Origin of the sequence: Dyella psychrodurans (genome assembly GCF_003363265.1) — a bacterium.
Classification (GTDB): domain Bacteria; phylum Pseudomonadota; class Gammaproteobacteria; order Xanthomonadales; family Rhodanobacteraceae; genus Dyella_B; species Dyella_B psychrodurans.
This window is the reverse complement of record NZ_QRBF01000002.1, coordinates 478,698-535,489: the sequence shown is the minus strand read 5'-3', so window position 1 is coordinate 535,489 and position 56,792 is coordinate 478,698. Positions and strand designations below refer to the sequence as shown.

The 56,792-nt window shown below is 62.2% G+C and carries 56 protein-coding genes (2 of these 56 cut by a window edge); 25 read left to right on the top strand and 31 right to left on the bottom strand.

Annotated elements, in window-relative coordinates; genetic code table 11:
* Window positions 1–720, bottom strand: partial view of an NAD(P)/FAD-dependent oxidoreductase gene (locus DWU99_RS08600; RefSeq protein ID WP_115477590.1) — the 5' portion only. The gene continues 540 nt to the left of window position 1, outside the view; 720 of the gene's 1,260 nt are visible here — the first part of the coding sequence; the start codon lies at window positions 718–720; its stop codon lies beyond the left edge, outside the window.
* 93 nt (window positions 721–813) lie between these two features.
* Between DWU99_RS08600 and DWU99_RS08595 the strand changes: the two genes are divergently transcribed.
* From DWU99_RS08595 to DWU99_RS08570, 6 genes are all read left to right on the top strand, one after another.
* On the top strand, window positions 814–2,178 hold the full coding sequence (locus DWU99_RS08595; RefSeq protein ID WP_115477589.1) for a hypothetical protein: 1,365 nt from the start codon (window positions 814–816) through the stop codon (window positions 2,176–2,178).
* 108 nt (window positions 2,179–2,286) lie between these two features.
* On the top strand, window positions 2,287–2,673 hold the full coding sequence (locus tag DWU99_RS08590) for a BlaI/MecI/CopY family transcriptional regulator (protein ID WP_115477588.1): 387 nt from the start codon (window positions 2,287–2,289) through the stop codon (window positions 2,671–2,673).
* A gap of 2 nt (window positions 2,674–2,675) precedes the next feature.
* Window positions 2,676–3,992 (top strand): TonB family protein, encoded by a 1,317-nt coding sequence (locus DWU99_RS08585; RefSeq protein WP_115477587.1) that lies wholly within the window; start codon window positions 2,676–2,678, stop codon window positions 3,990–3,992.
* A 61-nt stretch (window positions 3,993–4,053) separates the two neighbouring features.
* Window positions 4,054–4,623, top strand: coding sequence for a C40 family peptidase (locus DWU99_RS08580; RefSeq protein WP_115477586.1), 570 nt, complete (start codon window positions 4,054–4,056; stop codon window positions 4,621–4,623).
* Window positions 4,624–4,707: 84 nt separating this feature from the next.
* The gene (locus DWU99_RS08575; protein WP_115477585.1) at window positions 4,708–5,166 is read left to right on the top strand and encodes a MarR family winged helix-turn-helix transcriptional regulator; all 459 of its coding nucleotides are present in this window, start codon (window positions 4,708–4,710) and stop codon (window positions 5,164–5,166) included.
* A gap of 4 nt (window positions 5,167–5,170) precedes the next feature.
* Complete coding sequence (locus tag DWU99_RS08570; RefSeq protein ID WP_115477584.1) at window positions 5,171–5,602, top strand: organic hydroperoxide resistance protein; 432 nt, start codon at window positions 5,171–5,173, stop codon at window positions 5,600–5,602.
* Window positions 5,603–5,699: 97 nt separating this feature from the next.
* Here DWU99_RS08570 and DWU99_RS08565 read toward each other — a convergent pair whose 3' ends face one another.
* Both DWU99_RS08565 and DWU99_RS08560 read right to left on the bottom strand, forming a co-directional pair.
* Complete coding sequence (locus DWU99_RS08565) at window positions 5,700–6,185, bottom strand: FKBP-type peptidyl-prolyl cis-trans isomerase (protein WP_115477583.1); 486 nt, start codon at window positions 6,183–6,185, stop codon at window positions 5,700–5,702.
* Window positions 6,186–6,222: 37 nt separating this feature from the next.
* Window positions 6,223–7,455 carry an MFS transporter gene (locus DWU99_RS08560; RefSeq protein ID WP_115477582.1) on the bottom strand — a complete coding sequence of 411 codons (1,233 nt, stop codon included), beginning with the start codon at window positions 7,453–7,455 and terminating at the stop codon, window positions 6,223–6,225.
* 190 nt (window positions 7,456–7,645) lie between these two features.
* On the opposite strand from DWU99_RS08560, the gene DWU99_RS08555 reads away from it, so the two are divergent.
* On the top strand, window positions 7,646–8,962 hold the full coding sequence (locus DWU99_RS08555) for a DEAD/DEAH box helicase (protein WP_115477581.1): 1,317 nt from the start codon (window positions 7,646–7,648) through the stop codon (window positions 8,960–8,962).
* An 87-nt stretch (window positions 8,963–9,049) separates the two neighbouring features.
* Here DWU99_RS08555 and DWU99_RS08550 read toward each other — a convergent pair whose 3' ends face one another.
* Complete coding sequence (locus DWU99_RS08550; RefSeq protein ID WP_115477580.1) at window positions 9,050–9,604, bottom strand: GNAT family N-acetyltransferase; 555 nt, start codon at window positions 9,602–9,604, stop codon at window positions 9,050–9,052.
* A gap of 63 nt (window positions 9,605–9,667) precedes the next feature.
* A complete protein-coding gene (locus tag DWU99_RS08545; protein ID WP_115477579.1) occupies window positions 9,668–10,417 on the bottom strand; it encodes an SDR family NAD(P)-dependent oxidoreductase in 750 nt (249 codons plus the stop codon).
* Between the two features lie 120 nt (window positions 10,418–10,537).
* Between DWU99_RS08545 and DWU99_RS08540 the strand changes: the two genes are divergently transcribed.
* A complete protein-coding gene (locus DWU99_RS08540) occupies window positions 10,538–12,412 on the top strand; it encodes a DEAD/DEAH box helicase (RefSeq protein WP_115477578.1) in 1,875 nt (624 codons plus the stop codon).
* A 104-nt stretch (window positions 12,413–12,516) separates the two neighbouring features.
* Complete coding sequence (locus DWU99_RS08535; protein ID WP_115477577.1) at window positions 12,517–13,326, top strand: DODA-type extradiol aromatic ring-opening family dioxygenase; 810 nt, start codon at window positions 12,517–12,519, stop codon at window positions 13,324–13,326.
* On the opposite strand, the gene DWU99_RS08530 is transcribed toward DWU99_RS08535, so the two are convergent.
* Window positions 13,313–13,675 (bottom strand): cupredoxin domain-containing protein, encoded by a 363-nt coding sequence (locus tag DWU99_RS08530; RefSeq protein WP_115477576.1) that lies wholly within the window; start codon window positions 13,673–13,675, stop codon window positions 13,313–13,315. The two genes, DWU99_RS08535 and DWU99_RS08530, sit on opposite strands and share 14 nt — an antisense overlap.
* Window positions 13,672–14,604 (bottom strand): metallophosphoesterase family protein, encoded by a 933-nt coding sequence (locus DWU99_RS08525; protein WP_199535738.1) that lies wholly within the window; start codon window positions 14,602–14,604, stop codon window positions 13,672–13,674. Before DWU99_RS08525 ends, DWU99_RS08530 begins: the two co-directional genes overlap by 4 nt.
* A 125-nt stretch (window positions 14,605–14,729) precedes the next feature.
* Between DWU99_RS08525 and DWU99_RS08520 the strand changes: the two genes are divergently transcribed.
* Together DWU99_RS08520 and DWU99_RS08515 are read left to right on the top strand one after the other, a co-directional pair.
* On the top strand, window positions 14,730–15,302 hold the full coding sequence (locus DWU99_RS08520) for a sigma-70 family RNA polymerase sigma factor (protein ID WP_115477574.1): 573 nt from the start codon (window positions 14,730–14,732) through the stop codon (window positions 15,300–15,302).
* The gene (locus DWU99_RS08515) at window positions 15,289–16,062 is read left to right on the top strand and encodes an anti-sigma factor family protein (RefSeq protein ID WP_115477573.1); all 774 of its coding nucleotides are present in this window, start codon (window positions 15,289–15,291) and stop codon (window positions 16,060–16,062) included. Before DWU99_RS08520 ends, DWU99_RS08515 begins: the two co-directional genes overlap by 14 nt.
* Window positions 16,063–16,077: 15 nt before the next feature.
* On the opposite strand, the gene DWU99_RS08510 is transcribed toward DWU99_RS08515, so the two are convergent.
* Window positions 16,078–16,446 carry a YkgJ family cysteine cluster protein gene (locus DWU99_RS08510; RefSeq protein ID WP_115477572.1) on the bottom strand — a complete coding sequence of 123 codons (369 nt, stop codon included), beginning with the start codon at window positions 16,444–16,446 and terminating at the stop codon, window positions 16,078–16,080.
* Between the two features lie 10 nt (window positions 16,447–16,456).
* Entirely contained in the window at window positions 16,457–17,314 is an 858-nt protein-coding gene (gene ypfJ, locus DWU99_RS08505; protein ID WP_115477571.1) for a KPN_02809 family neutral zinc metallopeptidase, read from the bottom strand.
* Window positions 17,315–17,425: 111 nt separating this feature from the next.
* Between ypfJ and DWU99_RS08500 the strand changes: the two genes are divergently transcribed.
* Window positions 17,426–17,818, top strand: a complete 393-nt coding sequence (locus DWU99_RS08500) for an MAPEG family protein (RefSeq protein WP_115477730.1) — start codon at window positions 17,426–17,428, stop codon at window positions 17,816–17,818.
* Window positions 17,819–17,835: 17 nt separating this feature from the next.
* Entirely contained in the window at window positions 17,836–18,654 is an 819-nt protein-coding gene (locus DWU99_RS08495; protein WP_115477570.1) for a CPBP family intramembrane glutamic endopeptidase, read from the top strand.
* Here DWU99_RS08495 and DWU99_RS08490 read toward each other — a convergent pair.
* The 7 genes from DWU99_RS08490 to DWU99_RS21325 form a co-directional block, all read right to left on the bottom strand.
* Window positions 18,651–19,238: a Maf family protein gene (locus DWU99_RS08490; protein ID WP_115477729.1), complete on the bottom strand. Its 588-nt coding sequence runs from the start codon at window positions 19,236–19,238 to the stop codon at window positions 18,651–18,653. The genes DWU99_RS08495 and DWU99_RS08490 overlap by 4 nt on opposite strands.
* Window positions 19,239–19,375: 137 nt before the next feature.
* Window positions 19,376–19,825 carry a GNAT family N-acetyltransferase gene (locus tag DWU99_RS08485; protein WP_115477569.1) on the bottom strand — a complete coding sequence of 150 codons (450 nt, stop codon included), beginning with the start codon at window positions 19,823–19,825 and terminating at the stop codon, window positions 19,376–19,378.
* Between the two features lie 60 nt (window positions 19,826–19,885).
* On the bottom strand, window positions 19,886–20,356 hold the full coding sequence (gene rlmH, locus DWU99_RS08480) for a 23S rRNA (pseudouridine(1915)-N(3))-methyltransferase RlmH (RefSeq protein ID WP_115477568.1): 471 nt from the start codon (window positions 20,354–20,356) through the stop codon (window positions 19,886–19,888).
* A gap of 11 nt (window positions 20,357–20,367) precedes the next feature.
* Entirely contained in the window at window positions 20,368–20,754 is a 387-nt protein-coding gene (rsfS, locus tag DWU99_RS08475) for a ribosome silencing factor (RefSeq protein ID WP_115477567.1), read from the bottom strand.
* A 163-nt stretch (window positions 20,755–20,917) separates the two neighbouring features.
* On the bottom strand, window positions 20,918–21,568 hold the full coding sequence (locus DWU99_RS08470) for an NrsF family protein (RefSeq protein ID WP_115477566.1): 651 nt from the start codon (window positions 21,566–21,568) through the stop codon (window positions 20,918–20,920).
* A 5-nt stretch (window positions 21,569–21,573) separates the two neighbouring features.
* Window positions 21,574–22,098, bottom strand: coding sequence for an RNA polymerase sigma factor (locus tag DWU99_RS08465; RefSeq protein ID WP_115477728.1), 525 nt, complete (start codon window positions 22,096–22,098; stop codon window positions 21,574–21,576).
* A gap of 171 nt (window positions 22,099–22,269) precedes the next feature.
* Window positions 22,270–22,395: a hypothetical protein gene (locus tag DWU99_RS21325; protein ID WP_267897512.1), complete on the bottom strand. Its 126-nt coding sequence runs from the start codon at window positions 22,393–22,395 to the stop codon at window positions 22,270–22,272.
* Here DWU99_RS21325 and DWU99_RS08460 point away from each other — a divergent pair.
* Entirely contained in the window at window positions 22,394–24,118 is a 1,725-nt protein-coding gene (locus tag DWU99_RS08460) for a cytochrome c biogenesis protein DipZ (RefSeq protein WP_115477565.1), read from the top strand. The genes DWU99_RS21325 and DWU99_RS08460 overlap by 2 nt on opposite strands.
* A gap of 34 nt (window positions 24,119–24,152) precedes the next feature.
* Window positions 24,153–24,776 (top strand): peptide-methionine (R)-S-oxide reductase MsrB, encoded by a 624-nt coding sequence (msrB, locus tag DWU99_RS08455; protein WP_115477564.1) that lies wholly within the window; start codon window positions 24,153–24,155, stop codon window positions 24,774–24,776.
* An 8-nt stretch (window positions 24,777–24,784) separates the two neighbouring features.
* Here the strand turns inward: msrB and nadD are convergent, their stop codons facing one another.
* From nadD to DWU99_RS08415, 8 genes are all read right to left on the bottom strand, one after another.
* Window positions 24,785–25,429: a nicotinate-nucleotide adenylyltransferase gene (nadD, locus tag DWU99_RS08450; protein WP_115477563.1), complete on the bottom strand. Its 645-nt coding sequence runs from the start codon at window positions 25,427–25,429 to the stop codon at window positions 24,785–24,787.
* Window positions 25,430–25,639: 210 nt separating this feature from the next.
* Window positions 25,640–26,650: a DNA polymerase III subunit delta gene (gene holA / locus DWU99_RS08445; RefSeq protein ID WP_115477562.1), complete on the bottom strand. Its 1,011-nt coding sequence runs from the start codon at window positions 26,648–26,650 to the stop codon at window positions 25,640–25,642.
* Window positions 26,651–26,656: 6 nt separating this feature from the next.
* Window positions 26,657–27,241: an LPS-assembly lipoprotein LptE gene (locus DWU99_RS08440; protein ID WP_115477561.1), complete on the bottom strand. Its 585-nt coding sequence runs from the start codon at window positions 27,239–27,241 to the stop codon at window positions 26,657–26,659.
* 4 nt (window positions 27,242–27,245) lie between these two features.
* Complete coding sequence (gene leuS, locus DWU99_RS08435; protein WP_115477560.1) at window positions 27,246–29,879, bottom strand: leucine--tRNA ligase; 2,634 nt, start codon at window positions 29,877–29,879, stop codon at window positions 27,246–27,248.
* A 133-nt stretch (window positions 29,880–30,012) separates the two neighbouring features.
* Complete coding sequence (locus DWU99_RS08430; protein ID WP_115477559.1) at window positions 30,013–30,624, bottom strand: PqiC family protein; 612 nt, start codon at window positions 30,622–30,624, stop codon at window positions 30,013–30,015.
* Window positions 30,621–32,315, bottom strand: a complete 1,695-nt coding sequence (locus DWU99_RS08425) for a PqiB family protein (RefSeq protein ID WP_115477558.1) — start codon at window positions 32,313–32,315, stop codon at window positions 30,621–30,623. The genes DWU99_RS08430 and DWU99_RS08425 overlap by 4 nt, the downstream gene beginning before the upstream one ends.
* A complete protein-coding gene (locus tag DWU99_RS08420) occupies window positions 32,308–32,931 on the bottom strand; it encodes a paraquat-inducible protein A (RefSeq protein ID WP_115477557.1) in 624 nt (207 codons plus the stop codon). The genes DWU99_RS08425 and DWU99_RS08420 overlap by 8 nt, the downstream gene beginning before the upstream one ends.
* Window positions 32,928–33,575: a paraquat-inducible protein A gene (locus tag DWU99_RS08415; RefSeq protein WP_115477556.1), complete on the bottom strand. Its 648-nt coding sequence runs from the start codon at window positions 33,573–33,575 to the stop codon at window positions 32,928–32,930. The genes DWU99_RS08420 and DWU99_RS08415 overlap by 4 nt, the downstream gene beginning before the upstream one ends.
* A 428-nt stretch (window positions 33,576–34,003) precedes the next feature.
* On the opposite strand from DWU99_RS08415, the gene trxA reads away from it, so the two are divergent.
* Window positions 34,004–34,867 carry a thioredoxin gene (gene trxA / locus DWU99_RS08410; RefSeq protein ID WP_233510984.1) on the top strand — a complete coding sequence of 288 codons (864 nt, stop codon included), beginning with the start codon at window positions 34,004–34,006 and terminating at the stop codon, window positions 34,865–34,867.
* Between the two features lie 87 nt (window positions 34,868–34,954).
* Window positions 34,955–35,407, top strand: coding sequence for a DUF4442 domain-containing protein (locus DWU99_RS08405; protein WP_115477554.1), 453 nt, complete (start codon window positions 34,955–34,957; stop codon window positions 35,405–35,407).
* Here the strand turns inward: DWU99_RS08405 and DWU99_RS08400 are convergent.
* Window positions 35,404–36,210 (bottom strand): glucose 1-dehydrogenase, encoded by an 807-nt coding sequence (locus DWU99_RS08400; RefSeq protein ID WP_115477553.1) that lies wholly within the window; start codon window positions 36,208–36,210, stop codon window positions 35,404–35,406. The two genes, DWU99_RS08405 and DWU99_RS08400, sit on opposite strands and share 4 nt — an antisense overlap.
* Before the next feature lie 157 nt (window positions 36,211–36,367).
* On the opposite strand from DWU99_RS08400, the gene DWU99_RS08395 reads away from it, so the two are divergent.
* From DWU99_RS08395 to DWU99_RS08365, 7 genes are all read left to right on the top strand, one after another.
* Window positions 36,368–37,045 (top strand): DUF502 domain-containing protein, encoded by a 678-nt coding sequence (locus DWU99_RS08395; RefSeq protein ID WP_115477552.1) that lies wholly within the window; start codon window positions 36,368–36,370, stop codon window positions 37,043–37,045.
* Between the two features lie 44 nt (window positions 37,046–37,089).
* Entirely contained in the window at window positions 37,090–38,850 is a 1,761-nt protein-coding gene (locus DWU99_RS08390) for a M14 family metallopeptidase (protein ID WP_233510983.1), read from the top strand.
* A 358-nt stretch (window positions 38,851–39,208) separates the two neighbouring features.
* Window positions 39,209–40,951 carry a phospholipase C gene (locus tag DWU99_RS08385; RefSeq protein ID WP_115477550.1) on the top strand — a complete coding sequence of 581 codons (1,743 nt, stop codon included), beginning with the start codon at window positions 39,209–39,211 and terminating at the stop codon, window positions 40,949–40,951.
* Window positions 40,952–41,097: 146 nt separating this feature from the next.
* The gene (locus DWU99_RS08380; protein WP_233510980.1) at window positions 41,098–42,612 is read left to right on the top strand and encodes a cytochrome-c peroxidase; all 1,515 of its coding nucleotides are present in this window, start codon (window positions 41,098–41,100) and stop codon (window positions 42,610–42,612) included.
* 136 nt (window positions 42,613–42,748) lie between these two features.
* The gene (locus DWU99_RS08375) at window positions 42,749–44,881 is read left to right on the top strand and encodes a M13 family metallopeptidase (RefSeq protein WP_115477548.1); all 2,133 of its coding nucleotides are present in this window, start codon (window positions 42,749–42,751) and stop codon (window positions 44,879–44,881) included.
* Between the two features lie 280 nt (window positions 44,882–45,161).
* On the top strand, window positions 45,162–47,345 hold the full coding sequence (locus DWU99_RS08370) for a TonB-dependent receptor (protein ID WP_115477547.1): 2,184 nt from the start codon (window positions 45,162–45,164) through the stop codon (window positions 47,343–47,345).
* A gap of 14 nt (window positions 47,346–47,359) precedes the next feature.
* Window positions 47,360–48,046 (top strand): Fe2+-dependent dioxygenase, encoded by a 687-nt coding sequence (locus tag DWU99_RS08365; protein ID WP_115477546.1) that lies wholly within the window; start codon window positions 47,360–47,362, stop codon window positions 48,044–48,046.
* Between the two features lie 18 nt (window positions 48,047–48,064).
* Here DWU99_RS08365 and DWU99_RS08360 read toward each other — a convergent pair whose 3' ends face one another.
* The 6 genes from DWU99_RS08360 to DWU99_RS08335 form a co-directional block, all read right to left on the bottom strand.
* Entirely contained in the window at window positions 48,065–48,583 is a 519-nt protein-coding gene (locus DWU99_RS08360) for a type IV pilin protein (protein ID WP_325048466.1), read from the bottom strand.
* An 11-nt stretch (window positions 48,584–48,594) separates the two neighbouring features.
* The gene (locus tag DWU99_RS08355; RefSeq protein WP_115477544.1) at window positions 48,595–52,638 is read right to left on the bottom strand and encodes a pilus assembly protein; all 4,044 of its coding nucleotides are present in this window, start codon (window positions 52,636–52,638) and stop codon (window positions 48,595–48,597) included.
* 67 nt (window positions 52,639–52,705) lie between these two features.
* On the bottom strand, window positions 52,706–53,290 hold the full coding sequence (locus DWU99_RS08350; RefSeq protein ID WP_233510978.1) for a pilus assembly PilX family protein: 585 nt from the start codon (window positions 53,288–53,290) through the stop codon (window positions 52,706–52,708).
* A gap of 13 nt (window positions 53,291–53,303) precedes the next feature.
* Window positions 53,304–54,338, bottom strand: a complete 1,035-nt coding sequence (locus DWU99_RS08345) for a prepilin-type N-terminal cleavage/methylation domain-containing protein (RefSeq protein WP_233510976.1) — start codon at window positions 54,336–54,338, stop codon at window positions 53,304–53,306.
* Window positions 54,339–54,349: 11 nt separating this feature from the next.
* Window positions 54,350–54,847 (bottom strand): type IV pilus modification protein PilV, encoded by a 498-nt coding sequence (gene pilV, locus DWU99_RS08340; protein ID WP_233510974.1) that lies wholly within the window; start codon window positions 54,845–54,847, stop codon window positions 54,350–54,352.
* Window positions 54,844–55,431 (bottom strand): GspH/FimT family pseudopilin, encoded by a 588-nt coding sequence (locus DWU99_RS08335; protein ID WP_267897511.1) that lies wholly within the window; start codon window positions 55,429–55,431, stop codon window positions 54,844–54,846. Before DWU99_RS08335 ends, pilV begins: the two co-directional genes overlap by 4 nt.
* Before the next feature lie 343 nt (window positions 55,432–55,774).
* On the opposite strand from DWU99_RS08335, the gene rapA reads away from it, so the two are divergent.
* A protein-coding gene (gene rapA, locus DWU99_RS08330; protein ID WP_115477541.1) for an RNA polymerase-associated protein RapA crosses the window boundary here: on the top strand, window positions 55,775–56,792 show its beginning. The gene runs 1,823 nt beyond the window's last position; 1,018 of the gene's 2,841 nt are visible here — the first part of the coding sequence; it begins with the start codon at window positions 55,775–55,777; its stop codon lies off the right edge, out of view.

Sequence of the window (56,792 nt, the reverse complement as noted above, 5' to 3'; positions counted from 1 at the left end):
ACCGACACGCGTGATGCGTTGTCCATCCGTTTCGAAGCGGTCGATCCTGGCGCCCGTTTCGATCACGCCACCGCGTTCGCGCACCAGCCGCGCAAGCTCGGCCACGTAACGATCGGGGCGCAAACGCGCATCTTCCGGATGGAACAGGCCGCCCCGAACGCCCGGCTTGAGCACCGGTTCCATCGCCTCGACGTCTTCTCCGCGCAAACGCTGCACGGGAATACCCAGGCGATCGAGAAGGCTGGCGTGATGACGCTCGTCCGCCGCCAGCTTGGCTGCGCTGCGGTACACGTAGAGCCCACCCGATTCGACGAATTCGCAGTCCAGCTTTTCCTCGCGTACCAGCTCGTCGAGCAGGCGACGGGAGCGCTGCAGAATGGCCGACCGCGCCTGTGCGGCATGCTGAAAATCACGCCAGTTGCAGTGCCGGGCAAAGCCCAGCAGCCAGCGCAGGCGGGGACCATCAAGCCGGGGGTTGAGGTAAAGCGGAGCGTCGGACCGAAGCATCGAACGCAAAGCCACGCCCAGCATGCCCGGCATCGCCAACGGCGCCGCATGGCTCGGGGTGATCGTGCCGCAGTTGCCGTGCGAGCTGCCACACCCGGGCGTACCCTGCTCCAGCACACGCACGCTGGCGCCGCCTTTGAGCAGATAAAGCGCGCAGGAAAGCCCAATTACACCGCCACCAAGTATCAATACATCGCTGCGGGAAGCATCCATCGGCCCATTGTAGCGGTCGGGGATGTTCAAATTGGTACTTGCGCCCGAGCAAACAACGTTGCAGGCTGGTGTCGCGCAACCACGACATACCCCATGCCGATGCGTATACCGATTGTGATGTGCCTGTTTTGCACGACCGTGCTGCTGGCATCCACCAGTCTGCGCGCACAAACGTCTGCGCCTTCCACTCGCCAATTGCTGACTCACTTCGGCACCGCACCCAACGGCCTGGCGCGCTATGACTACCTCACCTCGGTCATGCCGTTGTTCGACAAGGACAAAGACAAGGACAACAAGATGCTCGCGCAACAGCTCCTCGCTACTGTGGATAGCGAGCTTGGGCTGTACAACGAAGCGATGATGGCCTTCCCGTTCGACAATCGGGTGGCATTGCCCAAGTCGACGCTACTGCCTCGCGCGGAGAATTGGCATAGCGTCGATGCCGCCGATGCCGTTGTCGAACTTGCCTCGCAACATCGCATCGTGATGATCAACGAATCCCATCACGATGCGCACACGCGCGAGCTGACATTGGCCTTGCTGCCGCGCCTGCGTGCGCTGGGTTTTCGGTATTTTGCCGCCGAGGCGCTGGGCGATAAGGACGCCGATCTGATGCGCCGTGGCTACGTGATCGACACATCAGGCAGCGAATACCTGCTCGAACCGTTGTATGGCGAAATCATTCGCCAGGCCATCAAGCTCGGCTACATCATCGTGCCATACGACTCCGATGCAAGCCCCGAAGAGGATCGCGACACGGTTCAGGCCCATACGCTTTACGAAAAGGTTTTCGCCAAGGACCCGCAAGCCAAGCTCTTCGTACACGCGGGCTACTCGCATATCGACAAAGCTGCCGGCAATCTCGGCGACAACATCCAGCCGATGGCCAAGCAGCTGAAGCAACTGACCGGCGAGGACCCGCTGTGCGTGGATCAGGTGCAATTTCGCGACGTAGCCGTCGGCGGGATCGACTTTGGCTATTACGCCGCGGTCGCTTTGCGCTTTCCGTCGGATGTACCTATCGCCTTGCGGGATCGTGGCAGCCCTGCCTATTGGAGTTCCGATCCGCGGATGCATGACATCACCGTCATTCTTCCGCCCGCCTCGCCACAAGATCTGGATGTCACTGGCTCGATGACCTCCGACCAACTGCGCCGCATCATCATATTGCCCCGCCCCCCCTTCAACCTTGACGTGCGGCCTTACTGGCTGTCGCTCAGTGGCAGGCGTATCACGTACAAGATCGATACCGACCTTTGCACCGGGCAGGTTCCCTGCGTGGTAGACGCGTATTACCCCGACGAACCGGACAACGCGGTCCCGGCCGATCGCTATACCTTCGTCAAAGCCCATGCACACAACGTGCTGTACCTCTACCCGGGGCACTACCGTCTTCGCGCATGGAATGCCGAAGGCAAAACACTGTCCCAGCTGCAGATTGACGTTCCGACGCACTGATCGCGCCGAAGGAATCATCAACTAGCGCACGCCCAAGGCTTGCAGCTCAAGGATTACGCGTGTAATCTCGATTCGAGACTACACATGTAATCCAAAAGGAGCCGACCGATGCCGCAGGCCTCCACGCCCATCAGCGACGCCGAAAGTCGCGTCATGGAAACGCTTTGGCAGGAAGCGCCGCTTTCGTCCGAGCAAATCGTCGCCGCCGTGCAGGCAAACAGCGACTGGCACGAGAAAACCGTTCGCACCCTGCTCAATCGCCTGCTGGGGAAAGGTGCCGTGCAGGTCACGCGCGATGGCCGTCGCTACCTCTACTCGCCCGTGCTCAGTCGCGCGCAATGGCAATCGCAGGAAAGTCACAGCCTGCTCGATCGTGTCTTCGGCGGACGTGTCGCGCCGCTGCTCGCGCATTTCAGCCAGCACGAAAAGTTGTCCCCAAATGACATCGCCGAATTGCGCAAGCTGATCGATGCTATCGAGCGCAAGGAACGTTGATCATGAATGCGATGCTTTTACGGATGCTGCTCACCACCACGGCAGGCCTGGCGACGGTGCTGATGCTGCGCAAGCCTGTACGCCACTTGTTCGGCGCGGGACCCGCGTTCACGCTGTGGGCATCGCCGTGGGTGATGGCGGTGACGCCGTGGTTGCCGGCTCCGGTCAAAACGTGGTCGCTGCAGCCGGTCATTTCGACACTCTCGATGCAAGCACTGCCTGCTACCTATGCAGCGGCAGCGGACACCTATTCCTGGCTCGTTGCAGTGTGGTTGCTCGGCATCGCATACGGCACGATGCATTTGAGCTTTCGTTACATACGCTTGGTACGCGGCTGCCGTGCGATGCCGCAAGCCATGCAACAGCGATTGCTTGCCGAGCATCCCGACCTGACCAGGCGGCGCCTGCGATTGCACGCAGCAGGCCCGGCCGTGATGTGGGCACCACGGGCCCGTGTTCTGTTGCCCAAGGATTTTCTGGAACGCTACGACGCCGATGCACGCGCGATGGTGCTGCTCCATGAATGCGCCCATCTGCGCCGCGGCGATGCGTGGTGGAGTCTGCTGAGCGAATGCGCACTCGTGCTGCTGTGGTTTCACCCGATCGCGTGGCTTGCACTGCCACGTTTCCAACTGGACCTGGAACTCGCTTGCGACGAAAGCGTGCTTCGCGCCTCGCCGCAGCACGAACTCTGCTACGCACAAACCCTCATGCGCAGCACCGGCGTGGATGCCCAGCCGGCCATGATCCCCTGGCTCGCCGAGCCACAATTGAAGGAGCGCCTGACCATGATTAGCCGTCCATCCCGTAGTGTCTGGCGTCGTCGATTCGGCTATGTCGCATGGGTCGCGTTGCTCATCAGCAGTGCCGCCCTTGCGCAGTCCGCATCTGCGCCGCCCGCCGATGCCCCGCCCAAGTTGGATTGGCACGACAACGGCCCCATGCCGCCGTACCCGCCCGGCCCCGCCAAGAATCGCGAGCAAGGCATGGTGATGCTGAAAGTACTCGTGGAGGCCGACGGCACGGCGCGCAAGGTGGACGTCGACAGCGATAGCACAAAGGCATCCCCCGAGCTGGCGAAGGCCGCCAGCGACGCCGCCATGAAGTGGCGCTACAACCCGAAAGTCGAAAACGGCAAGGCCGTGGAAGGATGGGTGAAGGTCCCTGTGCTTTTCAGCCTGTCTCCGTTGCCGCCAAGGCCACCGGGCGCTCCCTTCGGCCCGGGTCCGCTTCCGCCGCCTCCCCCGCCCGGCGGCATGCTGCCCCCGCCACCTCCGCCACCGGCTCCGATGACGGCTCCCACCTCGTCCAGCTCCTGAGAACTTCCATCCAAACTATTGATTTGATATAACCTCGGCGCAGACAACGCCGAGGTTTTTTATGGCCCTGGCTGATACAGGGGATTCGAAAAGGCACCGATCGACCGGCCATGCGCTGCGCCTGGCTGCGCTCGCCGGCCTGCTTGTGCTGCTCGCCGCCTGTGCCAGCAGCCCCCGGCACGAGGCCACCTATAAGCCGTCGCAGTCCGGACTCGCCGACGAACCCGCCCGCGCGCCGGAAAATTCCGTAGGCACCGCCAACGACGTGCTGTTCCGCGCCATGGCCCTGGTCGGCACGCCTTACCACTACGGCGGCAACACGCCCGCAGGCGGCTTCGATTGCAGCGGGCTGGTCGATTACATCTACCGCAACGCCGCCAATATCCTGCTGCCGCACAGCTCCCGCGACATGGCCTCGGTCAACGGGGTGAAGGTTCGCAGCATGGACGACCTGGTCAGCGGCGACCTGGTCTTCTTCAGCATCGGCGGCGGCATCAGCCATGTAGGCGTCTACGTGGGTAAAGGCCGATTCGTGCACGCCCCGAACAGCGGCGGCACCGTCCGCCTGGACGATATCGACGGCCCGTATTGGCGCGATCACTTCGCCTACGGCAAGCGCCTCCTCGACTGACTCCCCCTGCTTGTTATGTCGTGATGCGCCTTCTTCACGAAAATTATATTGTGCACAATTAAATTTGATGCTATCGTTCTTTCCATGACATCCAGCCTTAAGCCAACCCTGCTTCTCGACGAACAGCTTTGCTTCGCGCTGTACGCCGCCTCGCGCCGCATGACGGCGACCTATCGGCCGTTACTCGATGCGCTCGGCCTGACCTACCCGCAATACCTGGTCATGCTGGTGCTGTGGGAGCGCGACGGCCTCACCGTGCGTGAACTCGGCGAACGACTGCAGCTGGATTCGGGCACCCTGACGCCCCTGCTCAAGCGCCTGGAGCAGGCCGACCTGGTCGGTCGGCGTCGCCGCAAGAGCGACGAGCGCGAGGTGGAAATCACTTTGACCCAGGCCGGCCGTAACTTGCATGAGCGCGCCCTCGACGTGCCGCGCTGCCTGGCCAACCGTCTTTGCATGTCCGCTGACGAATTCATGCGTCTGCGCGACGAACTTAAATCCCTGGCGGCTCAACTGGCCGCCCCCACCGACGAGCGAGACTGAAACCATGAGCAACCCTGTGAAGATTCTCTACACCGCAACCGCCACCGCCAAAGGTGGTCGTGAAGGCCATATCCACAGCAGCGACGGCGTGCTGGATTTCGATCTCAAAGTGCCGAAGGAACTCGGCGGCCCGGGTGGGCACGGCAGCAATCCGGAGCAGTTGTTCGCTGCCGGCTACGCCGCATGCTTCGAAGGCGCCATCCGCTTTGTGGCAAGCCAGAAGAAAATCGCGCTGAAGGAAGCCTCGGTGACCGGACACGTCGGCATCGGCCCGCGCGAACCGACCGGTTTCGGCATCGCCGTGAAGCTTGAAGTGAGCCTGCCGGGCCTGGACCGCGCTGTCGCGCAGGAACTGGTCGATACCGCCCACCGCGACATCTGCCCGTACTCGCATGCCACGCGCGGCAATGTGGATGTGCAGATCGCGCTGGTCTGATTTCTACGCGATCCGAAAAACGACAACGGCGCCCGAGGGCGCCGTTGTTTTTGCTTTTGCTCTCCCCGCAAAACAACGGTGAGAGAAAGGTCCTCGCTCAGTGCGCTTCGGCACCCGGCGGGTGCGCATGGCCGTGCTGGATTTCTTCCTCGGTGGCATCGCGCACTTCCTGCACCGCCACGTCGAAGTTCAGCGTCTTGCCAGCCATGGGGTGATTCAGGTCGACATCGACCGTGCTCATGCCCACCTTCTGCACCGTCACGGCGCGCTGTCCGCCCTGCTTGAGCGAAAGCACGGTCACCATGCCGGGCTTGAGGCGATTGGCCTGCTGGAAATACTTCTTCGGCACGCGCTGGATCTGGCCTTCCTGGCGCTCGCCGTAACCTTCGGCCGGCGGAATCTCCACCTGCAGCGTATCGCCGGCACCGTGATCTTCCAGCGCCTTTTCCAGACCGGGAATCAGCTGGCCATGGCCTAGCAGAATCCACAACGGCTGACCGCCCTCCTGCGAGCTCTCAACCTTCTCGCCGTCCACGGTAAGCGTGTAGTGGAACGCGATGACCTTGTCCTTCCCAGCCTTCATTGCCTATCTCTCGGTAGAAACGAAAACGGCGATTCTATCAGCTGCGGGCCTTGCCGAAGCCCACGCCGCGCGCTTCCGGCCCCAGCCAGACCAGCAGCGCCAGCAGCAGCGCCACGGCCGCGATCCACAGCGACATCACCCAAGGCAGCCCCAGGCCGTGCTGGCTGGCAAGCCATGACTGTGCCGTCGCGGTGCCGGCGGCAAGCAGGTTGCCCATCTGGTAGGCAAAACCCGGCAGCGTGCCGCGCACGGCATCCGGCGACAGTTCGTTCAGGTGCGTTGGCACCACGCCCCAGGCGCCCTGCACCATCACCTGGATCAGGAACGCGCCAATACCCAGCGCCCACAGCGAACCGCCAAAGGTCCACAGCGGTATCACCGGAATGGCGAGCAATGCCGCGATGATCATGGCGCGGCGGCGACCGATCTTCTCCGACCACGCTCCAAAGTAAATGCCACCCACCAGGGCACCGAGATTGAGCAGCGCCACCAGCACGAAAGCCGCGCTCGAACCGGTCGGCAGATGCAGATTCACTTCCTCGAAGGTGTGATACATGTCCTGCGAGCCGTGGCTGAACATGTTGAACGCCGCCATCAGGCACATGAGGTAGATCGCCAGCTTCCAGTGGCCGCGCATCGCTTCGCCGAGGCTGCGCTTGCCGTGCTCGGCCTGGTTGGCCTGCCACGCCGGCGACTCGGGCACCTTGCTGCGGATATAGAGCACCAGCAGCGCGGGCAGCGCGCCGACGATAAACAGGCCACGCCAGCCGATGTGATCGACCAGCAGCCAATTCACCAGCGCCCCGAGGAAGAAACCGCAGGGATAACCGCTTTGCAGCAGTCCCGACACCAGCCCGCGCGACTTCGGCGGGATCGACTCCATCACCAGCGACGCGCCGATACCCCATTCGCCGCCCATCGCCACGCCGAACAGGAAACGCAGCACCAGCAACACGGTGATCGATGGCGAAAAGGCGGTCGCCAGTTCGAACAGCGAAAACAGAATCACGTCGATCATCAGTACCGGCCGACGCCCGTAGCGATCGGCGAGCCGGCCGAACAGGAACGCACCTACGGGGCGCGCGGCCAGGGTGAGGAAGATGCCCAGCGTCACCTTGGTTCTGTCGACGCCGAATTCGTTGGCAATGCTGACGACCACGAAGGTGTACATGAAATAATCGAACGCATCGAGCGTCCAACCCAGGAAACTCGCCAGCACGGTATGCCGTTGCTCGTGATTCAACTCGCGCAGGGCGGACAGGACGGACATGCAAAACTCCTGGTTCGTGACCGCAGGAGGCTATCACGCTCCTCATGCCGATCGGCGGCGAAGTCACCGTTCGTGTATACTCGGGAACTGGACCACGCCCGTTCGGGCAAAATTCCTCGGTCCCAATCGGTAAATCTCAACTTAGCGACGCGGTTCTGCATGAAGGCTCCGGGTTGCACTGGAGCTTCTAATGTCATTCGAATCGCTGGGCCTTGTCCCCGCGTTGCTGCGCGCGCTTGCCGAACAAGGCTACGCCGAACCCACTCCCATCCAGGCCGGCGCCATTCCGGTGGTACTGGAAGGCCATGACCTGCTTGCTGCCGCACAAACCGGCACGGGCAAGACCGCCGCCTTCGCGCTGCCGCTGCTGCAGCGCATGTCCGCCGCCGCGGCAACCGGCGCCCGTCGTCCGCGCGCATTGATCCTGACGCCGACGCGCGAGCTCGCTGCGCAGATCAACGACAACATGCGCGATTACGGCAAGCATCTGCGCGTAAGCACGGCCGTGATCTTCGGCGGCGTGAGCATGGGCCCGCAGGTGAACGCGCTGCGTCGCGGCGTCGATGTCGTCATCGCGACGCCGGGCCGCCTGGTCGACCATATGCAACAGCGCACGATCGACCTGCGCGGCATCGACGTGCTGGTGCTGGACGAAGCCGACCGCATGCTGGACATGGGCTTCCTGCCTTCGCTCAAGCGCATCATCGGCGCATTGCCGACCGAGCGTCAGACGCTGTTGTTCTCGGCAACGTTTGCGCCGGAGATCAAATCGCTGGCGATGCAATTCATGCGGTCGCCGCGCGAAGTGTCCGTCACGCCGGCCAACAGTGTCGCCACAACGGTAAGCCATCATGTGCATCCGGTCGACGCCGCACGCAAGCGCGATCTGCTGCTTCACGTGCTGAGCCAGGACAGCCGCCGGCAGACGCTGGTGTTCAGTCGTACGAAACACGGTGCCGACAAGCTGGTGCGTTACCTGGAGCAATCCGGTCTGCGTGCCGCGGCGATTCACGGCAACAAGAGCCAGAATGCACGCACACGCGCACTCGCCGACTTCAAGAGCGGTCGCGTCACGGTGCTGGTGGCGACCGATATCGCGGCGCGAGGCATCGACATCGATCAGTTGCCGATCGTGATCAACTACGACCTGCCGATGGTGGCGGAAGACTACGTGCACCGCATCGGCCGCACGGGTCGTGCCGGTGCCGACGGTATGGCGCTGTCGCTGGTGTCGCACGACGAATCCGGCTTGCTGCGCGACATCCGCAAGTTGCTGGCGCAGGACATCGCGATCAACGAAGTGGCCGGCTTTGAGCCTTCCGCACCGCTGCGACTGGACGCCCATGCACCGCGTCCGAAGCAAGGTCAGCGCCAACCGCGTCCGCAACGTCAAGGCGGTTCGTCGCATCGTCCGCATGGGCATGCGCAGAACAATGGCAAGGGCGACCATGCCATGGGCAATCGCAAGCGTCGTGCGCGCCGCGGACGGCCCGCTGCAAAAGCGTAACCCCTTTTCTTGCGAAGCCTCGCATAGATTCCGTCATTCCGGCGCAGGCCGGAATGACGAAGAGGGAGATGCAGTCCCTGGTAAACCTTAGTCGTCGGAACGAACCAGCGCGGTAAGCACGTGGTCTTCCCACACGCCTGCGATCTGCAAATAACGCTTCGCATAACCTTCGCGCTCAAAGCCAAGCTGCGCCAGCAACCGCGCGCTGCGCTCATTGCGTGGCAGGTAATTGGCCATCACGCGATGCAATCCCAGTTCGCCGAATGCCCAGGCGATGCCTGGCTCCAGGACTTCGCGCATCAGTCCCTGCCCTTGCATGCGTTCGGCCACGCCATAACCGAGGTGACAAGCCTGAAACGCGCCGCGCACGACGTTGGCGAACGTAAAAGTGGCCAGCACGGTTTCTTCGTCGACATCGAAAGCGATCAGCGGATACCCGCGATCGAGGTTCGCGTTTTCGCGACCGTCCTCGATCGACTTCACGCAATGCGTCAGCGTGTAGTACTCCGATTCGCGCAGCGGCTCCCACGGTGCGAGGTGCGCGCGATTTTCCACGCGAAATTGCAGCAATTTCAGCGCGTCGGAGGTATCGGCCAGGCGGATACGCGCACGGGACGTCTGCAAGTAGGGTAATGCGATCACACGCTCTCCCGCTTCGGCATCAAGGCGCCGATTCTCGATGGAAACTGCAAGGACAGCCGGGTTTCAGCGTTCCTGATCCGTCGGGCGAAGCAGCACTTCGTTGATGCATACATAATCCGGCCGCGTCACGCAAAACAGAATCGTATCGGCAATATCCTCGGCCTGGAGCTGTCGCATTTCACCGGCACGCGCGTTGACAGCCTGGCGACTCGCCGCGTGGCCGATGTGATCGCGCAATTCCGTATCGACCATGCCCGGCTCGATCACGCTGACGCGGATATTGTCCTTGTACACCTCCCGCCGCAGTGATTCGGAAAACCCGACCACGCCGAACTTGGTCGCCGCATAAGCTCCCGAGTTGGGATTGGCAACGCGGCCCGCCACCGACGACACGTTCACGATGTGACCATCGCGACGCGCACGCATGCCGGCCAGTGCCGCCTGCGACGATGCGATCAGGCTCAGGACATTCAACTCCAGCATGCTGCGCCAGCGGCCGAGATCCGCTTCGGCGACCGGCTCCAGGTACATCACGCCCGCATTGTTGATCAGGATGTCGAGGCGGCCAAAACGCGCCTCGGTTTCTTTCACGATGCGCTGAGCTTCGTCCTCGCGCACCAGATCGGCGACGAGCACCAGCGGCTCGGCACCCAGCCCTGCCAGCTTCTCGGCGAGCTGATCCAGCCGGTCCTTGCGCCGCGCCGCGATAGCCACCTTGGCGCCTTGTTCGGCCAAAGCGAGCGCGGTGGCTTCCCCGATGCCAGACGAAGCCCCCGTTACCAGCGCAACACGGCTTTTCAAACGGTTTTGCATGTTGTTTTCCCGATCACCGGACGTGGGACAGCTTTAATCAAGGGTATGGCCGCTGCGGGCTGTTACAATAGCGACTATTCTCTTGCATGCCCTCGTGCATGCCACGTCGAGGTTTCCCCCATGTCGTCCCCGTCCTCCGACTCCACTCCGGCCTCCGCTGGGTTCTCTGCGCTCGCGCTCACGCCGGAAGTGCTGAAGGCACTGTCCGATGTGGGCTATGAAGCGCCCTCGCCGATCCAGGCCGCGACCATTCCATCGCTGCTGGAAGGACGCGACGTGCTCGGCCAGGCGCAGACCGGCACCGGCAAGACGGCCGCTTTCGCATTGCCTATCCTTTCGCGTCTGGAGTTGCGCCCCGGCAAGCCGCAGGCGCTCGTGCTTGCGCCGACGCGCGAATTGGCCATCCAGGTGGCTGAAGCATTCCAGCGTTACGCCACGCATATGCCCGGTTTCCAGGTGCTTCCGATCTACGGCGGCCAGAGCTACGGCCCGCAGCTGCATGCATTGCGGCGTGGCGTGCACGTGGTGGTGGGAACGCCGGGTCGCGTGATCGATCACCTCGATCGCAAGACGCTCGATCTTTCCGAGCTGCGCTTCATCGTGCTCGACGAAGCCGACGAAATGCTACGCATGGGCTTTATCGACGACGTCGAAAAAGTGCTGCAAGCCACGCCGCCGGAGCGTCAGGTGGCGCTGTTCTCCGCCACCATGCCGCCGCCGATCCGCAAGATCGCCCAGCAGCATCTGAAAGATCCGGTGGAAGTCACCATCAAGGCTGCCACCACCACGGCAGCAAACATCCGCCAGCGCTACTGGTGGGTGAGCGGCATGCACAAGCTCGATGCGATGACGCGCATCCTGGAAGCCGAGCCGTTCGACGCGATGATCATCTTCGCGCGCACCAAGCAGGCCACCGAGGAACTCGCCGAGAAACTGCAGGCGCGCGGCCTCGCCGCGGCGGCCATCAATGGCGACATCGCGCAACCGCAGCGCGAACGGGTGATCCAGCAGCTCAAGGACGGCAAGCTCGACATTCTCGTCGCCACCGACGTCGCCGCGCGCGGCCTGGACGTCGAACGCATCAGCCACGTGTTGAACTACGACATTCCCTACGACACCGAAAGCTACGTGCATCGCATCGGCCGCACCGGTCGCGCGGGACGCAGCGGCGAAGCGATCCTGTTCGTGACGCCGCGCGAGAAAGGCATGTTGCGCGCCATCGAACGCGCCACCCGCCAGCCGATCGAGGAAATGAAACTTCCCACGGTCGAAGCGGTGAACGACCGCCGCATCGCGCGCTTCAAGCAGAGCATCGCCGATACGCTGGCCATCGGCAGCCTGGATCAGTTCCAGCAATTGATCGAACAGTTCGAGCAGGAACACAACGTTCCGGCTATCGAAATCGCCGCCGCACTGGCGCGCATCGCGCAGGGCGATCGTCCGCTTTTGCTGGAGCCGCCCGCGAAACGCGAACACGCGCGCGCCGCACCCGAACACGACGGCGAGAAGCGCCGGCCGTCGCGTGAGCCGCGTGAATCGCGCGAGCCGCGTCATCGCGACGAAGGGCACGGGCAGCGCGATTTCGCATCGCGTCAGATCCGTCCGCACGCAACGGAAGCAGGCAAGCGCACCTATCGCATCGAAGTGGGCCACGAGCACGGCGTGAAGCCGGGCAACATCATCGGCGCCATCGCCAATGAAGCAGGACTGGAAAGCCAATTCATCGGCCGCCTCAGCATCCGTGGCGACTACAGCCTGATCGACCTGCCCGATGGCATGCCCGGCGAAGTCTTCCAGCACCTTAAAAAGGTCTGGGTGAACCAGCAGATGCTGCGCATCAGCGAATGGGATGGCAACGAGGACGGCGGCGGCGAACGTCCGCCGCGCAAAGCCGGCTTCAAGCCGCCGCACGCGCGCGGCCACGCCGGCAAGCCGCGTTCGCATGGCCAAGGTTCACACGGCCAAGGCGGCGGCAAGCCGCCGCGCCGCAAGTAACGCGCATTGTTCAAGATCGGCAACGCTGCGTTCTGCGGCGTTTGTCGATGCAAACGGCCCTGTCGGCCCATACTTGCGAGTAACGATCCTTACACGTTGCCGCCATGAACGCGTTGCCCAGCCTTTACATCTCGCACGGTTCGCCGATGACGGCCCTGCATCCCGGCAAGGTCGGGGAACGTCTTGCCGCGCTTGCACCGACATTGCCTCGCCCCAAGGCCATCGTCATCGCCACGGCACATTGGCTGGCGCATGCGCCGACGGTGGGCGGTTCGGCGCAACCGGAAACCATCCACGATTTCTACGGGTTTCCGCGCGAGCTGTTCGAGATTCGCTATCCCGCGCCAGGCGCGCCCGCTGTCGCTGCAAAGGTGATGCAACTGCTCGAACGCGCGGAGCTGTCGCCGACACTAGATGCCGGCCACGGTCTCGACCACGGTGCATGGGTACCGCTGCGTCTTCTTTATCCGCAGGCCGACATTCCCGTGGTGCCGTTGTCGATCCAGCCAAATCTTGGACCCGCGCACCAGTACGCAGTAGGACGCGCGCTGGCACCGCTGCGCGAAGAAGGTGTGTTGATCATCGGCTCGGGCAGCATCACCCACAACCTGCACGATTTTCGTGCGGGTTACAGCGAGGAACGCGAGGCGCCGTATGTCCGTCCGTTCATCGGATGGGTCGAGCAGAAGCTCGCGGCCGGCGACGTCGACGCCTTGCTCGATTACCGTCGCCAGGCGCCTTTTGCCGAGCGTGCGCATCCCACCGATGAACACTTCCTGCCGCTGTATGTCGCGCTCGGTGCTGCGGGAGAGCACACCAACGCGCAGCGCATCGACGCCGGCGTCGACCTCGGCTTCCTTGCCATGGACATCTATCGCTTCGACACGCAGGAAGCCGCTGTCACTTCACAATGATGGTTCCCACCATCATGGGATGGATCGAGCAGTAATAGGTGTAGGTTCCCGGCCTGGAAAGCGTCACGACGTGGGTGTCTCCCGTATCCAAGGCCTTGGACGGTGTGAATAACGCACCCGCACTGGTCACGACATGCGGTTCCTCGTCGCGATTGACCCATACCACGTAGGCGCCGGTCGGCACCGTGATCGTCTTTGGCTCGAACGCGAAGTTGTGGATCGCAACCTGATAAACCTTTGCGCCCTTTGGAGGGAGCGCATCCGCGGCCGATGCGTTTCCGGCGATGCCCGACAACGCCGTCATGACGAGAAGTGCGCAGAGGATTCTGAATGCCATCATCGCATTCATGCCAACTCCTCCTCCGTGACAGCAAGCGCGCCGGAACCGCGCACATGTCGCACGTCGCGAACGCCCAGGTAGCGATGCAGCGCATCGGCCGTCACGCTCTGCAGCGGCCCGGGGCCAGAACCTACTCCCGGCGCGGGTTGCGGATAGGCGGTCGAACGCGCGGTGTAAAAAGTGATGCTGCCTTCCACCTTCTGCTGGATCTGGTGGATATGCCCGTTCAACACGGTGACCGACCCGAAGCGGCGCAAGTAAGTCATCGCCTGTGCACTATCGTCCGTACCCCAACCCCATTGCGGATAGAGCGACCATAGCGGCATGTGCGCGAACACCACCAGCGGCGTTTCCGATGACAATCCGGCGAGATCGTTCTTCAGCCAGGCAAGTTGATCCTCACCGAGAGAACCCAGGCCACCCGCTTTCAGGTTCAGAACGTTGATCAAACCGACGAAGTGCACGCCCCCCTGATCGAAGCTGTACCAGCCACCGGCCTGTTGTCGTTCGCCGAACCGACGAAAGAACTCCGCACCGTTGTCGCCGATGACATCGTGTTCGCCGGGCACATAGAAAACCTTGCCGATGTGCGCTTCCTGCACGAGTCCGGCCAGAGTATCGAATTCGTCCGGCTTGGACAGATGCGTCAGGTCGCCCGTATGCATCACAAACGCCGGACGAATCGCCTGACTCCTGATCGTCGCCAGCGATTGGCGCAATGTGCCCGCCACGTCCATGTTCGGCGCCTTGTGAAAGCCGATGTGCGAATCGCTGATCTGCACAAAACTGAAACTTGAGTCCTGAGCACCAGCTCCCTCGCTCAACGGAAGCGCCTGCAGCACGCCGCTTTTCATCAGCCACAGCGTGCCGGCCCCGGCGGCCATGCATTTGAGGAACTGCCTCCGACCCTCGGCCGGGTTGTCGTGAGTGTCTTGCATGATTGGATGCTCCATATGGGCAGGGCGGCCACTCCACCCTCACCTGCATTACCAGCCTTTCCGATGGCCTATTCCGGGTTTTGTGCGGAGGGAATAAAGTCGCGGCAACTGCGGTAATACCTTTCATGCCAGCTGACTTTCACCGCATTGCCTCAGGTCGACCTGCCGCCGGAAGCACGAGCTTCGAGGCGCAGGTTCTGCCGTACCTGGACGCGGCCTACAACCTGGCGCGCTGGCTGGCGCGCGACGACGCGGATGCCCAGGATGTGGTGCAGGAAGCGATGCTGCGCGCCTTTCGTTACTTCGACAGTTTTCGCGGCGGCGATGCGCGCGTCTGGCTGCTCGCCATCGTGCGCAACACCTTTTACTCGCTGCGCATGAAGGTCCCGCCCGACGGCATGCAGGAAACCTTCGACGACGACGCTCATGCGGTCGTCGACGAACAACCCACACCCGAAGCACGCATGCTCATCGCACTGGATGTCGGCGCCTTGCAGAAGGCACTGGAAAACCTGCCCCACCCGTTGCGCGAGACGATCGTGCTGCGCGAACTCGAAGAATGTTCGTACAAGGAAATCGCGTCGATAACGGGACAGAAAATCGGCACCGTCATGTCGCGCCTCGCGCGCGCACGCGAACGGCTAAGAGCCGAACTGACACGTCATTCCACGGAGGTGCGCCGTCATGATGTGCAATGACGCCAGGCTGCTTCTGCACGCCTACCTCGACGACGAGCTCGACGCTGCGCAAAGCGTCGCGATCACCCGGCACATGCACAGTTGCGAGGCATGCACGGCAAGCTATGCCCAATACACGGAACTGCGCAAAGCGCTGTCGCAACCGTCGCTGTATCGACGTGCACCCGATGCGTTGCGTGCGCAATGGCAAGCCCCAAAATCATCCACGGCCGCCGCTTCCAAACCGCGTCGGCGGTTGGTCGGCCTTGCCATGGCCGCCGGTTTCGTCGGCGCATTGCTGCTCGTGGCACCCACCTGGTTCTACCTGTGGCAACAGCATGGCGCAAATACGAATCAGCTGGCCGATGAAGTCGTCTCCAGCCATCTCCGCTCCATGCAGCCGCAGCATCTGATGGATGTGGTTTCGACAGACCAGCACACGGTGAAGCCGTGGTTCGAAGGCAAACTCGACTTTTCACCGCGCGTGAAGGATCTGAGCGACGAGGGCTTTCCATTGATCGGCGGCCGGCTCGATGCGCTGGAAGGACACAGCGTCGCCGCGCTGATCTACAAGCGCCGCCTGCATGTCATCAATCTTTATCAGTGGCCATCCGCATCGACAGCGTCCGCATCGGTCGCCACGCAATGGCACGGTTACACGGTGATTCGGTGGACGGCCGGCAACATGAACTACGTCGCCGTATCCGACGTCAACGAAGCCGATCTGCGGAAGTTCACCCTTGCCTTTCAGGACGACGTGACCACGCCGCCTATGCGCTGATCGTGAGCCGGGTGTTCACGCTGGCGAAAAGGCAACCCAGTCTTCGAGCGTAAGCGGCGCCAGGCCGTGCGCCAATCGCGCCTTGTCGCATTGCGGATTCGCCACACCGGACTCCCACGACGGCGACACTTCCCGACAGGTGGAAGGGCGCTGCTCGTAAATGCTGCAAGAGGCCTCGCGACCAACCGTGCCTTTCAGCGCCACGCAGCGAGGGTGCGCCGCCCACGTGCCGCGCATCGCCATCCGGTGCGCATCGATTTTCTCGGCGAGCTCGGGCGGCACCTGCCCGCCCATGGACGGCTCCGCCTCGGACCAATGGAAACTCACTCGGAAACTGGCACAACAGGCGCCGCAGCGCAGGCACGGATGAAGCCCGCTCACCATCACCCTATCCTTAAAGCGAACCGCTGAACGTATCGCACTGCTGGATATCGCCGCTCTGCAGCCCCGTCTTGAACCACTTCACGCGCTGGGCGGAGGTGCCATGGGTAAATGAATCCGGCACCACCGTGCCGCGCGCCTCGCGCTGCAGAGTATCGTCACCGATCTGGCTGGCCGCATTGAGCGCCGATTCCACATCGCCCGGCTGCAGCCATTGCAGGCGCTGCTGCGTGCGATTGGCCCAGACGCCTGCAAAACAATCGGCCTGGAGTTCCTGCCGCACCGATAGACCGTCTGCGCCTTCCATCGGCACACCTTGCCGTTGCAGTTGGCTGACCTTGTCGAAGATACCTAGCTGGTTCTGCACGTGATGACCCACTTCGTGCGCAATGACGTAGGCGCGCGCGAAATCGCCGCTGGCGTGAAAGCGCGTATCCAGCTCCCGGAAGAAATCCAGATCCAGATACACCTTCTGATCGCCCGGACAATAGAACGGCCCGACCGCTGTCGATGCCGCGCCACAGGCGGTACTCACACCGCCACTGAAAAGATCCAGCGTGGGATCGGTATAGGTGCGCCCCATGCCGCTGAACATGTCGCCCCATGTCTTTTCGGTCGATCCGAGGATCTTCTCGACAAACAGCTTCTGCTCGGGATCCACCTGCGCAGGCTGGCCACTGGGCGCGTAGGCACCGGGTTGGCCACCGCCCTGGTCCAGCAATGCCAAGGGATTCTTGAAGAAGATCCAGCCGAGCAGCGCGAGGATGATCAGGCCACCAAGGCCCATCCGGCCGCCGCCGAAACGGGGACCGCCACCACCGCCGCTGTCGACCTCGACGTTCTGACTCTGCTCGCCTTTCTGCCAGTCCATAAGTCCCCCGACGTGCCCGGTTCAGTGGTCGGCCGGCCGCTCAGGCCATGTCCCACAGCATCGCACCAAAAAGCTACAGTGACACCTTCTTTCCCTATGAGCGCAACCATGATCCAGAACCTGCCCGCCCTGGTTACCTTGCTGACGGTTCTTCTGCAGTTCGGCACCATGTACGCCGTGGGGCGGGCGCGAGCGAAGTACCGCATCGAAGCCCCGGCGATCAGTGGACATCCCGCATTCGAGCGCGCCTATCGCGTGCAGATGAACACCCTGGAAAGCACGCTGATGTTTCTGCCCTTGCTCTGGCTGGCCGTGCACTACGGCTACGTGTTGTGGGCGGGCGTGGCGGGCCTGGTGTGGATCGCAGGTCGCGCCTGGTATGCGATGGCCTATCTGCAGGATGCGGGCAAGCGCGGACCGGGTTACATGCTCGGGATGGCCGGCTGGGCAGCGTTGCTCGTGATGAGCCTGATGGGATTGGGCCGCGCCCTGATGGCCGGCTGAAGCGACGCCTCCGTTCCATGCCGATATCGCCTACCAAGCCGGGTAAGCCCGCTTCCACCGCCGTGTCGGAGCGCGCGCCCGGCGTGATGTATGCGCTGGGCCTGGTGGTGCTTTATTTCGTTCTGCAAGCGACAGCCGGTGCGCTGGTCAGTTTTCTGACCGGTGTCTTCGAGCGATATCGTCATCCGGATCTATCGCGCGCCCAAGTGCATCAGCATGTCATGACGCTATTGCAACGACCCGACAGCAATGCATTGCTGATGATCGTGGCGTTGCCGCTCATCGCGCTGGTCATGCTTGGTTTCGTGCATCGCCGCTGGCCTGCGCTATGGATGCTGTCACGACCGCCGGGCTTTGGATTCACGGGGGCCAGATCGGCGTCTTGGTACATCCTGGCCTTGCTGATCGGCGTGATGATGCCGCCACTTGGCGGACTGCTCACGCAGCTGGCGGCTCACGGGCATGCGTTATCCCAAAACGTCGAGGACATCAGTCGCCATGCTTCGTGGAATCTGCGTCTGCCGCTGGGCATCGTGATCGTCACGGTGGGACCGCTGATAGAAGAACTGATGTTTCGCGGCGTACTGCTCTCCGCACTCATGCATCGCCTTTCCACCGGCATGTCCGTCGCCATCTGCGCAGTGCTGTTTGGCGTGGTGCACCTGGGTGGCCTGGACTTCCAATGGTACGCCCTGCCAAACCTGATCCTGCTTGCCGCCGTGCTGTGCTGGTTGCGACTGAAATCGGCGTCCCTGTGGCCGGCGATCATTGCGCACGGCATCTATAACCTGTTTGCGCTGATCGCGTTGCTCGCTACGACGACTGCCGATTCTTAAGCGGATTTGCCGTCGTAGATGCCGAATTTGCGCAGCAGGCAAGCCGTTTCGAACAGCGGCAAGCCCATCACGCCCGAATAACTGCCTTCCAGATGCTCAATCAAGGTGGCGCCGCGGCCTTGAATGGCATACGCGCCCGCCTTGCCGAAAGGCTCCTTGCTGGCCACATAGGCTTGGATCGCCACTTCGTCGAGAACGGCGAAGCGCACGCGCGACACGCATGCATCGCCCCGCTCCTGATTGGCACGAACCAGCCATACGGCTGAAATGACTTCATGTGTGCGTCCGCTCAAACGTTGCAGCATGGCTGCCGCGTCGGCCGCGTCGCGTGGTTTGCCGAAGACATCGCCGTCCAGAACCACTTCGGTGTCCGCTCCCAGCACGACAGCGTGGTCGCGCTCATCGTTACCCAGCCCCGCAAGACCCGCTCGCGCCTTCTCGCGCGCAACACGATGAACGTACTCCTGCGGTGACTCCCCCACCTCGCGCTGCTCGGGAATGTCCACGTCCAACGCGGAAAACACCGCGCCGATCTGCCCAAGAAGTTCACGGCGACGCGGCGACTGCGATGCCAGATAAAGCATGTGCCATCCCCAAAACGGAATCGAACGCCAGAGCATAGCGGCTTACGCACATAGCGGTCGAAGTCGATCTCGATACACGCCCAGCACCCACGTTGCAGGGCATGTATCCCGATACTGTTGGCGCCTGCGCAAAAAAACTAAAGCACCAGCCTGTATTCGCAAAAGCCTGGGTCGCGACGCCAGCCGAGCGATTCGTAAAGTGCCTGGGCAGGCGCGTTATCGATCGCTGTCGATAACAAGAGACTTGCCGCGCCCAGCGCGCGCGCATGCTCTGCCGATGCCTCCAGCAAGGCGCTTGCAACACCACGTCGACGCGCGTCCGGCGCAACGAACAGGTCGTTGAGGAGATAAATGCGCACAGCACGCACCGACGAAAAAAGCGGATAAAGCTGGGTGAATCCGAGACCGTTACCCTGATCGTCGCAAGCGATAAGCATCAACGATTGGTGATGCGCAAAGCGCTCGGAAAGAAACGCACGTGCAAGCGCTGGATCGGAAGGCTGCATGTAAAACTGCCGATACCCGTCGAACAATGGCACCAACACGTCCAGATCATGGACGGTAGCCTGGCGAATCTGGAAAGACATACCCACTCCGGTTGCGAGAAAGCGACGCGCGCCCGCGCCGGAGTTTTCGCTCACGGGCTCTCAGGCGCGATGGTAGGGATGCCCGGCGAGCAAAGTCGTGGCGCGATAAAGCTGCTCGGCGAGCACCAACCGAACCAGCATATGCGGCAACGTAAGCGGGCCCAATGACCACTTTTGATCGGCGCGCGCCAAAACTTCGGCCGAGTGGCCATCCGGTCCGCCTATGAGAAAGGCGAGATCGCGCCCTGCCATGCGCCATTTGGCCAACTGTTCGGCCAGCTCTTCACTGGACCAGGTCTTGCCGCGGCCATCGAGTGCGATGACGTGTGTATCGCGTGGCAACGCAGCGAGTATCGCCGCGCCTTCTTCTTGCATCGCGCGCGCATCGTCGCGGCCTTTGCCGCGTGCGCCGGGCTTCAGTTCGACCAATTCGAGAGGCAAATCGTGGGAGAGCCGTTTACGGTATTCGGCAAAACCTTCTGCAACCCATGCGGGCATGCGTTCGCCGATGGCGATGAGGCGAGCACGCATGCCGGAGTTTTTTAACTCGCCAGGGCGGCTTCGCCCCGCTCATCGCGATCGCCAACGGTCCACAAACGTTCAAGGCCGTAGAACTCGCGAATGCGCGGCAGCATCACGTGCACGATGACGTCGCCCAGATCCACCAGCACCCACTCCGCTTCCTGCTCGCCTTCGACACCCAGCGGCATCACGCCCGCCTTTTTGGCGAACCTGACCACTTCGTCGGCGATGGATTTGACGTGGCGTGCCGAGGTGCCGGAAGCAATCACGAGCAGGTCGGCGATGGAGGTCTTGCCGCGGACATCAATTTCCCGGATGTCCTTGGCCTTGAGGTCTTCAAGTGCGGCGATGACGGTCTTGCGCAGGGTGGCCGTGTTGACGGCCTTGTTATTGCGGGTGGTGGTCAAGAGTTGGGGCCTCGCGGCGTATCGGCTGCGCGGGATGGCGCAAGTACAGTATATCCGCCCGAACGTGACGGCACGTCAAGCGAAAACTCGACACCGTGCGGTTTTTCCAGGTTGCGGGACCCCAGTGTCACGATCCTGCAACGCGTGACAGCAGCCATTCGGTTCAGGCCCTCGACAGCAGCCTTCCGCCCATGACCAGGTTGGCTGTCACCACGATGGCGACGGCAAGCGCGTGCATCACCAGGTCGGACGCCGCGGCGTCGACGTTATGGCAGATCTCCAGCAGGCTGGCCGAGGCGGCGGCGCTGGCAAGGCCGACGACAACCGCCGTCAGCACCGGACGGAGCGGACAGGCCCTCCGCAACAGCCAGATCAGCAGGCCGGAGAGCGGGATCGAGAAACTCACGATGAAGATCAGGCAGTGATTGGCTTCCCGCATGTCGAGCACAGCCATGCCGGGAATGTGGGCGCGCAGGCATCCGAGCCCGCTGGCTCCGATCCAGAGCACGGCACTGGGTACCGGCAGCCAGGCCCAGCGGGTGGAACGCCCAGGCACCGACAGCGCAAAGGCCGCCAACGCGGCGGTGATCGCCGTGGTCACGGCGCCGAACGCCGCCAGGCCGAGGTCCGGCGCTGCATGCCAGCGGTGCAGCATGGTGTCGGCACCGTAGCGCCAGAACAGCACCGCCGCCATGACCGCCACCACGGCCAGCCAGCCGAGCGTCCGCAGCCACGGCGGCGGCAGACGCCGTACGGGCGTCAGCTCCTCGCCGAGCGCGTCGATCAGGGCATCATGGCGTGGTGCGTCGGACATCGGGGTCAGGATTCTCCATGCAGGCGATCGCGCAGCGACTTCAGCGCGCGATGCAGATTCACTTTCAAGGCGCCGGTATTGCGACCGGTCTGTTCGGCCGCCTCGGCCAGCGAGCGCTCTTTCAGACCGAGCTGCTCGACCGCCTCGCGCTGGCCGGGCGGCAGAGTCTCGATCGCTTTGCGCAAGCGCTGCGCTTCCTGCTCGCGCTCGGCACCCGTACTGGCGTCGTCGCGGTCCGCATGTTGATCGATCGCCAGCTCGTCGCGCACCTCGCGCCGGTCGCGGCGGCCGTGGCTGCGCAGCGCATCGACCGCGCGCCGGCTGGCAATGGCCGACAACCAGGCGTCGTAAGAACGCGACGGATCAAACGTGTGACGAACGCGATGCACGGTCAACAGTGTTTCCTGCACCACATCGTCCAGCGCATCGACCGGCACGCCCTGCCGCCGCGCCACCGCGCGGATCAGCGCGACGGAATCGCCCAGCAGGCGCGTATACGCGCGCTGATCGCCCGACTGCGCAGCAGCCATCCACGCCGACCGTTGGCGGTCGGCTTGATCGCTGGCGCTGATCGATTCAGTTGGCACGAACTTGTCGACACCCGGAACCCGGAGCATGGGCTGGCGTAGTAGTACCCACGCGCCATCAAAGGTCAAGGTGCTCAAGGTCAGGGTTTGCGCCATCATCGATCCACCATCGCTCTACAGAACGCCATTCGCTTCATATGAGCCGGCGGTTACCTCGCGCACGATGCGTAACCACGGCGCAGCTTGCGACGAATACATCTGCAGCAATGCATTCCAACCGGAATCAACGAGCCGATTCATGATCCTGCTGATCCTCGCCTTCCTGGGCGGTGTACTGACCATCCTCAGTCCGTGCATCCTGCCGGTCCTGCCGTTCGTGTTCGCGCGTGCGGATCGACCGTTCGCGCGCAACGGCCTGCCGATGTTGATCGGCATGGCGCTCACCTTCGCACTGGTGGCCACGCTGGCGGCGGTCGGCGGCGGCTGGGCGGTCCATGCCAACCAGATCGGGCGCTATGTCGCGCTGATCGTGCTGGCGGTGCTTGGTGTCACCCTGCTCTCTTCGCATGTCGCCGAATGGGCCAGCCGGCCGTTCGTGACACTCGGCAATCGCCTTTCCGAACATTCCGATGCGAAGCCTGACTCGCCGTGGTCCGCCGCAGGCTTGGGCGTCGCGACCGGATTGCTGTGGGCGCCCTGCGCGGGACCGATTCTCGGCCTGCTTTTGACCGGTGCCGCGCTGAAAGGCGCCAGTGTGCAAACGACGCTGCTGTTGCTGACTTACGCGATGGGCGCTGCCGTTTCGCTGGCGCTCGCGCTGGTGGTGGGCGGCAAGGTGTTTTCCGCGATGAAGCGCTCGCTGGGCGCCGGCGAGTGGATTCGCCGCGCACTCGGCGCATTGGTGTTGTGTGGTGTGGCGGTCATCGCGCTGGGTGTGGACACTGGTTTGCTGACCCGCGTATCGCTGGCCAGCACCAGCGGTATCGAACAGAAGCTGATCGACGCGGTACGCCCCGCATCCGTCAACGCAGCACCTGCTCCCAAAGCCGGTGAGGCACTCCCCGTTGAAGGTGAATTTCCGTCGCTCGCCGGTGCCACCCAATGGTTCAACAGCGCGCCGCTCTCGCCCGAATCCTTGCGCGGCAAGGTCGTGCTGGTCGATTTCTGGACCTACTCCTGCATCAACTGCATCCGCTCGCTGCCCTACGTGAATGCATGGGCGCAGAAGTACCGCGATCGCGGCCTGGTGGTGATCGGCGTGCACTCACCGGAATTCGCGTTCGAGAAAGACCCTGCCAACGTGGCAAAAGCCGTCAAAGATTTCGGCATCACGTATCCGGTGGCGATGGATAACGACTACGCCATCTGGCAGGGCTTCAACAACGAGTATTGGCCCGCGCACTACTTCATCGACACCAAAGGACAGATTCGCGCTCATCACTTCGGCGAGGGCGACTACGCCGGCAGTGAAGACACGATTCGCCGCATGCTGAGCGATGCAGGCTACAAGAACCTGCCGGGCGGCTATGTGCAACCCGACGCATCCGGTGCGGAAGCGGCCAGCTCCAGCGACATGACACGCTCGCCGGAGACCTACGTGGGCTACGCGCGCGGCGAAAACTTTGCGGGCGGTCAGATCGCGCATGACGAAAGCTGGCACTACAACGCGCCCGCCACGTTGCTGATCAATCAATGGGCCTTCGACGGCCATTGGACGGTCGGCGAACAACGCGCCACGCTCGATGCGCCCAATGGCGGCATCGTCTATCGCTTCCGTGGGCGCGATCTGCATCTTGTGCTTGGTCCAGGCAAGGACGGCAAGCCGATTCGCTTCCGCGTCACGCTCGATGGCAAGGCTCCGGGTGCCGATCACGGCGCGGACACCGACGCCGACGGCAACGGCACGATCACCGGACAACGCCTCTATCAGCTGGTGCGCCAGGCGCACGGCACTGGCGAGCGCGTGTTCGAAATCACCTTCCTCGATCCTGATGTGCGCGCCTATGCCTTCACATTCGGTTGAGCACGCCTTCATGAGTTCCGCAATGGAGATCCCCATGACATCCACCATCGATAGCAAGACGATGGACCGCCGTCGATTTCTGCTGACCGCGCTCGGCGGCGGCACGGCATTGGCACTGAGCGGCGTCGCCGCGTTGCGCCTGCTTGGTTCCGGCGGCCATGAAGCCATGGCGGCAGCGCCGGCCGCAGGCACCGCATCGCAGGTCCTGCTGGAATGTTTTGCCGATGACGACGGCCACCACCTGGGGCCGTGCTATGTGCCCAAACTGGTGTTGACGGATGCGCAGTGGCATCAGCGTCTCTCCGACGCGGCGTTCGATGTGATGCGTCGTGCGGGCACCGAGATGGCGTTCAGCGGTCCGCACGAAAAACCCAACAGCAAAGGCCTTTATCGCTGCGCCGGTTGCGACACCGCGCTGTTTGATGGAGCCACCCAATTCGATTCCGGCACGGGCTGGCCTAGCTTCTGGCAGCCGATCGCCAAGAAGAACGTCATCGAATCGACGGACAACAGTTTCGGCATGGTCCGCACCGCCGTCAGCTGCGCCGGTTGCGACAGCCATCTGGGACATGTGTTCGACGACGGTCCGCCGCCGACCGGCTTGCGTTATTGCATGAACTCGGTGGCGATGCGCTTCGTGGCGTACCGGGTCAGCTGAACATCCCGTCAGTGCAATGACGTTTCGCGGTAGGGTGCAAGCAGCGCGGGATCGTCGAACAAACCCGCTGGCAGCAGGTAACGCGGATCGCGCCCTGCAGCCAGCAGTTCGCGAATGCGTGTGGCGGAAATTTCCAAGGGTGTCACCGCCAACTCAATGACGCGGCCAGCGGGCTGCGCACCAATCACTGCGGGATCGTCAGTGCGCCGCGGCGCCACGGCGCGCTCCAATTCCCCCGGCACGCAGGCATCGACGCCTGGGCGATTGAGCACGCCGATGTGCGTGACATCGAACAATTCGCGCCAGCGATGCCAGCTGCGCAAACCGGCGAACGCATCCGCGCCGAGCAGCAGCACCAACGGGCGCGCACCGAACTCCTGCCGGAATTCGTGCAAGGTATCGATGGTGTAGGACGGACCGCTGCGATCGAGTTCGCGCGTATCCAGCAACAGCCTTGACTGTCCGCGCAATGCAGCGCGGAGCATTTCCACGCGCTGCTCCGCGCTCGCCGTCGGCGACGAACGATGCGGCGGAACGCTGGCCGGCATCAGCCGCACTTCGGCATCGAGCAGTTCGGAGGCTTCCCAGGCGACACTGAGGTGGCCGAGGTGAATCGGATCGAAGGTGCCGCCGAAGAGTGCGAGCGGTTTCATGGAGATCGAGTCCTGCCTGCTTTACTCCCTCTCCCCCATCTTTGATCAAGGAGGGGAGAGGGTTGGGGTGAGGGGCTGCGCTTGCGACGGGCTATACGCCGTAGCGTTGTGCCGCTGAAAAAAGGCATTTACAAAACGTGTTCGCAAGAATGTTCCCTCACCCCAGCCCTCTACCTCGAAGGAGAGAGGGAGAAAAGCAAGTGAACGGGCTCATGTTAATGCCTGCGCGGCTCTTGGTTCGGCGATCGCAGCGATCAACCGCTGCGTTTCAAGCCATGCGTCGCCGGCCTCGCGCCCCTTGGCCATGCGATCGATACGCGCCGCGCGGGCCAGGCACTGCATCCAGTGCTCGCGCGGCGCACGGCGCAATGCCTTGCGGAACAGCTGTTCGCGCGCCGGCCACAAACGCTCCGCACGCGCCTGGGCGCCGAAGTCGTGCGCATTGGCCAGACGCATGGCCAGTTGCAGCTGATTGACGACCCAGCCCATCAAGGCGATCAGCTCGTCGCCCTCGGCATGCAGGCCATCGAGAATGCGCAACGCGCGAGCGCCATCGCCGCCCAGTGCGGCGTCGGTCAGCTTGAAGGCATCGTAACGGGCACTGTCGGCGACCAGATGTTCCATTTCGGCGGCATCGATCTTGCCCTGCCCATGCAGCACCACGAGCTTGTCGATTTCCTGCGCGGCGGCGAGCAGATTGCCTTCCACGCGCTCGGCGAGCAGAGCGATGGCCTCATTGGTGGCGGCGAGTCCGCGCGAAGCCAGTCGCGCACCGATCCACGATTCCCATTCGTTCGGTCGCGGCGCGTTGAACACCACCATTGCACCGGCGCTGTCGACCTGTTTGGTCCATGCGCCTTCGTGCTTGTTGCTCCACTCGACGGCGGTAATCACCAGGCTCACATCGGGCGGCGGATTCGCGCAGAACTCGACGATGGCCTTCGCGCCCTCGGTGCCCGGGCGGCCGGTCGGCAAACGCAGATCGAGCAGGCGGCGACTGGCAAAGAGCGACATGCCTGCCGCTGCGCGAGCGAGTTCGTCCCAATCGAAATGCGCGCCGACATCGAGCACGTCGCGCTCGGTGTAGCCGAGCTTGCGCGCATGCGCCCGCAATGCATCGGCCGCTTCCAGAACCAGCAACTCCTCTCCGGCGAGCAAGTACACCGGGCTCAGGCTGTTTGAAGCCAGCGCCTTCTGCCACTGCGCGTTGTTGAGAGGCATGCGACGTCAGTTAACGGATGGGGAATATTGCGGCGGTTCCGGGGTGGTACTTGCCGAAGCCGGCAGCGTTCCCACCGCCTTGGTGGCGGCTTCCTCGCCATGTCTTGCGACCGCCTGCAGACGGAACAGCAAGGCCTGGACGGAGTCGTCGATCAGGCTGGCCTGAATCTGCTCCACCTGAGCCGCCGTACCGACGGGTTGGCCGGAATCGTAACTGAATTCACGCTGCAGATCGATGGTTTGGATCGGTACGATCGTCTTGCCATTGGCGTCGGTAGCAGTGAATACGACGTGGTAATGCACGGCGAACTCCGTCACCTGTGCGGCACCGTTGACCGTCAGGATCTGCATGGTGAAGTTCTGCGCCGGCACATGCAGCTCGGCTACGTCGGGACCGCTCTTGTCCTCGAGAGTTACGTTGGACGCCAGCAAGGCGCGCGCCATCTTGCGTTGAAAATCGCCGCCGCCGCCGACGGTGAGATGCACGCGCTCCATGCCCTGCGGCAACGCGGCGCTTCCGCGCAGGTGGAACCCACAGGCCGCGAGCGCGAGCAAGGGTAGCAGCGAGACGATTTTCAGCGTGCGGTTCATGAAGTCATCCTGCGACGATATTGACGATCTTACCCGGCACCACGATCACTTTGCGCACGGACTGCCCTTCCAGGAAGGCGGCCACCTGCGGGTGGGCCCGCGCCAGCGCCTCGGCTTCTTCCTTCGAGGCGTTGGCGGCCACTTCGATGGTACCGCGCAGCTTGCCATTGACCTGAACAGCCAGGGTCAGCGAGTCGCGCACCAGTGCCTGGGTGTCGACCGTCGGCCAGGGCTGATCGTCCACCACGGTCTGCGTATGGCCCAGCGCCTGCCACAACGCATGACTGACGTGCGGCACGACCGGATTGAGCAGCAGCACCATCGTTTCCAGCGCCTCGTGGCGCACCGCTCGACCCTGATCGCTCTGATCATTGAACTTGTTCAGTGCATTGAGCAATTCCATCAACGACGCAATGGCCGTATTGAAGGCATGGCGCCGACCGAAATCGTCGCTGACCTTCTGGATGGTTTCGTGCACCTGGCGACGCAGCGTTTTCTGCGCGGCATCCAGCGCCGACGGATCGACCTCCGGATGATCGGGCTGACCGACATGCGTGGTGACTTCGCGCCAGAAGCGGCGCAGGAAACGCGCCATGCCTTCCACGCCGGCCTCGCTCCATTCCAGCGACTGTTCCGGCGGCGCCGCGAACATGGAGAACAGCCGCACGGTGTCCGCGCCGAACTTTTCCACCATCGTTTGCGGATCGACGCCGTTGTTCTTGGACTTGGACATCTTTTCGGTGCCGCCGATCAGCACCGGCTTGCCGTCGGCCTTCAGCACTGCGCCGACCACGCGCGCTTTTTCATCGCGATGGATTTCGACATCGGCGGGATTGATCCAATCCTTCGAACCGTCGGCGTTTTCGCGATAGAACGTTTCGGCAATCACCATGCCCTGGCACAGCAGATTGGTGGCCGGCTCATCCGACTTCACCAGCCCCGCGTCGCGCATGAGCTTGTGATAGAAGCGGAAGTACAAAAGATGCAGGATCGCGTGCTCGATACCGCCGATGTACTGATCCACGGGCAGCCAGTAGTTGGCGCGCTCGTCGACCTGACCGTTCGCACCGGGACTGGTGTAGCGCGCGTAGTACCAGCTCGACTCCATGAAGGTGTCGAAGGTATCCGTTTCGCGCTCCGCCGGACCGCCGCAGTGCGGACAGGTGGTCTTGCGCCATGCGGGATTGGCCTTGATCGGCGACTGCACGCCGGAGAACGCAACGTCTTCGGGCAGCACCACGGGAAGCTGATCTTCCGGTACCGGCACCGCGTCGCACTTGGGGCAGTAGATCACCGGAATCGGGCAGCCCCAATAGCGCTGGCGGCTTACGCCCCAATCGCGCAGGCGCCAGTTGACGCGGCGCAGACCCTTGCCTTCGTCTTCCAGCTTTTTGGCCAGGAATTCGAACGCATCGCGATAATTCTTGCCATCGAGATCGCCCGAATTGACCACGCGCATATCGGCGCGGGTCTTGTCCGAATACCAGTCCTTCCAGTGCTGCGGATCGTAGTCGGTATCGGCGCCTTCGACCGCGATCACCTGCTTGATCGGCAATGTGTATTTATGCGCGAACTCGAAATCGCGCTCGTCGTGACCAGGCACCGCCATCACCGCGCCAGTGCCGTAGCCCATCAGTACGAAGTTGGCCACCCACACCGGCAGCTTTTCGCCGCTGATCGGGTGGATCGCGAACAAGCCGGTGGACATGCCGCGCTTTTCCTGTGTTTCCAGCTCGGCTTCGCTGATGCCGCCATGCTTGAGTTCATCCAGGAATGCCGCGAGCTTCGGGTCGCTCCGGGCCGCCTTCAGCGCCAGCGGATGCTCGCCGGCGATCGACACGAAGGTGACGCCCATCAAGGTGTCTGGGCGCGTGGTGAACACGGTGAGCTGTTCGGCTTCGTTTTCCACGTCGAAGTGAATCTCGAGACCTTCGCTGCGACCAATCCAGTTGCGCTGCATGGTCTTCACCGCATCGGGCCAGCCCGGCAACGTGTCGAGACCTTCGAGCAATTCCTGCGCGTAGTCGGTGATCTTGAGGAACCACTGCGGGATCTCGCGCTTCTCGACCAGCGCGCCGGAGCGCCAGCCGCGTCCGTCGATCACCTGCTCGTTCGCCAGCACGGTCTGGTCGACCGGGTCCCAGTTCACCACCGCGTTCTTGCGGTACGCCAGGCCCTTTTTCATCAGCCGGGTGAACATCAGCTGTTCCCAGCGGTAGTACTCCGGGCGGCAGGTGGCGAATTCGCGCGACCAGTCGATGGCGTAGCCCAGCGACTTGAGCTGGTCGCGCATATGGTCGATGTTCTTGTACGTCCACTTGGCCGGGGCCGTGTTGTTCTTGATCGCGGCGTTTTCCGCCGGCAGGCCGAAGGCGTCCCAGCCCATCGGCTGCAGCACGTTCTTGCCGTTCATGCGCTGGTAGCGGCTGATGACGTCGGCGATGGTGTAGTTGCGCACGTGGCCCATGTGCAGGGCGCCGGAGGGGTACGGCAACATCGCAAGGCAGTAGAACTTGGCGCGGGAGGGATCCTCCTTCACCTCGTACGCGCGCTGCGCGTTCCAATACTGCTGCGCGGCGGATTCCACCGCCTGCGGGTTGTATTCGTTGTGGGAGCCCTGGTCTTGAATGTCCTGCATGATCCGCTGCCGTTATGCGTTTTCGACAGCGCGGGGCGTCCATCGCCATGCGCTGCACTGAACGCGGCAGACTAGCAGAAATGGGCTGAAACTTGGGCTGGCGACGGGTCGCCGCCAGCCTTGTCCGGGCGTCTCAGCGCACCGGACACGCCGGCACGGAGCCTGCCGCCAGCGACGGCGCCACGCTGGCGATCTGGTCGGCCAGTTCGCCCAGCGCCTGCTGATGGCCGGCCACCAGGCCTTCGTATCCCTGCCCGACGTTCTGGTTGATCCGGCTGGTGCAGGTCAGTACGACGTCGGCCTTGAGCGGACGAATCGTCCAGGTGGCCTCGACCAGTGCATAGTTGCCCGGCGAGGAATCGAAGCGGTTTATATCGACCTTGATGCGCAGCACCGGCTTGCCGTCGACCGGCAAGCCGCCGCGGATGTCCTGCGCATGAAGCCTACGCGACAGATCCACCGACAGCGCGTTGCGAACTTCATCGGCCAACGGGGCAATCCAGCGCTCGCCGTTGAGCAGATTCACCGCCTGCCCGCCCTGGCGCACCACCAGCTGCGGCACGTCGTCCTGCGCCGGAATGCCGATCGGCAGCAACTCGAACTGGAACTGTGCGGGAGGCATGCCGTTTTCGGTCTCGGTGCTGTCCGGCGCGGAGACCAGTGTGTAGTAATGCACCGGCGCGGAGGAGCAGGCTGCCAGCATCGCCGCAACTAGCGCCGTCATCAGCTGTCGCACACGAATCATGGCTTGCTCCCTTGCTGAGGCTTGGCGGCGGGTGCGGCACTGGGTGCCTGGTTGGCATTCGCCGGCTGCGCGTCGACACCGCGACCACGGATCAGCGCGCTGGGATGCGCACTCAGGTAATCGGTGAGCGCGCGCAACGAGCGCGCCATCCGCTGCAACTCTTCAAGCGTGCTGCCGAGGTTCTGCTGCAGTTGCGAATCGGGGGACAAGGCATTGTCCGCCACGCCGAAGGTCCGGTTCGCGCCCTTGAGCGTGTTCTGGAACTCCGGCAGCACCTGGCCATTGACCTGCTTGAGCGTCTTGTCGAGCTCGGCCAGTGTGCTGTTGAGATTGTTGCCGATGCTGTCGAACGGGATCTTCTGGATCTTGTCGACAATCTCCGCCAGCTGTTCCTGCAGCTTGTCGAAGTTGCCGGGCGCCGTGGGAATTTCGAGCGGCCGCACGTTGGGATCGTAAGCGGCCTTCGGCGCGTTCGGCAGGAATTCGAGCGAGATGAACAACTGGCCGGTGAGCAGGTTGCCGATCTTCGCCTGCGCGCGCAGACCATGCGCGACCAGCGTACCTATCATGTGCGAAATATCGTCGTTGTCGCCCTTCGATTTAGCCAGCGCGACCAGTTTTTCATGCGCTTTGCCGAGGCGATCGGGATATATCACCGCACCGACGTAGATCGGGAAGCGCCCAGTCTTCTCGTCGTAATCCATGCGGATCGACACGACGTTGCCGATGCTGATGCCGAGGAATTCGACCGGCGCATTCACGGTCAGGCCGCGTAGCGGCTGATCGAAGCGCATGCGGATGTAATGCGGCTCGCCATCGGGCGGTGCCATCGCTTTGTCCTGGGTATCGAACAACGTGAAACTCGCGTTCTCGGCCGCGGGCGTCGTGCTCGGATGCGGACCCGGCGCATCCAGGAACGCCACGCCGCCCGCCAGCACGGTTGCCAGCGATTGCGTGTTGAGTTTCAGGCCCTCGGCGCTCAGCGATACGTCCACGCCGCTGGCATTCCAGAAACGCGAATCGTTGGTGACGAATTTATCGTACGGGTTCTCGACGAAAATCTGCATCGATACACCCTTGCCATCGTCATTGAGCCGGTAGGACGCGACACGGCCAACCTGGATGCGCCGGAAATACACCGGCGAGCCGATGTCGAGCGAACCAAGATCGGTGGAATTCAAGATAAAGCTCTTCCCTTCCGCGTCGTGCGTCACCGACGGAGGATTTTCCAGGCCGGTGAATTCGGTTTGCGGCTGGGCAGAGTCGCCCACGTCCACGCCGATGAAGGAACCCGACAGCAGCGTATCGATACCCGAGATGCCGCCCAGCCCGATGCGCGGACGCACGACCCAGAAGCGCGAATCCGACACCGCGATGCCGGAGGCACTCTTTTCCAGATCGACTTTGACGATGACCTTGCGATGATCGGACGTCAGACGGATGGTGGTCACCTTGCCGATGACCACGTCCTTGTATTTCACCACGGTCTTTCCGGGCTCCAGACCCTGCGCCGTCTGGAAGCTGATGTAGATGACCGGACCGCGCTGTACCCAGGCATTGATCACCAGCGACAGACCCACCAGTGCCGCGACGATGGGCACCAGCCAGATCAGCGATACGTTGACGCGACGACGCCGCACCACCGGTTCAGGCAGATCGCCCTGGATACTTGGTTTGGTTTCGTCAGTCATCTTCGTCCTTGCAATCCCAGATCATGCGCTGGTCGAAACTCATGGCCGCCAGCATGGTAAGTATCACGGTCAGGCCGAAATAAACCACCCCGGGCAGCGGCTCGACTTCGCTGAAGAAGCCGAATTGCACCAGCGCCGTAAGCAGCGACACCACGAATACGTCCAGCATGGACCAATAACCGATGAACTCCACCAGCCGGTAGAGCTTCGCACGCTGCGTGCGTGCCCAGTTGGTACCGCGGTGCACGCTCAGCAGCAAGGTCACCATGACCAGAAACTTCATCATCGGAACCACGATGCTGGCCGTGAATACGATGATGGCAAGGTCCGGCGAACCCTTCACCCACAATTCCACCACGCCGGTGAGGATGGTGTTGTCGTCGACATCGCCCAGACTGACCGTGCGCATGATCGGCAGGAAGTTGGCCGGAATGTAAAGAATGAACGCGGCGATCAGCAACGCCCATGTTCGCGCGCGGCTGCCCGGCATGCGCCGATGCAGTGCGGAGCCGCAGCGCGGACAGGCCGCGCCCTGCACGCCGGTGTCGCGGCAAACCAGGCCGCATACATGGCAGCCGATCACACCGAGTTCGTGCGCGCGTGGTAACGCACTCATGGCGTGGACTCCGGAATCTTGTCCCACAGCTGACGCAGATCGATGCCGGAAAAGATGGTGATCAGCACCGCCAACGCCGCATACGCGAAGGCCCCCGCGTCGGCGGTGACGTCGAAATACAGTTGCGCCTTGACGATCGACACCAGAATGCCGAGCACGAACACTTCGCTCATCGTCCATGGTGCGATGTAGTGCAGCACGACCATCAGTCTGGTGAAGCCGGGCGCGCGCCGCCCGCGTCGTCCGTAAGCAAGCAGCCATCCGACCAGGGCCATTTTCAGGAGCGGGAAGAAGAACAGCGTGGCGGCGGCCAACGCAGCCACGACCTGCGACTGCCGCTCCCACATCATGATGATGATGCCCCACAGGGTGGCGTGTATCTGCGTACCGTTAAGTCCCAGCGTGATGATCGGCCAGACATTGGCCTGCACGAAAACCACCATGACCGTGAGCACCAGCGCGAACATCGTGTCGAGGCTCAGTCGCTGGTGCCGCTCCAGCACGGCACCGCAACGCTGGCAGCGGGCCACTTCGCCGCGCACCAGGGCACGGCGACGATAAACCGTGTCGCAATGCTCGCAGATCTGCAGCGTCGACGTGAACGCTTTCTGAGTGTGCTCGGTGCTGGTCAGCGGTTGGCTCATGCCGCCGATTCTCGCAAATCCGCAATGGCAGTGCCTGCGGGATGCTCTGATCCATTCTTCGCAGGCGTCACCAGTCCTGTCTGTTCGCAGGCCGCAGGACCGTCGGCGAAGGCAGACTGGCCGTCTGTCGAGACGGCGGGCCGCACGCGGGGAGGGCACATGGATGTGCCCGGCTCTGAGGAGCGAGGAAGGCATGCGGACAGACAGGACTGGCCCCAACGTGCTGAATTTAAGTGATGGGGTGATGTCCAGAAGGCCCGCAAGCTGCGCCGCGCGGCTTGGCAAGACGGCCAGTCTTCCCGGCGCCGCGCAACACACCCTGCGAGCCTTCTGGACATCATGCCGCCTGCGAAGAGTGGATCAGAACATCCCTTGATATGCTCGGCTGTGCCCCGATTTGGTTGGGGATCATCCTAGGGAGCCCCTTTGTGAACGCCACCGTCACCTCGCACATTTTCGATGTAGATCAGAACAACTTCGAAGCAGAGGTGCTGCAGGCGTCGCTCAAGACCCCGGTCTTGGTGGATTTCTGGGCGACCTGGTGTGGCCCCTGCAAATCGCTGGGACCCTTGCTGGAAAAACTGGCCACCGAGTACAACGGCGCCTTCCGCCTGGGCAAGGTGGACGTGGACAAGAACCAGGAGCTGGCGGGCGTTTTCGGCATCCGCAGCATTCCCACCGTGATGCTGGTGAAAGACGGCCAGATTCTGGATGGCTTCGCAGGCGCCTTGCCCGAGGGTCAGCTGCGCGAGTTTCTTTCACGCCACCTGCAACCCGTGGACGGCGATGTGGAGGAAGTGTTCGAGGAAGCTGCGCCGGAAACGCCCGAACAGGCCATCAATCGCCTTCAGCAGGCGATCGCCGCCGAACCGGATCGTCCCGAACTCAAGCTCGACCTGGCGATTGCGTTGGCGCAGGCCGGCCGCGCTTCGGCGGCGGAAGCCGAGCTCAATGCACTGCCCGCCAATCTGGCGACGGATGCGCGTGCGGTGCGCTTGCGCAATCAGCTAGATCTCTCCCGCTCGCTCGAAGGTGCGCCTGCGCTGGAAACGCTGCAACACCGCGTGCAGGCGAATCCAAAGGATTGGGAAGCCCACGATCTTCTCGGCGTTCGGCTGCTGCTCGGCAACGACCCGGCTGCCGGCCTTGAGCATTGGCTGTTGATGCTGGAGAAGGCGCGCGACTGGAACGATGGCCAGGCCAAGAAGCGCCTGCTGGCCGCCTTCAATACGCTCGAGGACGCCGAACTCGTTGGCCGTTATCGCAGGCGAATGGCGTCGCTGTTGTTCTAAACGTCACAAACCCCCATCGCACGTCGGAAGCATTGTCCATACGCATGAGTATGGTAGGCTGCGCGCATCCCTCCCCAGGATTTGTCGATGCGCGCGTCCACCTTTCGTCGTCTGCTGAATGTCTGGCCGCCGTTTTTCTTCAACAGCATTCGCCTGCTCAGCCTGGATGACGACTACACCGAAGCACGTGTGGTGTTGCGGCTGCGTCCTTGGAATCGCAATTACGTGCGCACACAGTTCGGCGGCAACCTGTTCGCGATGGCCGATCCGTTCTGGATGCTGCTGATCCTGCACCACCTGGGCAAGGATCACTTCGTGTGGGACAAGGCGGGCACGATCGACTTCGTTGCACCCGGGCGCGCCGATGTCTACGCACACTTCAAGCTCGAACCTGACGTCATCGACGAATTACGCAATGCTGCCGCCGGCGGTGAAAAGGTACTTCGCTGGTTTGAAATCCCCCTGAAGACCGCCGCTGGCGAAGTGGTTGCGACAGTGCGCAAACAAATCTACGTGCGCCTGAAGCCGCGCGAACGTTAGCTTTCCAATGCCGGCATCGCCGCGCTGCCGGCGAGGATGCCACCGTCGATGTTGAGCTCCGTGCCAGTCATGTAGGCCGCCTCGTCCGACGCGAGCAGCAAGGCGATGGCCGCAACTTCTTCCGGCGTACCGAAACGGCGCATCGGCGTGTCATGCACACAGGCGCGCATGTTCGCTTCGCGTTCGGGTCCCCGACCCAGCATCGGTTCCCACATGGGCGTAAGGATCGCCGCGGGATGGATCGAGTTGCAGCGGATACCCAGCCCCTGCTCCGCGCAATACAAGGCCACCGTCTTGGTGTGATTGCGCACCGCCGCCTTGGACGATGCATACGCGGCAGCGGCGGGAATGCCTACGAGACCGGAGCGCGAGGAAATATTGATGATCGATCCCGAACCTTGTTCGCGCATGGCTCGGATCGCCTGCCGGCAACCCAGGAAAACACCGTCCAGATTGGTGCGATGAACCGCGTGCCAGTCCTCCAGCGTCGCGTGCTCGGGATCGTGCAGGCGCATGCCGTCTTCAAATCCGGTCACGCCCGCATTGTTGACCAAAATGTCGAGCCGGCCATGATCGAGCATGATCTGCACGATGGCGCGCTTCCAGTCGAGTTCGATGCGCACGTCCAGATGCGCATAGGAAGCGCCGGGGCCGATGGCTTTCGCCGCGGCCTGTCCCTCGGCATCGCGAATATCGCTGAGAACGACCAGTGCCCCTTCGGCGGCGAACGTGCGCGCGATGGCTTCGCCAATACCGCGCGCGGCACCGGTTACGAGCGCCACTTTGCCTTCCAGACGACCCATGCGCTTCCCCTGTTAGCGCCCAGAACGGTGCATGGTGTTCCAAGGGCCAAATCCGCTCAAGTGCGACATGTCATTTTTGCTTACGGAGTGCACATCCTGATGGCGTGAGTGCCGGTCCCCTACAATAAGTCCATCCACCTACTCCTCAAGAATCCCCATGCCGCGGTTACGCCTGAAACGTTATCTCTTCACCGGACTCCTGACCTTCATGCCGTTATGGATCACGTGGCTGGTCTTCAAATTCATCTTCGACCTGCTCGCCGGATTGGGCGCGCCGTTGGTTGCCGGACTGGTAAGCGCCTTGAATCTTTGGGAACCGCAAATAGCCGATCAGCTCAACCAAAGCTGGATGACTTACACGCTGGCCTTGCTGCTTACGCTGATCGCGCTGTACCTGATCGGTTTTCTCGCCACACGCGTCATCGGACAGCGTTTGTTGCATGCCTTTGACACCGTGCTGCAACGTATTCCGCTGGTGCAGACGATCTACGGCGGCACCAAGAAATTGATGGCCGTTTTGCAGAACAAGCCCAGCGGACTGCAGCGCGTCGTGCTGGTGGATTTCCCGCGCAAAGGCATGAAGGTGGTCGGTTTTGTCACGCGCGTGATGCAAGAGGAAGGCACTGGCCGCGACATGGCAGCGGTCTACATTCCCACAACGCCCAATCCGACCGGCGGCTACCTGGAAGTGGTACCGGTGGACGAACTCACGCCGACCGACTGGACGATGGATCAAGCCATGGCCTTCATCATTTCCGGCGGCGCCGTAGCGCCGGAAACCATTCCGGCCTCACCGGCCACATTGCAGTCCGAGGCACCAGGGGATCGTGCATGACCAAGTGTCGGGTGTTGCTGTCCATTCTCTTGGGAGTCATCGCCATGAGCACACACGCTGCAGGCCCGCACGACACCGACTGGACCACGCCCGCCGAATCCTCGCATTTCCGCACCACGCCGAGCTACGAGCAAACGCAGGCCTACCTGCAACGTTTGCAACAGGCGGCACCTGACAAGATCAAGCTGGAAACATTCGGCATCACACCGCGCGGACTGCCGATGACGGTCGTGATTGCCAGCAGCAACGGCACGTTCACGCCGGATGTGGCGCGTGCCGCGCACAAGCCCATCGTGCTGCTGCAGGCAGGCATCCACCCCGGAGAGATCGAAGGCAAGGACGCTGGCCTCATGCTTCTGCGCGACATCGCCGTCGCCGGCAAGTATCCGCATCTGCTCGATCACGTCGTGCTGGTCTACATCCCGGTCTTCAGCGTCGACGGTCACGAAAACAGTTCGCCGTACAACCGCATCAACCAGAACGGCCCCGATAGCATGGGTTTTCGCGGCCAGGCGCAATATCTCAATCTCAACCGCGACTACATCAAGGCCGACGCGCCGGAAATGCAGGCGTGGCTGAAGCTGTGGCAGACGTGGCTGCCGGATTTTCTGGTCGACGTGCACACCACCGACGGCGCCGACTACCAGTACGACCTGACCTGGTACACCGAAGATCCGCACAAGCTCGATCCGGCAGTCGCAGCATGGCAGCACAAGACCATCGTGGACGAAGCAATGCCGGCGTATGAAAAGCACGGTCATCTCGCGTCGATCTATCTGGAATTCAGGGACGGGCGCGATCCGCGCAAGGGTATCGAGAATTTCGGCTCCGGGCCGCGCTTCTCGACCGGTTACGCAGCGCTGCAAAATCGCCCGGCGCTGCTGGTCGAAACGCATATGCTCAAGTCGTATGCGGTACGCGTCTATGCGGTCTACGACTTGTTGCATGTGTTGCTCGATGACATCAACCGCGATCCCGCCGCGTTGCTTGCCGCCACGGCCAAGGCCGATGCCGACACCATCGCGCGAATGCAGGATGCCAAGGCGCAAGTGCCACTAACCTTCAGGCTCGATCCCACGCCCGCACCGTTCGAGCTGAAGGGTTACGCGTTTACGCAGACGCATAGCGACATTTCCAACGACGCCTGGATCCAGTACGACCCGACACGACCGGAAACGTATCGCATCGACAACTGGAACAATCTTCTGCCCGATCTTTCGATTGCACCGCCCGCTGCGTATGTCGTGCCCGGCGAATGGACGTCGATCATCGAAAAGCTCGATGCACATGGCATTGCCTATCGCCGTATTGGCCATCCGATGAAGGAAGTGGATGCCACGGCGTATCAGCTCGACGAACCGCAATGGTCAAGCACCCCCTTCGAAGGCCATCTGATGCTACGCAACTTCACATTGCGTGCGGTGCCTGCGGAAGTCACGCTACCGGCCGGCTCCGTGATCGTGCCGATGAACCAGCGCGCCGCCAATGTCGCGATCGAACTGCTGGAACCGCAAGCACCCGATTCCCTGCTGCGCTGGGGTTTCCTCAACGCCATTTTCGAAACCAAGGAATACGGCGAGCCACGCGTGCTGGAAAAACTGGCGCGCGAGATGATGGCGAAGGATCCGAAACTCAAAGCCGAGTTCGAGCAAAAGCTCCACGACGATCCGGCGTTCGCCGCGGATAGCCGCGCGCGCCTGGCGTTTTTCTTCGAACGTTCGCCCTGGTACAGCGTGCAAGCCGTTGGCGCCTATCCGGTGCTTCGCCTTGATGCGGCGCAATTGGCCATACTCGGCACTAAGTAATTACGCGGGCACCACCTCGAACGGTCGCATCATCTCGTTCGCCTCGTGCTCCAACTGAGAATGAAAGATACCGGTGATACATCTCGCCAGTTCGGTAGACGTCAAAGGGCTGCGATACAACGTACCGCAGCCATTTCTTTCTGGAAGTGACTGAACTAACAGGAAAAGCCAGACCTGTTTCTTGTGATAGCCCCGCGCATGTTCCGCTGTCCCGGAACGTTCATATCCGAGTGGTTCAATTCGGAGCATGCCAAAGGCTGCGCCATCAGCGCGGCCACTGGCCTGTTGTAAGGGGGAATCCGCAGAAATGGGTGCTGTACCAACCCTGTGTCGTCGTACCCACTCCAGGAGTTTTCACATGTTCAGTCTTCGTATGTTTCGCAAGGCAATCTTGCCTGCGTCGATCGCCTTGATGGGATTCACGCTCGCCTATGCCCAGGTCAATCCAAACTCGAATCAGAACTCCGATTCCTCTGCGCATTCCTCGTGGCACGGCGGCGGCCGCTCACCCCAAGATCGGCTCCCCACAGCGACACCGATCAAGCATCTCGTAGTGATCTTCGATGAAAACCGTTCGTTCGATCATTACTTCGGCACTTATCCGGTGGCGGCAAATCCTCCGGGCGAACCAGCGTTCAAAGCCAGGCCCTTCACGCCCCAGGTCGACGGCCTCTCGCCGGCGCTGTTGAACGACAACCCGAACAAGCTCAACCCCATCAACGGCGCCAACGCGGTGAATCCCTTCCGCCTTGACCGCACCCAGGCCAACACCGAGGGCCAGAACCACAGCTACACGCCAGAGCAGCTCGCGTACGACAACGGCGCCGCCGACCGTTTCCCCGCCTACACGGGTAATAACACGGTGACCACCACCGGCGCGTTCGGCACGCATGGCCTTGTGATGGGTTACTTCGACGGCAACACCGTCACCGCGATGTGGAATTATGCGCAGCACTTCGCCATGGACGACAACGCCTATACCGACACCTACGGTCCTTCGACACCGGGCGCGATTGCCGTGGTATCGGGCACCAACAACGGCGCCAAGGTGGTACTTGGCTCGGCCTCGACCATCCCTGACACCCAGGGCGGCCTGACCTTGATCGGCGATACCGATCCGGCCTATGACTCGTGCTCCTCGACCAGCAACACGGTGTCGATGACGTCGAAAAACATCGGCGACCTGCTCAATGCCCACCGCATTACCTGGGGCGGTTTCATGGGCGGATTCGACCTGACGGCCGTGAACGAAAACGGTACCACTGGTTGCAAGCGCAGTACCTTCTCGAGCGTATTGAATGCCGCCTCGACCGACTACACGCCGCACCACAACTGGTTCCAGTATTACGCGACCACCTCGAACCCGGCGCATACACGCCCGACCTCGGTGGAAGAGATCGGCTATACCGATGACAAGGACAGCTCGTCCACGCCGGTGCATCACGAGTACGACGTGCAAGATTTCATCAAGGCCGTCAAGTCCGGCAATTTCCCGTCGGTGAGCTACATCAAGCCGGCCGCCGTGCATGACGCGCATCCGGGCAACTCCGATCCGCTTGACGAGCAGGAGTTCGTGGTGAAACTCATCAACTTCCTGCAGAAGCAGCCCGATTGGGACAGCACTGCCGTCATCATCACCTATGACGACTCGGACGGCTGGTACGACCATCGCTACGCTTCGCCCACCACGTCATCCTTCGATGCGACCACCCAGGAAGGTTCGGTCACCGGTGCCGACCAGCTCAACGGTGCGGGCATCTGCAATGCGACGGGCGCCAAACAGGGCGTGGGTGTGAATGGTGGAACCGTCAACGGCCGCTGCGGCCCCGGTACGCGCGTGCCGTTCCTGGTGATCTCGCCTTATGCGCGCGTCAATTATGTGGATGGCACGCAAATCACGCAGGCTTCGGTGGTGCGCTTCATCGAGGACAATTGGCTACATGGCGAACGCATCGGCCAAGGCTCGAGCGATGCCACCGCTGGCAGCATCATGAACATGTTCGATTTCAACCGTCGCCGCTTCGACCTGGCGCCGCCGTTGTTCCTTGATCCGAACCAGGGTACGCCGATCATCGACAAGCGTGACCCCTGGCATTCCTGATCGTCAGGCTCGGTGCCGGATCATGGCCTGATCCCGGCCCAGCACATGGCGAATGAGGCCTATCCCTGCTCCGCGACATGTCGCGGAGCAGGGATGTTTTCCAAGGCCGCATTGCATTCCATCACGCTATTGCCTCGGACATGCCTTTGACTTCGGACTCCCGCATATCGCGCACGCAAGTACAGCGTAAGCCGTTTCATTTATTCAAAGCCCTGCTTGGCGTGGCTTGTGCGTGCAGCTGCCTCACCAGCTACGCGTTTCTCAACCAAGCGACGCAGCCGCAAACTGATGCTGCCGATAACAGCGAAATCAATCCGCATCCGGTCCATCTGAAACTGCCCCAGGGCAACCCGCTGAGCGCGGTTGCGCAACTCGGCAAGTCGTTGTTCTTCGATCCGATGCTGTCAGTCTCCGGACGGCAATCGTGCTCCTCTTGCCATAGCCCCGCATATGGCTACAACCCGCCCAATGCACTTACCGTGCAAAAGGGTGGAAAGGATCTGCACCAGACCGGGTATCGGCCGCCGCTCTCGCTTGCGTATTTGTATCGGCAACCGCCTTTCAGCATTGGGCCGGATGCAGCCGATAACGACGTGGCACCCGACCTCAACGCAATCGCTTCATCCGTGCGCGGCACTTCGCGCGCAACCAAGCAAGCCGGCGTGGCGCCTGCCGCGCCCGCCATGGTGGCGCAAGGCGGCTTGTTCTGGGACGGCCGCGCCGATTCGCTGCAGCGGCAGGCCTATTTGCCTCTGCTCAATCCCGTGGAAATGGCGAACAGCAGCATCGATGAAGTAGCACACAAACTGGCGAACAGCCGCTATCGCCAATCGTTCACCCTGTTGTTCGGACCTGGCATTGTCAACGATCCCGAGCAACTGGTTTCCGAGGCCATGTTCGCCATCGGCCGCTTTCAGATCGAAGATCCGTCGTTTCATCCGTTCACCAGCAAGTACGACGCATGGTTGCAAGGACAGGCGCGACTGACACCGGCGGAACTGCGCGGGCTGCGCGTTTTCAACGACCCGAAGAAAGGCAATTGTGCCGGCTGCCACCTCAGCCAGCCGAGTCGTGATGGCCTGCCTCCACTGTTCACCGACACTCAATACGAAGCATTGGGTGTACCTCGCAACACGACGCTGGTGCTCAACCGGGATTCGCATTACTACGATCTCGGCATCTGCGGCCCGTTCCGAAAAGACCTCGCGCGTCAAACGCAATACTGTGGCATGTTCCTCACGCCCACTTTGCGCAACGTGGACAAGCGCGCTGTGTTCTTTCACAACGGCGTTTATCACTCCCTGACGCAGGTACTCGATTTCTACAATTTGCGCAGCGTCGCGCCGGCGACGATCTACCCGCACGACGCCAGCGGCAAGCTGGAGCTCTATAACGACATACCTGCCGCCTATCAAGGCAACGTGGACACCACTGACGCGCCCTTCGACCGCCATGTTGGCGATTCGCCGCCGCTCACTGCCCGGGACATCCAGGACATCATTTCCTTCCTCCATACACTGGACGACAACTACCTGCCCAAGGGGGCAAAAACCAAGCACGGCGACACACGCCAGCGAATAGGCAGGATGCGACGAAGGCCTCCTCTGGCATTTCCGTATTCGCGCACAGCCGCCGTTCTCGTCCCCCTACGCGACCCCTGACCTTTGACACTGTAGTGTCCATGACCTTTGACCTAGCTTGAGCGGTCATGGCCGGGAAACGGGGAGATTCCACAGGAACGGCCAGCACGACCGTCAACGCCTGCGGGCGATTCGTTGAAACCTTCGAGGGATATCCATGACCTACAAACACTTGAAGCCCCTGGTGCTCGCTGCGAGCGTCACTCTGGCTCTGGCCGCCTGCGGCAAGCAGGAACAGGCTCAGGCTCCGGCGCCCGCACCGGCCCCGGCGGCCACCGCACCGGCCGCCGCTTCCACCACCGCCAGCACCGCCAAGCCGACCAGCGTGTTCGATGTGAGCGAACTGGACAGCGGCGTCAACGCCTGCCAGGACTTCAACGGTTTCGTCAACGCCAAGTGGGTCGCCGCCAACCCGATTCCGAACGACCGCACCCGCTGGGGCGCTTTCGACCAACTGGCCGAGAAGAGCCTCAGCACCCAGCACGACATTGTCGACGACGCCGCCAAGAATGCCGCGCAGGCCAAGCCGGGTTCGATCGAGCAGAAGATCGGTTACCTGTACCAGGCAGGCATGGATCAGGACACGCGCGACAAGGCCGGTTTCGATCCCATCAAGGCGAAGCTGGACAAGATCGCAGCGCTGAAGAACAACGCCGATGTGGTGTCCTTCATCGACGACAGTTTCGCCCAGGGCGACCAGCAGGTGTTCAATTTCGGCTCCGGCGCCGACTTCAAGGACGCCAAGATCCAGATCGGTTTCGCCAACCAATCCGGCCTGGGTCTGCCCACGCCCGACTACTACACCAATCCGAAGCAGGCCGATATTCGCGATGCGTACAAGGCCTACGTCGCCAAGTCGCTGACGCTGGCCGGCGTCTCCGATGCGGATGCGAAGAAACAGGCCGACGAAGTACTGGCTTTCGAAACCCTGCTCGCCAAGTCCTCGCTCTCCCCGACCGAGCTGCGCGACCTGGACAACGAATACCACTTCGTGAGCGTGACCCAGGCCGACAAGGTCACGCCGCACTTCAACTGGGAGAAATTCTTCAGCGCCCAGGGCCTGACCATCGACAAGGGCTTCTCGCTGTCGCAACCGAAGTTCTTCGCCGAATTCGACAAGCTGCTGGCCTCGGCGCCGGTCTCGCAGTGGCAGGCTTACCTGCGCTTCCACGCGATCGACGATGCCGCGCCGTACCTCAGCACCGCCTTCCAGGACAACCGTTTCGACTTCTACGGCAAGACCCTCGCCGGCCAGCCGGAACAGAAGCCGCAGTGGAAGCGCGTGCTCGGCTCGGTCAACTCGTCGATGGGCGAAGCGCTCGGCCAGCTGTATGTCGCCAAGGAATTCACGCCCGAAGCCAAGCAGCGTGCGGAGGAACTGGTCACCAACGTGCGCGCCGCGCTGAAGGATCGCATCGAACATCTGGACTGGATGAGCGACGCCACCAAGCAGAAAGCCATCGACAAATGGAACAAGTTCCTGCCCAAGATCGGCTACCCGGATCACTGGCGCAGCTGGGATGGCCTGGACATCAAGCAGGGCGACTTCTACGGCGACGTCATGGCCGCCGCCAAGTTCAACTATGACTGGGATATCGGCCACATCGGCAAGCCGACCGACCGCACCGAGTGGGGCATGACGCCGCAGACGGTCAACGCCTACTACGACCCGAGCACCAACACCATCAACTTCCCGGCCGCGATCCTGCAGCCGCCGTTCTTCTATGCCAACGGCGACGATGCGATCAACTACGGCGGTATCGGTGCGGTGATCGGTCACGAATCCAGCCATGGCTTCGACGACCAGGGTGCGCAGTTCGACGGCGACGGCAACAAGGCCGACTGGTGGACGGCACAGGACAAGGCGCAGTTCAAGGAGCGCACCGGCAAGCTGGTCGACCAGTTCAACGGTTACGCGCCGCTCAAGGACAAGCCTGACGTGCACGTCAATGGTCAGCTGACCCTGGGCGAAAACATCGCCGACCTGGGCGGCTTGAATGTGGCTTATGAAGCCCTGCAGGATGCGCTGAAGAAGAACTCGACCGAGGCGCAGCAGAAGATCGACGGTTACACCCAGGATCAGCGCTACTTCCTCAGCTGGGCACGCGTGTGGCGCAACAATACGCGCGAGAAGCAGGCGTTGCTGTATCTCAACATCGATCCGCATGCTCCGGCTTCGCTGCGCGCCATCGGTGCACCGTCGAACATGGCGGCCTTCGCCGATGCCTTCCAGTGCAAGCCGACCGACCCGATGGTTCGCTCCGGCGACAAGCAGGTGAAGATCTGGTAATTCGCCCGATCGCCCGCGGGCTGTTCGCCGCGGTTCGACAGTCAAAAGCCCCGCATGCGAATGCGGGGCTTTTTTTGCGCCTCAAGCCGGCCAGGGAGGCAACGCGCCACCGCTTCACAACTTCGTAACAGCATGTGATAATAACAACGATTCGCATTTGCACGAACACCGATGGGGCAGCAAGCGGGATTGGGACGGGTCGCGGAGGGCAAGCCCAGCGACTCGCTCAAGCGAGCCAACCACTTTGTTCGGAGTCCCTCCAACTCATTGATATCCCGCCATGCCCTCTAACTTCCGTGCTTCGCCCCTGCAAACAGCCCTGCTCCTGGCCCTCACCCTCCCCGCGGTGAGCCACGCGCAAACCTCCAGATCCACCGCCAGCGACAGCTCCAACCCGCAGCCATCCACCAACAAACCCAAGACGCTCAGCTCGGTCCATGTCACCGGCAGCGTGGTAGGCAACGATTACGACTCGGACATGTCTACCGTCGGCGCGAAGGCACCCACCTCGCTGCGCGATATTCCACAAACCGTGGTGGTGGTGAATCGCGACCTGCTCGACGCGCAAGGTGCGACCTCGTTGCAGGACGCATTGCGCAATGTCCCAGGCATCACCATCGGTGGCGCCGAAGGCGGCCAGATCGGCAACAACATCAACCTGCGCGGTTTCACGGCGCGCACGGACATCTATCTGGATGGCTTCCGCGATCCGGGCCAGTACTACCGCGACACCTTCGATCTCTCCGCGATCGAAGTACTCAAAGGCCCCTCTTCCATGCTGTTCGGCCGCGGCTCCACCGGCGGCGTGATCAATCAGGTCTCCAAGGAACCGGAACTGAAAGCGTTTGGCGAAGTGACCGCCACCGTCGGCACCAGCGATCGCTACCGCACCACCGCCGACATCAATCAGCCGCTATCGGATACATCGGCCGCGCGTTTGAACGTGTATGGCCAGGACATGCACACCACGCGCGACGTGCAGAAGAACCAGGACGAAGGCATCGCTCCGTCTTTGCGCTTCGGTATCGGCACGCCCACGCAGATCACCTTGTCCGCGTTGATTCAACGCAACCACGACATGCCCGACTACGGGCTACCACCGATCAACGGCCGCCCGGCCAACGTGAACTACAAGAATTGGTACGGCCTCACCGACGACCGCACCAATCAGGACGTCAACGAATTCAGTGGCCGCCTTGAGCACACGTTCTCGGACAACGTAAGCCTGCGCACGCAATTGGACTACAGCGACTACACCACCCATGCACGCGAAACCGCGGCCAACAGCGTGGTAACGGCCGCCGGCGTAACGCTCAACAAAACATTGGGCAACCCGACCAACCTGCCGGCGCAGGATCTGTACGTGCAGCTGGCCAGTCATGATCGCGTTATCCACGACAAGATTCTGGACAGCCAGACCGACCTGACCACCCAATTCGACACGGGCAGCCTGCATCACACGTTGATCACCGGCGTGGAACTGGCGAGGGAAACCTACAACAACCAGGGTTACACGCGTAATGGACTGCCGCTGCTCTCGCTGCTGGATCCGGCGCAGGAATCCACGCCATCCAATGTCACCACGACGGTTGGCAACTACGCGCAATCGGTCGGCAAGACCGCAGCGGTGTATGCCAACGACACGATCAAACTCAGCGATCAATGGATGGTTGTCGCAGGCGTGCGCCGCGACGAATTCGATGCGCACATCAGCAATACGATTTCGCTTCCTGCCTATGCGCAGCAAACCGTGTACTTCACCAGCGTACGCGGCGGTGTGATCTACCAGCCCAGCGAAAAGCAGTCCTATTACGTGTCCTACGGCACGTCATTCGATCCGTCGCTGGAGCAGCTCACGCTCACCAACGGTACGCAGGATCTGGCACCGGAGAAAAACCGCTCCTACGAGATCGGCGGCAAATGGAATTTGCTCGAAGACATGCTGTCGATCAACGCAGCGCTGTACAACCTCGAGCAAACCAACGCACGCACACAAACCTCATCCGGCGAATACGCGCTGGACGGCAACATCCGCGTGCGCGGCGCGGAGCTGGGTGCGGCCGGACATATCACCAAGAACTGGCAGATCTTCTCCGGCTACAGCTACATGGACGGAAGGATCGTCAAGGCATTGGACGGCACGCAAGGCAACATTCCGGCCAACACGCCACGCAATACGGTGACCACGTGGTCCACCTACACCTTCGCGCAGAACTGGGAAGCAGGCGGCGGCCCCACCTACATGTCGCAACGCTACGCAGCGAATGCCGACACCGTGAGCGTAGGCGGTTACACCCGCTGGGATGCCACGTTGGCGTACCATCAGCCGCACTACGATGTGCGACTCAACGTGATCAACCTCACCGACAAGCGCTATTTCGATGCGCTGATCCAGTCGGACGGCGGACGTTCGGTGCCAGGCATCGGTCGCACGGAAATGCTGACGTTCACCTATAAATTCTGACGGAGTACAGCGCAATGCTGGTGCACGTGCCCGCCCTGCTCAACCACGAACAAGTCGCGCATTTTCGTCGTCAGCTCGACGCCGAGAATGCGCCATGGGTGGACGGGCGCGTCACCGCCGGGCATCAGGGCATCCACGTCAAGCAGAACCAGCAGATCGCCGAGGGCTCCGCCCTTGCACGGGAGCTGGGCGACATCGTGCTCGCCGCATTGGAACGGCATCCGCTGTTCATCAGCGCAGCACTGCCCCATCGCGTCTACCCTCCGATGTTCAACCGCTACCAGGGCGGCATGCATTTCGGCAGTCACGTCGATGGCTCGGTGCGGCTGTTACCGGGCACCGGCGACAAAATCCGCACCGATCTCTCCGCCACCCTCTTCCTCGCGCCGCCGGAAAGTTACGACGGCGGCGAACTGTTGATTGAAGATACTTACGGCACGCAGACCGTGAAGCTCGCCGCCGGCGACATGATTCTTTATCCGGCCAGCAGCCTGCACCGCGTTAATGCGGTAACGCGCGGCACACGACTGGCGTGCTTCTTCTGGGTGCAAAGCATGGTGCGCGACGATGGACAACGCACGCTGCTGTTCGATATCGATAGCGCCCTGCAAACATTGACGTCGACCGGCGCCGACGAATCGGCGCGCGTGCGACTTACCGGTTGCTACCACAACCTGCTGAGGATGTGGTCGGACGTTTAAGGCGGCGAGCGTCTCCGCTTACCAGCATTGCGCCAGCGTGCCGGTCCCCGAAATGTTGCGCTGGCCCTGCTGATTGATCGTAAGCGTTCCGCACAGCGTGTCCTTTGTCTGCAACGTACCAATAGGCGTAGCTTCCGCTGTGTAGCCCGTGGCACTCGGTGCAGGAACGGTGTATTGGTAGTTGTTGCCAGTCTGGCTCGTCGCCGCGCAATCGAGAGCAGGGGTCGAAAAGGGTATTGCAGCGGTCGACCCCGATGCGGGCTGCTGGTTATAGCCGAGATTGGTCGTGTAATAGCGCTCCATGTAGTTGGAGTACTCCGACAGGCAGCCCTCCGCCGCACTGCGATTCGCCTTGATGACGTGCTGCGTATATGACGGATACGCAATCGCCGCCAGAACGGCGATGATCGCCACGACAACCATCAGCTCGATCAAGCTGAAGCCCGCTTGCGCGCCGACGCGGCGCGCAAGCTCATGCCGATGCAACGGACGTAGTGTCATATCGCGCAGTTCCCCGCTGCCGCTACATGGATTCATGGCTTCGCACCTCATTGATTCACCACTTCTTGCCAGGATACACGCGTCGTGCCGCCGGTAGAGCCCGAGGTCATCAGGCTGGATGTACTGCCGTTATCGAAGCTCATCAGCATGTCGCCACCGACGAAGATCGGATTGTTGGGCAACGAGCTGAAGCCCACGCCCGCCGCGGCCACGGTGCTGCCGTTCGGCAGCGTTACCGTCCCCGAGCCTCCGTTGGCGAAGAAAAAGCCTCCGGTCGGATTGGTACCCGTGAACGGATTGACCGCCATCACCCAGCCGTCGCCTGAAGGATTGCAGTTGTCGGATTCGATCGGTATGCGCGTGGTGCCGAGCAGCAAGTTGCCCTGGAACTGGTTGGGGGTCACCATGCGTTCGCCCTGCGCGTTGTAACTGGTCACGCCGCCGCTGACGACAGGCTGCTCCAGGTTCATGTACCAGCCAAGCTTGCCGGTCATGTCAGTGACCGACGGCTGTGCGGTGACTACACGCACGCCCAGCGTCGGCGGCGTGGCGCTCGGATTGCCGTCCTGTTCGTAGATGATCGCACGCTGCACCAGTTGGCTCTGCGTTGTCCCGGTATTGAGACTGCCGTTGCTCGTTTCTGCGATGAGGCCATACCAGCTCTGCACCTGCGTATTGCTCAGGTCGGGGGTAGCCGCCAGGTATCGCCCGGTTCCGAAGAAGAGCCATACGTTGCCAGTGGCAGGATCCTGGCCCGCTAGCATGCCTGCGGTAATGGGTTGCGCCGTGCCACTGGGGTCCGCGGTGGTAAAGAGCAACGAGCCCGCCGTGCTCAAATCGGCCGCGCCGGTTTTCGCAACATTCAGCGGGAACGACCATACACGGCCCAGCAGATCTCCCGCAAAGGCCTTCGTGCTGATGCCGTCGCTCGGAGTGTCCATCCAGGCCACCGGAGCGGCGAGGCCGTTGCTCGCGGACGAATCCGTGCCGTGGACGCTGAGCGTGCCATTGTCAAGTTCGAGCTCCAGCAGCGCACCCGTGCCGTTGGCGCTGTTATAACCGTTGCCGATCAACACCTGCCAATCGGGCCCGGTACCGTTGTCCGCCACTTTGGCGATCACCGGCTTGCCCACCATCTGGCCGATGTACGTGCTGTTGGTCTGGCCGTCGCTGGCGGACCGCTCCCATAGCGGCGTGATGCTGCCGGGATTGGTCACATCCAACGCATACACGACCTCGGCCGGCCCCCGGCCGGAGGTGCCGACCAGGATGGTATGCCAGGACGAATTGTTGATCTGGGGAAGACTCGGCAGATACGCATCGGCGATGGTCAACTCGCCATCGTTATAGAACTCGTGCGGAACACCGACCGAGCCATAGCTGGTATTGCTGAGGTTGGCGACGGGACTATTGAGGGTCGAGACGCCCCCCGTGCCCGTGATCACGGCGCCGGGCAAATAAGCGAACACTTCCGCGCCCGTGCTGGAGTTGAATGCGTGCAACATGCCGTCGTTGGCGGCAACGAAGACCAAGGGCGTACGCGTGGATGCCGCACTGGCAACCGGATTGCCATTGGCGTCGTCCGTACCTACCGCAAAGCTCTGGAAGGAATCGGTGCTCGGCGCGACGGCGTTGATGCCCGTGAACGTCTGGTTCTCGAATTCGTTGGGGTTGGGGGCGCCGGAATACACCGGCTGCGAGTCCACGATATCGCCCAGCGGTGTGTCGCGATTGCGGTAACTGCCGTTGTTCTTCTGTTCCAGCGTGTTATCGCCGCGCAAGTAGTTCACCATCGTCATTTGCGCGGAAGCGGAGGAGCCCAGCGCCGTCAATTCGGCACTGGACAAAGACGGTGGCGCGGTACCGCTATTGACGAACTTCACGAATTGCGAACCCGTCGCCGCGCTGGGGTTGAACGTCCAGATATTGCGGTTGGGATACGTGAAGACCGTACCGGTGACCGTGGCGCTCGATGTCAACGCAGAAGCGGCCGACCAGCTAGCCGTGGTACTGATCACGCCCGTGCTGGAATTGATCGAGAAGGCCTTCAGGTCGCCCTTCCACTTGGCCGAGAAGTAGTTGGCCTGGTACGCCACCGTGCCATTGTTGAGCTGGGTGGAGTTGGCTGCCAGGCTGGCACCCGTACCCACACGCGAGGCAGCGCGCTTGAGCGAGTCGGTAATGCCGCTGACGAATGCCTGCGGGCTGGTGGCCGAGAAGAACCCGCCGTGACCGTTCACCGCGGCATGGGCAAGATCGGCGATGTTGTACAGCGAGTTGGCGGACGGTGCCGGCCAGCCGAAGCCACTGATCGCCGAACCACCGCCGGTCGCCCAGTTGAAGATCTGCGAAATCGTGGTGCCCGAGGGCGTGATGCCAACCGGCGTGAAGCCCAGACCCATGGTGAACGTGGTCATGTGCTGCCAGAACGCCGGATCGGCCGAGCTGGTCGGTACCTCGTTGGCGGTATTGGGGCGCAGGTCCGTTTCCCAGTATGTCATCGCCACGTCGGCGAGCGTGTCGCTGTTGTTGTCCGAGTAGGGCGCTACCGGACTATAGGTATAGCTCTGATTGTTGGGTCCGTTAATGGTCGTGCCTGCGGTGCCGTCCGCATTGCCCGCATTGGTGAAACTGCTGTTGTCTTCATTCCAGAAACCATCGGTGGTGAGGATGGTGTAGGCCTGCCGACAGGCAAGTTCGGTGCTAGGCGAGGACGTATAGTTCGGATCTCCCGACATGGTCGACCACGGCTGCGAGGTTTCGTAGTACACCCCCATCGCGTTCAGCGCCTCGCGCAACGGTGTGCCGCCGCTCGGTGACAAGGCCGAAACCCAATTCCAGAAAGCCGTCTGTTGGCCCGAGTTGAAAGGCTGCACGTTGGCGACGGTGTTGGTCGTGGAGCCACCCTGGCCGCAGTTGTAATTGTCCGTGTACTGGTAGGTCGACGAGGAGGACGCCGGCATGTTTCCGGCGTCGCCGTTGCATCCGCCGTCGATCGAGCCGAACCCGACGCGTGGCGTCGCGCTGGGGAACAGCGTGCTGACCTGGGAAAATGCGTTCATCAGGCCGCTCTTGGCCATCTGAATACGCGTGTGGTAGTAGGCAAACCAGTTCGCGATGTTCTGTCCCACGGCGATGCCCGAGGGCGCGGCCGTACCGCTCGTGTCGGTGGACACGACGCAGTTGGTCTGCGAGCCGCAGCCCTGCATGGCCGATGCCACGTAGTACGTGGTGTAGGGGCCTGCGGCCGCTCCGGTCGAATACTGGAAGTAGTAATCCGTGCCAACGCTAAAGGTGCAGGTTCCACCGCTACCGGAGGTGTTGGCGGAATAATCACTGTTCGACCAGCCAGTGGTGCTACCCGTCTGAGCGTTGTACGTCGCTTTACACGCGCTGCTTGACGCCGACGCCGCGCTGTAGGTCCATGACTTGCTGGCAGAAACGCTGGTCGAATAGCTGAGGGTCTTGGTTTGGTTATTGTTTTCACCCGTCAAATCACGGCTCGAAAAGTTGGTGAGGTTCGCCGTGCCATTCACCGTGCCGAAACCGTCTATCGGTACGTTGGTGAAGTCGGTGTAAGTGGCATACGAACCACCGCTGGCCGTAGGTGGCGCCGTGTAGGTCACCTTCGGGTTGTAGTAGACGCCATTGTTGCTGGCGTCGATGACGGCGGCGTTGGTGATGCTGCTGATGCTGTCGACGCCGTTGCCGTTATTGGGGTTGGTGCCGTTGTTCGTGCCTGAGCACGTCACGCCGTACAGGTAGCATGCATCCGGCATGTAATCCCATGCCATCGAACCCGAATCGTCGATCATCAGCATGATGCTCGGCGGAATGGTCGGCTGCAGGGTCAGCGGCTGCTGATCCACGGAAACGAGCGTCGGAGTCGGAGTCGGAGTCGGAGTCGGTGTGGGTGTCGGCGTTGGCTTCGCGGCTGACGCCGGCGGCAAATAAGCCAGGCCCAGCACCCCCACGCACAACGCCGTGCCGAGCAATCCGAAGGATGCCCGTCCGGAACGACCGGCCGGCGGCGGTGGAGTCGGTGTCGGTGTCGGAGTCGGAGTCGGCGTCAGTTGCGATGTCGTGTTCATGTCGTTCCACTCTGAATGTGTCGGCACGAATCGCCTCTGGCGCTGCGTGCAGGTTGTGCGTCGCCGATCAGCCTTGCTTGATGACTACCTGTACGGTCACTACGGCACGGTCGCCCACTGTGGCCGGGTTGCCGCTGCGCGCGGTGATGCGGTAATACACACTCGTGCCCGAGCCGCCCTGCACGCCGTAATTGCGCGAGTTGGCGGTATTGCCGAAGCCGGTGCTGGTGGCCTGGTCCACCCAGTTGCCCATGTTCTCCACCACGTACTGGGGTTGGCTGAAGGCCACCGAGCTGGCGGTGTAGTCGCCGGCTGCAGTGCCCTTGGGCACGGAGTGGATAGCACTCGACGGCAGCGTCGAATCGTTGAAGGGGTTGGGCAGGCACGTGATGCCGCCGGCCTGGCAGTTGTGCCAAATGAGCGTTGGCGTGGTGGGAATCAGCGCGGTTGCCGCACGGACCGCCGCCTCGGCGCTTTGGAACGCCACCTGGCGATCGTAGAGGTTGGACGCCATCTTCTGCTGCACGATGGTGCCACGCATCGCGGCCAGCCCTACCAGGGAGATCAGGATCAGCAGGATCAACGCCACCACGAGCGCCACGCCACGCTGCGCGCGCGGCGAGCGGGAACGGATGGACGAAGAGAAAGTCATTGGCGCTTTCATGTCATTGCACTCGGGTACGCACCGTGGTGGTGGAGGTAAAGGACCTCTGGAGCGGCGCCGAACTAGTGGCGCCGACGCGCTGACTGGTGCTCAACAGGGTGAGCGTGACCTGCGCGGCATCGACGACAGCCCAGTTGGTCACGTTGGATGCCGTGGAGAAAGTGGCGCCAGGGGGCTGCAAATACGCGATCTGCATGTTGGTGACGTTGCGCACCATTTCCTGGGGTGTCGCCGTTACGCCACCGGCGCCGGAGGTCGCGTCAAGTCGATATAGCGATTGGCCATTCAGCGGATTGGTGCCGATGTACCAGACCTCCGCAGTGAGCACGGCAACCCGTGAATTGGGCGGAAACAGATAGGCGTTGCCGGTTGCAGGGCCGGTGCAGATCGTCGGATAACCCAATCCCTTCGAACAGTTTCCCGGGGTAGCGTTGTTGCCGGAATCGTGGACCACGTTGGTGGCGCCGTTGTAATTGGTGATCTGCAGGATCGTGGCATGATCGAAGTCGCAGATCATGATCAGTTCACCTGTCGTCAACTGAGTGGTGGCGGCGTTGATCTCGAAGCTGGCACTGTCCTTCGAAGGCACCTGTGAAATGGTGACATCGGAATTGGCGGTGCTGAGCACATGCACCGAACTTGTCTTTGCCACCGGCGCACCATTGCCGGTGATGCCGGCCAGCGCCGGGTCGGTCGTGGCATCGTCGTAACCAACCAGCGCATCGTTCCAATCGGCATACCACGGGTCCGGTGGATTGACGACGTTGGCAACGCGCCCGCTACTAGTGTCGCAACCGGTGTTGCCGGCATCGCGGATATCCCGCGCGAGCAATTCGAATGCGGTGCGCGACCCCTGCTCCACGTCACTCAGTGCCTCGTTGGTGCGATAGGTCTGCTGACCGGCGAGGAACACGCTCGTGACACCGCCGATCACGACCAGGCCCAGCAGCATCGCCACCATCAGCTCGATCAGTGTGAAACCGTTCGGACGCCCAGCGGAACGCGCCATGCGGTTCTGTCGTTGCTTGCGAATCATGGGACGCTCGCTCATAGCATGGCCTGGGTGACAACTTGCTGCGCGTTGTTGCCGCTGTCGCCGCCGTGGCTGTCATCGAACTGGATGGTGACCGTGCAATACGCAGAGTTCGTGCCGGCCGCTGCTGCGCACGCAACGGTACCTGTGGTGCTGGCGGTGCTGCCGAGCGGCGCAAGCTCGTACGTACACCACTCGTGGAGTTGGGAAGTAGCCAACGTGGTGCCCTTCGCCGGACACGCATTCGCGGTGACGGTGCCGTTATAGGAACCGTTCACGGCATTGGCGATGTCGGCACGCATCGAATCGAGGATCGAGTAGCTGGCCACCGTGGCCATGCTCCGCTCCATCGCACTGTTGTTGGTGGCCAATGCGCGCGCCTGCAACGCGGCGATGGCCAGAAAGCCGATGGAGAGCACCAGTACGGCGACTAGTACTTCGATAAGGCCGACTCCGGCTTCGTATCGACGGCCGCGGCAAACGGACGGACGTTGCGTCTGACCAGTCATCATGGGCAAGCCCCACTGGTAACTTGGGTAGTAATAATCGAACCAGTCGCCATAAAGATCTGGATGTGGTTGTTGGTGCTGAGCGAGGCGGTGCAGATGTCCGCCAGCGGACCACCGGCGGTGGTGCTGTCATAAGGCGTGGTCATTGCACTGGGCGAATACCCCAGTCCATTGCCCTGGAAGCGGATGGCGGTGATGTCGCCGTGCAGTTGCACGGGCGTTGCCAGGTCCGGTGCTCCGGTCAGCACTGGCGTGGCACTGGTGGTGGTGGTCAGCACATACACGGCACCGCTGGCCGTGCCGCAAGCGTTGCCGAGCGCGTCGGTAGTGCCGGTAGTGTTGTTGGAAGCGAGGTCGCTGCAGAACTGGGTGTCGGCATTTCGCTTGATCGCTTCCATGCGTGCGGCGTTCAATGCGCCAACCAATTCGTTGGCTGCCGTGGTGAGCCGGTTCGAGTTGATCATGTTGTTGAAGCTGGGTATGGCGACCACCATCAGGATCGTGGCCACAGCCAACGTGATCATCAGCTCGACAACCGTAAACCCGTCGTCAGGCCTCGACGGCCCGCGTCGTAACGAGATTCGCATGAAATTCCCCCCACTTTGGGGGAAGTCTACTCTCGCCCCGACTCCATGCCAGTCCACTCCCTCAATAAAACAAGCCATTTCCGATAAATGGTAAGTTTTTTCTGACAAGCGGCTAAGCAGTGTGAAAGGGATCACACCTGAAGCGTGTCGTGCGACGTGTGGTCAATAGACTGCACCGAGGACATATCGTGCTCATGGAACACATCGGCAGCTAACGATGCGGGCAGCCAGTTTGCGGATCATCACTCCGGTGAAACCAGGTGACTCGGTCACCACGGTTTCTTCCGCTATGCGGGAAGCGGATAATCGACCCTCTTCTATCAAAGTGACTGCCAGAGAAGTGATGTTCATTCCCGGTCAACGCTGGATCTCCACCGCCGAGCCTGAGCTCGGCCTGGGCACTGTTCTGCGCGTCGAAGGACGCGGAGTCCAGGTTCTTTTCGCAAAATCCGGCGTATTGCGCCCTTATGCCGCCGATTCCGCCCCGCTCGTCCGCGCCGAATTCCGCGCAGGGCAGCGCGTGGCCGGCAAAGGCGTCGCCTTTCTGGTGGAGCGGATCGAGGAGCGCGAAGGCCTGCTGGTCTATCGCGGCGAAGGCCGCGAGCTGCATGAGGGACAACTGGACGATGAGCAGAGCGTGAGCCAAGCCGATGACCGGCTGGTCGGCGGCCGCACCGATCCTGTCCATTACTTTGAATTGCGCCTGGAAGGCCTGAAGCGGCGCGCCGATGCACGCCGCTCGCCGACCTGGGGCCTCGGCGCTTCGCGCATAGGCCTGGTGCCGCATCAGCTGCGCGTGGCGGGTATCGCCGCGTCGCGTCATCCGCCACGCGTGCTGCTGGCCGATGAAGTGGGCCTGGGCAAGACGATCGAGGCAGGCATGATCATTGCGCGCCAGATCGCCACAGGCCGCGCATCGCGCGTCCTGGTGCTGCTGCCCGATACGCTGGTTTACCAGTGGTTCGTCGAACTGTTGCGCCGTTTCAACCTGAGCTTTGCCATTTACGACGAGGAACGTTGCGAAGCGGTGGAGCAATCCGACAGCGGGCATAACCCGTTCGACGACGAACAGCTGGTGATCGCCGATTTCAGCTTCCTGGAACAGAACCCAAAACGCGCTTCGCAGTTGCTTGACGCACGCTGGGACCTGTTGGTGGTGGACGAAGCCCACCATCTTGCATGGACGCCGGAAACCGCCAGCCCTCGCTACACCCTGGTCGAACAGCTCGCCGCAGCCACGCCCGGCGTCATACTGCTCACCGCAACGCCGGAACAATTGGGACGCAGCGGGCATTTCGCGCGCCTGCGCCTGCTCGATCCGCAGCGCTATCACCACCTGGATACATATCTCGCTGAATCCG

Bases quoted from the DNA above. Each gene is read 5' to 3' on its own strand.
- DWU99_RS08530 (WP_115477576.1), bottom strand. From the start codon at position 13,675: ATGAATGCGATGATGGCATTCAGAATCCTCTGCGCACTTCTCGTCATG.
- DWU99_RS08540 (WP_115477578.1), top strand. From the start codon at position 10,538: ATGTCGTCCCCGTCCTCCGACTCCACTCCGGCCTCCGCTGGGTTCTCT.
- DWU99_RS08360 (WP_325048466.1), bottom strand. From the start codon at position 48,583: ATGAATCCATGTAGCGGCAGCGGGGAACTGCGCGATATGACACTACGT.
- DWU99_RS08495 (WP_115477570.1), top strand. From the start codon at position 17,836: ATGCCGATATCGCCTACCAAGCCGGGTAAGCCCGCTTCCACCGCCGTG.
- DWU99_RS08385 (WP_115477550.1), top strand. From the start codon at position 39,209: ATGTTCAGTCTTCGTATGTTTCGCAAGGCAATCTTGCCTGCGTCGATC.
- DWU99_RS08355 (WP_115477544.1), bottom strand. From the start codon at position 52,638: ATGAACACGACATCGCAACTGACGCCGACTCCGACTCCGACACCGACA.
- DWU99_RS08430 (WP_115477559.1), bottom strand. From the start codon at position 30,624: ATGATTCGTGTGCGACAGCTGATGACGGCGCTAGTTGCGGCGATGCTG.
- DWU99_RS08485 (WP_115477569.1), bottom strand. From the start codon at position 19,825: ATGTCTTTCCAGATTCGCCAGGCTACCGTCCATGATCTGGACGTGTTG.
- pilV (WP_233510974.1), bottom strand. From the start codon at position 54,847: ATGATGACTGGTCAGACGCAACGTCCGTCCGTTTGCCGCGGCCGTCGA.
- DWU99_RS08350 (WP_233510978.1), bottom strand. From the start codon at position 53,290: ATGACTTTCTCTTCGTCCATCCGTTCCCGCTCGCCGCGCGCGCAGCGT.
- DWU99_RS08365 (WP_115477546.1), top strand. From the start codon at position 47,360: ATGCTGGTGCACGTGCCCGCCCTGCTCAACCACGAACAAGTCGCGCAT.
- DWU99_RS08345 (WP_233510976.1), bottom strand. From the start codon at position 54,338: ATGATTCGCAAGCAACGACAGAACCGCATGGCGCGTTCCGCTGGGCGT.
- DWU99_RS08590 (WP_115477588.1), top strand. From the start codon at position 2,287: ATGCCGCAGGCCTCCACGCCCATCAGCGACGCCGAAAGTCGCGTCATG.
- DWU99_RS08570 (WP_115477584.1), top strand. From the start codon at position 5,171: ATGAGCAACCCTGTGAAGATTCTCTACACCGCAACCGCCACCGCCAAA.
- DWU99_RS08515 (WP_115477573.1), top strand. From the start codon at position 15,289: ATGATGTGCAATGACGCCAGGCTGCTTCTGCACGCCTACCTCGACGAC.
- DWU99_RS08395 (WP_115477552.1), top strand. From the start codon at position 36,368: ATGCCGCGGTTACGCCTGAAACGTTATCTCTTCACCGGACTCCTGACC.
- DWU99_RS08535 (WP_115477577.1), top strand. From the start codon at position 12,517: ATGAACGCGTTGCCCAGCCTTTACATCTCGCACGGTTCGCCGATGACG.
- DWU99_RS08555 (WP_115477581.1), top strand. From the start codon at position 7,646: ATGTCATTCGAATCGCTGGGCCTTGTCCCCGCGTTGCTGCGCGCGCTT.
- nadD (WP_115477563.1), bottom strand. From the start codon at position 25,429: ATGAAACCGCTCGCACTCTTCGGCGGCACCTTCGATCCGATTCACCTC.
- DWU99_RS08375 (WP_115477548.1), top strand. From the start codon at position 42,749: ATGACCTACAAACACTTGAAGCCCCTGGTGCTCGCTGCGAGCGTCACT.
- DWU99_RS08390 (WP_233510983.1), top strand. From the start codon at position 37,090: ATGAGCACACACGCTGCAGGCCCGCACGACACCGACTGGACCACGCCC.
- DWU99_RS08405 (WP_115477554.1), top strand. From the start codon at position 34,955: ATGCGCGCGTCCACCTTTCGTCGTCTGCTGAATGTCTGGCCGCCGTTT.
- ypfJ (WP_115477571.1), bottom strand. From the start codon at position 17,314: ATGGACTGGCAGAAAGGCGAGCAGAGTCAGAACGTCGAGGTCGACAGC.
- DWU99_RS08560 (WP_115477582.1), bottom strand. From the start codon at position 7,455: ATGTCCGTCCTGTCCGCCCTGCGCGAGTTGAATCACGAGCAACGGCAT.
- DWU99_RS08520 (WP_115477574.1), top strand. From the start codon at position 14,730: ATGCCAGCTGACTTTCACCGCATTGCCTCAGGTCGACCTGCCGCCGGA.
- holA (WP_115477562.1), bottom strand. From the start codon at position 26,650: ATGCCTCTCAACAACGCGCAGTGGCAGAAGGCGCTGGCTTCAAACAGC.
- rlmH (WP_115477568.1), bottom strand. From the start codon at position 20,356: ATGCGTGCTCGCCTCATCGCCATCGGCGAACGCATGCCCGCATGGGTT.
- DWU99_RS08335 (WP_267897511.1), bottom strand. From the start codon at position 55,431: ATGCGAATCTCGTTACGACGCGGGCCGTCGAGGCCTGACGACGGGTTT.
- msrB (WP_115477564.1), top strand. From the start codon at position 24,153: ATGACATCCACCATCGATAGCAAGACGATGGACCGCCGTCGATTTCTG.
- DWU99_RS08510 (WP_115477572.1), bottom strand. From the start codon at position 16,446: ATGGTGAGCGGGCTTCATCCGTGCCTGCGCTGCGGCGCCTGTTGTGCC.
- DWU99_RS08585 (WP_115477587.1), top strand. From the start codon at position 2,676: ATGAATGCGATGCTTTTACGGATGCTGCTCACCACCACGGCAGGCCTG.
- DWU99_RS08545 (WP_115477579.1), bottom strand. From the start codon at position 10,417: ATGCAAAACCGTTTGAAAAGCCGTGTTGCGCTGGTAACGGGGGCTTCG.
- DWU99_RS08370 (WP_115477547.1), top strand. From the start codon at position 45,162: ATGCCCTCTAACTTCCGTGCTTCGCCCCTGCAAACAGCCCTGCTCCTG.
- DWU99_RS08470 (WP_115477566.1), bottom strand. From the start codon at position 21,568: ATGTCCGACGCACCACGCCATGATGCCCTGATCGACGCGCTCGGCGAG.
- DWU99_RS08425 (WP_115477558.1), bottom strand. From the start codon at position 32,315: ATGACTGACGAAACCAAACCAAGTATCCAGGGCGATCTGCCTGAACCG.
- DWU99_RS08400 (WP_115477553.1), bottom strand. From the start codon at position 36,210: ATGGGTCGTCTGGAAGGCAAAGTGGCGCTCGTAACCGGTGCCGCGCGC.
- DWU99_RS08465 (WP_115477728.1), bottom strand. From the start codon at position 22,098: ATGGCTGCTGCGCAGTCGGGCGATCAGCGCGCGTATACGCGCCTGCTG.
- DWU99_RS08580 (WP_115477586.1), top strand. From the start codon at position 4,054: ATGGCCCTGGCTGATACAGGGGATTCGAAAAGGCACCGATCGACCGGC.
- DWU99_RS08525 (WP_199535738.1), bottom strand. From the start codon at position 14,604: ATGCAAGACACTCACGACAACCCGGCCGAGGGTCGGAGGCAGTTCCTC.
- DWU99_RS21325 (WP_267897512.1), bottom strand. From the start codon at position 22,395: ATGAATCGGCTCGTTGATTCCGGTTGGAATGCATTGCTGCAGATGTAT.
- leuS (WP_115477560.1), bottom strand. From the start codon at position 29,879: ATGCAGGACATTCAAGACCAGGGCTCCCACAACGAATACAACCCGCAG.
- DWU99_RS08595 (WP_115477589.1), top strand. From the start codon at position 814: ATGCCGATGCGTATACCGATTGTGATGTGCCTGTTTTGCACGACCGTG.
- DWU99_RS08565 (WP_115477583.1), bottom strand. From the start codon at position 6,185: ATGAAGGCTGGGAAGGACAAGGTCATCGCGTTCCACTACACGCTTACC.
- DWU99_RS08575 (WP_115477585.1), top strand. From the start codon at position 4,708: ATGACATCCAGCCTTAAGCCAACCCTGCTTCTCGACGAACAGCTTTGC.
- DWU99_RS08460 (WP_115477565.1), top strand. From the start codon at position 22,394: ATGATCCTGCTGATCCTCGCCTTCCTGGGCGGTGTACTGACCATCCTC.
- DWU99_RS08440 (WP_115477561.1), bottom strand. From the start codon at position 27,241: ATGAACCGCACGCTGAAAATCGTCTCGCTGCTACCCTTGCTCGCGCTC.
- DWU99_RS08420 (WP_115477557.1), bottom strand. From the start codon at position 32,931: ATGAGTGCGTTACCACGCGCGCACGAACTCGGTGTGATCGGCTGCCAT.
- DWU99_RS08490 (WP_115477729.1), bottom strand. From the start codon at position 19,238: ATGCTTTATCTGGCATCGCAGTCGCCGCGTCGCCGTGAACTTCTTGGG.
- DWU99_RS08415 (WP_115477556.1), bottom strand. From the start codon at position 33,575: ATGAGCCAACCGCTGACCAGCACCGAGCACACTCAGAAAGCGTTCACG.